Origin of the sequence: Faecalibacillus faecis, from assembly GCF_003024675.1 — a bacterium.
Lineage (GTDB): Bacteria > Bacillota_I > Bacilli_A > Erysipelotrichales > Coprobacillaceae > Faecalibacillus > Faecalibacillus faecis.
Map to the genome: position 1 here is coordinate 57,672 of NZ_PYLP01000007.1, position 49,615 is coordinate 107,286.

51 protein-coding genes and 1 other annotated feature (1 of these 52 running past the window's edge) are annotated in these 49,615 nt (G+C 29.9%); of the genes, 6 read left to right on the top strand and 45 right to left on the bottom strand.

Annotated features, from left to right (window positions below; translation table 11 throughout):
• Window positions 1-510 carry the 3' portion of a hypothetical protein gene (locus C7U55_RS07200; protein ID WP_106987989.1) on the top strand. The gene continues 12 nt to the left of window position 1, outside the view, so only the last 510 of its 522 coding nucleotides appear in the window; its start codon lies beyond the left edge, outside the window; its stop codon occupies window positions 508-510.
• Between the two features lie 9 nt (window positions 511-519).
• Here C7U55_RS07200 and typA read toward each other — a convergent pair whose 3' ends face one another.
• From typA to C7U55_RS07230, 6 genes are all read right to left on the bottom strand, one after another.
• Window positions 520-2,337, bottom strand: coding sequence for a translational GTPase TypA (gene typA, locus C7U55_RS07205; RefSeq protein WP_106987990.1), 1,818 nt, complete (start codon window positions 2,335-2,337; stop codon window positions 520-522).
• A 105-nt stretch (window positions 2,338-2,442) separates the two neighbouring features.
• Entirely contained in the window at window positions 2,443-3,237 is a 795-nt protein-coding gene (locus tag C7U55_RS07210) for a Cof-type HAD-IIB family hydrolase (protein WP_106987991.1), read from the bottom strand.
• 90 nt (window positions 3,238-3,327) lie between these two features.
• Entirely contained in the window at window positions 3,328-4,308 is a 981-nt protein-coding gene (locus tag C7U55_RS07215; protein ID WP_106987992.1) for a PD-(D/E)XK nuclease family transposase, read from the bottom strand.
• A 69-nt stretch (window positions 4,309-4,377) separates the two neighbouring features.
• Window positions 4,378-5,541, bottom strand: coding sequence for a MalY/PatB family protein (locus tag C7U55_RS07220; RefSeq protein ID WP_106987993.1), 1,164 nt, complete (start codon window positions 5,539-5,541; stop codon window positions 4,378-4,380).
• 2 nt (window positions 5,542-5,543) lie between these two features.
• Entirely contained in the window at window positions 5,544-6,389 is an 846-nt protein-coding gene (locus C7U55_RS07225) for a DUF3737 family protein (protein WP_106987994.1), read from the bottom strand.
• Between the two features lies 1 nt (window position 6,390).
• Window positions 6,391-6,624, bottom strand: a complete 234-nt coding sequence (locus tag C7U55_RS07230; RefSeq protein WP_106987995.1) for a hypothetical protein — start codon at window positions 6,622-6,624, stop codon at window positions 6,391-6,393.
• 129 nt (window positions 6,625-6,753) lie between these two features.
• Here C7U55_RS07230 and C7U55_RS07235 point away from each other — a divergent pair, with 129 nt between their 5' ends.
• From C7U55_RS07235 to C7U55_RS07245, 3 genes are all read left to right on the top strand, one after another.
• The gene (locus tag C7U55_RS07235) at window positions 6,754-7,641 is read left to right on the top strand and encodes a LysR family transcriptional regulator (RefSeq protein ID WP_106987996.1); all 888 of its coding nucleotides are present in this window, start codon (window positions 6,754-6,756) and stop codon (window positions 7,639-7,641) included.
• A gap of 64 nt (window positions 7,642-7,705) precedes the next feature.
• Window positions 7,706-8,164, top strand: coding sequence for a prepilin-type N-terminal cleavage/methylation domain-containing protein (locus C7U55_RS07240; protein ID WP_204638412.1), 459 nt, complete (start codon window positions 7,706-7,708; stop codon window positions 8,162-8,164).
• On the top strand, window positions 8,149-8,544 hold the full coding sequence (locus tag C7U55_RS07245; protein WP_106987998.1) for a hypothetical protein: 396 nt from the start codon (window positions 8,149-8,151) through the stop codon (window positions 8,542-8,544). Before C7U55_RS07240 ends, C7U55_RS07245 begins: the two co-directional genes overlap by 16 nt.
• A 476-nt stretch (window positions 8,545-9,020) precedes the next feature.
• On the opposite strand, the gene C7U55_RS07250 is transcribed toward C7U55_RS07245, so the two are convergent.
• From C7U55_RS07250 to C7U55_RS07325, 17 genes are all read right to left on the bottom strand, one after another.
• The gene (locus C7U55_RS07250; protein WP_106987999.1) at window positions 9,021-10,460 is read right to left on the bottom strand and encodes a glycoside hydrolase family 1 protein; all 1,440 of its coding nucleotides are present in this window, start codon (window positions 10,458-10,460) and stop codon (window positions 9,021-9,023) included.
• A gap of 620 nt (window positions 10,461-11,080) precedes the next feature.
• A complete protein-coding gene (locus C7U55_RS14240) occupies window positions 11,081-11,401 on the bottom strand; it encodes an RNA-guided endonuclease TnpB family protein (RefSeq protein WP_204638414.1) in 321 nt (106 codons plus the stop codon).
• A gap of 332 nt (window positions 11,402-11,733) precedes the next feature.
• Window positions 11,734-13,200, bottom strand: coding sequence for a 4-alpha-glucanotransferase (malQ, locus tag C7U55_RS07260; protein WP_106988000.1), 1,467 nt, complete (start codon window positions 13,198-13,200; stop codon window positions 11,734-11,736).
• 77 nt (window positions 13,201-13,277) lie between these two features.
• Window positions 13,278-16,016 (bottom strand): isoleucine--tRNA ligase, encoded by a 2,739-nt coding sequence (gene ileS / locus C7U55_RS07265; protein WP_106988001.1) that lies wholly within the window; start codon window positions 16,014-16,016, stop codon window positions 13,278-13,280.
• A 39-nt stretch (window positions 16,017-16,055) separates the two neighbouring features.
• Window positions 16,056-16,254 (bottom strand) — a binding site (T-box leader).
• Window positions 16,226-16,666, bottom strand: a complete 441-nt coding sequence (locus C7U55_RS07270; protein ID WP_048924415.1) for a DivIVA domain-containing protein — start codon at window positions 16,664-16,666, stop codon at window positions 16,226-16,228. (Overlaps the previous feature by 29 nt.)
• Window positions 16,667-16,679: 13 nt before the next feature.
• Complete coding sequence (locus C7U55_RS07275; RefSeq protein ID WP_106988002.1) at window positions 16,680-17,435, bottom strand: YlmH family RNA-binding protein; 756 nt, start codon at window positions 17,433-17,435, stop codon at window positions 16,680-16,682.
• Between the two features lie 27 nt (window positions 17,436-17,462).
• Complete coding sequence (locus tag C7U55_RS07280) at window positions 17,463-17,894, bottom strand: cell division protein SepF (RefSeq protein ID WP_106988003.1); 432 nt, start codon at window positions 17,892-17,894, stop codon at window positions 17,463-17,465.
• A gap of 66 nt (window positions 17,895-17,960) precedes the next feature.
• Window positions 17,961-18,203, bottom strand: coding sequence for a PRC-barrel domain-containing protein (locus tag C7U55_RS07285; protein ID WP_106988004.1), 243 nt, complete (start codon window positions 18,201-18,203; stop codon window positions 17,961-17,963).
• 25 nt (window positions 18,204-18,228) lie between these two features.
• Window positions 18,229-18,996 (bottom strand): sigma-70 family RNA polymerase sigma factor, encoded by a 768-nt coding sequence (locus C7U55_RS07290; protein WP_227212626.1) that lies wholly within the window; start codon window positions 18,994-18,996, stop codon window positions 18,229-18,231.
• 38 nt (window positions 18,997-19,034) lie between these two features.
• A complete protein-coding gene (sigK, locus tag C7U55_RS07295; protein ID WP_106988006.1) occupies window positions 19,035-19,733 on the bottom strand; it encodes an RNA polymerase sporulation sigma factor SigK in 699 nt (232 codons plus the stop codon).
• Window positions 19,733-20,470, bottom strand: coding sequence for a sigma-E processing peptidase SpoIIGA (locus C7U55_RS07300; RefSeq protein WP_048924410.1), 738 nt, complete (start codon window positions 20,468-20,470; stop codon window positions 19,733-19,735). The genes sigK and C7U55_RS07300 overlap by 1 nt, the downstream gene beginning before the upstream one ends.
• An 80-nt stretch (window positions 20,471-20,550) precedes the next feature.
• A complete protein-coding gene (locus C7U55_RS07305; RefSeq protein ID WP_106988007.1) occupies window positions 20,551-22,035 on the bottom strand; it encodes a glycoside hydrolase family 1 protein in 1,485 nt (494 codons plus the stop codon).
• Window positions 22,036-22,137: 102 nt separating this feature from the next.
• Complete coding sequence (locus C7U55_RS13455; RefSeq protein ID WP_146139615.1) at window positions 22,138-22,395, bottom strand: hypothetical protein; 258 nt, start codon at window positions 22,393-22,395, stop codon at window positions 22,138-22,140.
• Window positions 22,396-22,451: 56 nt separating this feature from the next.
• Window positions 22,452-22,826 carry a hypothetical protein gene (locus C7U55_RS07310; protein WP_106988008.1) on the bottom strand — a complete coding sequence of 125 codons (375 nt, stop codon included), beginning with the start codon at window positions 22,824-22,826 and terminating at the stop codon, window positions 22,452-22,454.
• A gap of 81 nt (window positions 22,827-22,907) precedes the next feature.
• Window positions 22,908-23,555, bottom strand: coding sequence for an RNase H family protein (locus tag C7U55_RS07315; protein WP_162297428.1), 648 nt, complete (start codon window positions 23,553-23,555; stop codon window positions 22,908-22,910).
• 52 nt (window positions 23,556-23,607) lie between these two features.
• The gene (locus C7U55_RS07320; protein WP_106988010.1) at window positions 23,608-24,552 is read right to left on the bottom strand and encodes a 3-hydroxyacyl-CoA dehydrogenase; all 945 of its coding nucleotides are present in this window, start codon (window positions 24,550-24,552) and stop codon (window positions 23,608-23,610) included.
• A 115-nt stretch (window positions 24,553-24,667) separates the two neighbouring features.
• Window positions 24,668-27,310 carry a YhgE/Pip domain-containing protein gene (locus C7U55_RS07325; protein WP_106988011.1) on the bottom strand — a complete coding sequence of 881 codons (2,643 nt, stop codon included), beginning with the start codon at window positions 27,308-27,310 and terminating at the stop codon, window positions 24,668-24,670.
• Between the two features lie 150 nt (window positions 27,311-27,460).
• On the opposite strand from C7U55_RS07325, the gene C7U55_RS07330 reads away from it, so the two are divergent.
• Complete coding sequence (locus C7U55_RS07330; protein ID WP_106988012.1) at window positions 27,461-27,892, top strand: Rrf2 family transcriptional regulator; 432 nt, start codon at window positions 27,461-27,463, stop codon at window positions 27,890-27,892.
• Between the two features lie 57 nt (window positions 27,893-27,949).
• Here the strand turns inward: C7U55_RS07330 and C7U55_RS07335 are convergent, their stop codons facing one another.
• The 4 genes from C7U55_RS07335 to C7U55_RS07350 form a co-directional block, all read right to left on the bottom strand.
• Entirely contained in the window at window positions 27,950-29,968 is a 2,019-nt protein-coding gene (locus C7U55_RS07335; protein ID WP_106988013.1) for a GLUG motif-containing protein, read from the bottom strand.
• A 158-nt stretch (window positions 29,969-30,126) separates the two neighbouring features.
• A complete protein-coding gene (locus C7U55_RS07340; protein WP_106988014.1) occupies window positions 30,127-30,723 on the bottom strand; it encodes a hypothetical protein in 597 nt (198 codons plus the stop codon).
• Between the two features lie 11 nt (window positions 30,724-30,734).
• Window positions 30,735-31,289, bottom strand: a complete 555-nt coding sequence (locus C7U55_RS07345) for a chromate transporter (RefSeq protein ID WP_106988015.1) — start codon at window positions 31,287-31,289, stop codon at window positions 30,735-30,737.
• Window positions 31,286-31,846, bottom strand: a complete 561-nt coding sequence (locus C7U55_RS07350; RefSeq protein ID WP_106988016.1) for a chromate transporter — start codon at window positions 31,844-31,846, stop codon at window positions 31,286-31,288. The genes C7U55_RS07345 and C7U55_RS07350 overlap by 4 nt, the downstream gene beginning before the upstream one ends.
• 95 nt (window positions 31,847-31,941) lie before the next feature.
• Here C7U55_RS07350 and C7U55_RS07355 point away from each other — a divergent pair, with 95 nt between their 5' ends.
• Window positions 31,942-32,799 (top strand): LysR family transcriptional regulator, encoded by an 858-nt coding sequence (locus C7U55_RS07355; protein WP_106988017.1) that lies wholly within the window; start codon window positions 31,942-31,944, stop codon window positions 32,797-32,799.
• 24 nt (window positions 32,800-32,823) lie between these two features.
• Here the strand turns inward: C7U55_RS07355 and rsmH are convergent, their stop codons facing one another.
• From rsmH to C7U55_RS07445, 18 genes are all read right to left on the bottom strand, one after another.
• Complete coding sequence (gene rsmH, locus C7U55_RS07360; protein WP_106988018.1) at window positions 32,824-33,870, bottom strand: 16S rRNA (cytosine(1402)-N(4))-methyltransferase RsmH; 1,047 nt, start codon at window positions 33,868-33,870, stop codon at window positions 32,824-32,826.
• A gap of 131 nt (window positions 33,871-34,001) precedes the next feature.
• Complete coding sequence (locus C7U55_RS07365; RefSeq protein ID WP_106988019.1) at window positions 34,002-34,877, bottom strand: YitT family protein; 876 nt, start codon at window positions 34,875-34,877, stop codon at window positions 34,002-34,004.
• Entirely contained in the window at window positions 34,871-35,614 is a 744-nt protein-coding gene (locus C7U55_RS07370; RefSeq protein WP_106988020.1) for a copper homeostasis protein CutC, read from the bottom strand. Before C7U55_RS07370 ends, C7U55_RS07365 begins: the two co-directional genes overlap by 7 nt.
• Window positions 35,615-35,622: 8 nt before the next feature.
• Window positions 35,623-36,729: a Sapep family Mn(2+)-dependent dipeptidase gene (locus C7U55_RS07375; protein ID WP_106988021.1), complete on the bottom strand. Its 1,107-nt coding sequence runs from the start codon at window positions 36,727-36,729 to the stop codon at window positions 35,623-35,625.
• A gap of 1 nt (window position 36,730) precedes the next feature.
• Entirely contained in the window at window positions 36,731-37,687 is a 957-nt protein-coding gene (locus C7U55_RS07380) for a N(4)-(beta-N-acetylglucosaminyl)-L-asparaginase (RefSeq protein ID WP_048924393.1), read from the bottom strand.
• Between the two features lie 38 nt (window positions 37,688-37,725).
• A complete protein-coding gene (locus tag C7U55_RS07385; RefSeq protein ID WP_048924392.1) occupies window positions 37,726-38,247 on the bottom strand; it encodes a GrdB-related putative oxidoreductase in 522 nt (173 codons plus the stop codon).
• 13 nt (window positions 38,248-38,260) lie between these two features.
• Window positions 38,261-39,613, bottom strand: a complete 1,353-nt coding sequence (locus C7U55_RS07390) for a PTS sugar transporter subunit IIC (protein WP_106988022.1) — start codon at window positions 39,611-39,613, stop codon at window positions 38,261-38,263.
• Between the two features lie 16 nt (window positions 39,614-39,629).
• Window positions 39,630-39,953, bottom strand: coding sequence for a PTS sugar transporter subunit IIB (locus C7U55_RS07395; RefSeq protein WP_022001211.1), 324 nt, complete (start codon window positions 39,951-39,953; stop codon window positions 39,630-39,632).
• Window positions 39,954-39,968: 15 nt separating this feature from the next.
• Window positions 39,969-40,289, bottom strand: coding sequence for a PTS lactose/cellobiose transporter subunit IIA (locus C7U55_RS07400; RefSeq protein WP_106988023.1), 321 nt, complete (start codon window positions 40,287-40,289; stop codon window positions 39,969-39,971).
• 86 nt (window positions 40,290-40,375) lie between these two features.
• Window positions 40,376-40,924, bottom strand: a complete 549-nt coding sequence (locus C7U55_RS07405) for an RDD family protein (protein WP_204638413.1) — start codon at window positions 40,922-40,924, stop codon at window positions 40,376-40,378.
• Window positions 40,925-40,936: 12 nt separating this feature from the next.
• Window positions 40,937-42,886: a BglG family transcription antiterminator gene (locus tag C7U55_RS07410; protein WP_239985182.1), complete on the bottom strand. Its 1,950-nt coding sequence runs from the start codon at window positions 42,884-42,886 to the stop codon at window positions 40,937-40,939.
• A 52-nt stretch (window positions 42,887-42,938) separates the two neighbouring features.
• The gene (locus tag C7U55_RS07415; RefSeq protein WP_106988026.1) at window positions 42,939-43,619 is read right to left on the bottom strand and encodes a response regulator; all 681 of its coding nucleotides are present in this window, start codon (window positions 43,617-43,619) and stop codon (window positions 42,939-42,941) included.
• On the bottom strand, window positions 43,619-44,980 hold the full coding sequence (locus C7U55_RS07420; RefSeq protein ID WP_162297429.1) for a sensor histidine kinase: 1,362 nt from the start codon (window positions 44,978-44,980) through the stop codon (window positions 43,619-43,621). The genes C7U55_RS07415 and C7U55_RS07420 overlap by 1 nt, the downstream gene beginning before the upstream one ends.
• A 17-nt stretch (window positions 44,981-44,997) precedes the next feature.
• Window positions 44,998-45,651 carry a potassium channel family protein gene (locus tag C7U55_RS07425; protein ID WP_106988028.1) on the bottom strand — a complete coding sequence of 218 codons (654 nt, stop codon included), beginning with the start codon at window positions 45,649-45,651 and terminating at the stop codon, window positions 44,998-45,000.
• Window positions 45,652-45,659: 8 nt separating this feature from the next.
• The gene (locus tag C7U55_RS07430) at window positions 45,660-46,985 is read right to left on the bottom strand and encodes a TrkH family potassium uptake protein (protein ID WP_106988029.1); all 1,326 of its coding nucleotides are present in this window, start codon (window positions 46,983-46,985) and stop codon (window positions 45,660-45,662) included.
• Window positions 46,960-47,382 (bottom strand): hypothetical protein, encoded by a 423-nt coding sequence (locus C7U55_RS07435; protein ID WP_106988030.1) that lies wholly within the window; start codon window positions 47,380-47,382, stop codon window positions 46,960-46,962. Before C7U55_RS07435 ends, C7U55_RS07430 begins: the two co-directional genes overlap by 26 nt.
• Window positions 47,383-47,495: 113 nt before the next feature.
• On the bottom strand, window positions 47,496-49,085 hold the full coding sequence (locus C7U55_RS07440; protein ID WP_106988031.1) for a YIP1 family protein: 1,590 nt from the start codon (window positions 49,083-49,085) through the stop codon (window positions 47,496-47,498).
• 24 nt (window positions 49,086-49,109) lie between these two features.
• Window positions 49,110-49,316: an alpha/beta hydrolase family protein gene (locus tag C7U55_RS07445; protein WP_106988032.1), complete on the bottom strand. Its 207-nt coding sequence runs from the start codon at window positions 49,314-49,316 to the stop codon at window positions 49,110-49,112.
• Between the last annotated feature and the right edge of the window lie 299 nt (window positions 49,317-49,615).

The window sequence follows — 49,615 nt, forward strand, 5'->3', positions numbered from 1 at the left end:
AAGTGTCAACTCATTACCAAAGCAAATCAAATCATGACAAATATGGTTTATGTCGAATATCGAGATGAAATAAAAATCATTAAAAGCGAACACATTTCTTTTAACAGTAATGAAATCACACAATATAAAATTTTAGGAGAACATATTAAATACAGAAGAAAACAAAACCATTCTTTAGGTCACGCCATTAGTGGGATGGTTGAATGGAAGAAGATGTTAGCCTCTGATAGAAAGAAAACTTTTTATCAATATTATTACACAATTTTAGATAATCAGTTAGAAAATGAAAATTATGATACCATTCCATCTGGTAATTATTTAGTTGTTTATCATAAAGGAACTTATGAAACATCTTATCAATCTTATCATCTCTTTTTAGATTATGCTAAAAAAAATCATCTCATATTAGATGATATTGCTTATGATGAAAGCTTAATCGATGAACTTATTGAAGCAAATCCTCAAAACTATATTACACAAATTAGTGTCAAATTTAAAAAAGAGCTCTAAAAAGAGCTCTTACGCATTATTTTTTCTATATTGTTGTCTTCTTTCGTTTTCAGTTAAATAGCGTTTTCTTAAACGAATATTTTCAGGTGTTACTTCAACAAGTTCATCTTCATTAATATAATCTAAACAAGATTCTAGATTAAATTGACGAGGTCTTTTTAAAACAACTGTTGAATCTTTTGATGATGAACGAGTATTTGTCATTTGTTTTCCTTTAGTAACATTAACTGTTAAATCATTATCTCTACTGTGTTCACCAACGATCATACCTTCATATACGTCAACACCAGGACCAACAAACATTACTCCACGGTCTTCAACACTTCCAAGTGAATAAGCTGTTGTTTGTCCACTATCAATTGAAATTAAAACACCTAAGTTTCTCTTACCAACTGTTTCACCTTCCATTGGACGATAGTCAATGAATGAGTGAGAAATAATTCCATATCCTTTTGTCATTGTTAAGAAATTTGTCATAAACCCAAATAAACCTCTTGATGGAATTGTATAAACAACACGTGTTTGTCCATCACGAGAATCCATTGTTTCTAAGACACCTCGACGATATCCAAGCGATTCAATAACAGCTCCAATACAATCATCAGGTGCTTCAATTGTTACTTCTTCATATGGCTCACAAATAACACCATCGATTTCTTTCATGATTGCTTTAGGTTTAGAAACTTGTAATTCATAACCTTCACGTCTCATATTTTCAATTAAGATAGATAGATGTAATTCTCCACGTCCAGAAACGATCCATTCTTCTTTATTTTGGATTCTTTCAATTTTTAAAGATACATCTCTATTTGTTTCTTTAAATAATCTTTCTTCAATTTGTCTTGCTGTCACAAATTTACCATCTTGTCCAGCAAATGGTGAGGTATTTGTACCAAAAACCATTTGAATTGTTGGTTCATCGACATGTAATAATGGTAAAGCTTCTTCTTGACCTGTTGTACAAACAGTTTCACCTACACCAATATCAGCAAGACCAGCAATGGCAACGATATCTCCTGCACTTGCTTCTTCAATTTCAATACGGTGTAAACCAATAAATCCATAAAGTTTTTGAATTCTAAATTGTGTGTGACTTCCATCAGCTCTTACACAAGTTACAGATTCATTAACATGAATTTTACCTCTTTGAATACGTCCAATTCCAATACGTCCTACATAATCATTATAATCTAATAAAGCTGGTTGGAATTGTAATGGCCCATCTACATCAACTAATGGTTCAGGGATTTCTTTGATAATCATATCAAATAAACAATCCATATTTGGTACTTGTGTTGAAATATCAGGATCTAAACTTGATGTTCCTTGTAAAGCTGAAGTATAGATTGTTGGGAATTCTAATTGGTCATCATCAGCACCTAATTCCATAAATAATTCTAAAACTTCATCCATAACTTCATCAATACGTGTTACAGGTCTATCTACTTTATTAATAACAACGATTGGTTTTACTTTAGCAGCTAATGCTTTCTTTAATACGAAACGTGTTTGTGGCATTGTTCCTTCATAAGCATCTACTACTAATAAAACACCATCTACCATGTTCATGATACGTTCTACTTCTCCACCAAAGTCAGCATGACCTGGTGTGTCCATGATATTGATTCGATAATCTTTATAATTAATTGCTGTATTTTTAGCAAGAATTGTAATTCCTCTTTCTCTTTCAAGGGCATTGCTATCCATAGCACGTTCGTTGATTTGTTCACGATCTTCTAATGTTCCAGATAGCTTTAATAATTGATCTACTAATGTTGTTTTTCCATGGTCTACATGGGCAATAATCGCTATATTTCTAATATTCATACGCTACTCTCCCTTCAATAACTTCCTCATTATATCACAATAATTTCAATTGTCATTATTTATTTTAATATGTCAAAAACAATTTTCAATGTAAGAGTTTACACTTTATTTTTGACTCAAAACTTCTTTTTTTATAACTTCTAATACACCTTGATGATCATTACTTTTTGCAATACCATAAGCAATATCTTTAATCCGTGGTACTGCATTAGCCATGGCATAACTATATTTAACAGATTTTAATAAAGTATAATCATTCATTTGATCACCAAAAGCCATACATTCTTCTGGTTTAATATCCAATTCTCTTTGTAAGAGTTTTATAGCAACACCTTTATTAATATCCTCGTTTTGAATATCAATCCATTCATTACCAGAAGTTGTTGCTTTAACACCTTTATCTAAACCACAAGCAATATCATCTGCATAACGAATGATTTGATGATTTGGATCATAAATAGCAATCTTCATAATTTCATCATCAATATCATCATAACTCTCTACGAATTGGTAATTACAATAATACGTGCGTACCACAGGTTCTAAATGTTTAAATTCATTTAAACAATAAGCACTTTTAACCCCACATAAAATCATATTCAATTCTGGATGAGATTCTACTAATTGAATCACCGCTTGTACTTGTTCTTTTTTTAACGTATTTGTTGCAATCAATTTTGCTCCCTTAGCAATATAACTTCCATTTTCTCCTATGAAATACATTTCATTAGAAATCGGTAAAAATTTTTGATACAAACGGAAATATTGATTTCCTGATGCAATCACAAATTTTATTTTTCTTTTTCTAAGTTCCTCAAAAATATCAAAAAATTCCATAGAAAATCTTTTAGATGAATCTAAAAAAGTTCCATCCATGTCTGTCGCAATTAATTTAATCATTAACTTATCCCCTTTATCTTCAAAAACATATTAAAGAAATATGATTTATTTTTCAATAAAAACAAAAAGAAAAGTACGATTTTTCGCACCTTACTTACCTATTACTTGTTTTATTTCATCTAAGCTCTTATCTTCAAAAAGAAGTTCTAAGATTTCATCATATTGTTTCTCTGTGAGATTTTCCAACCAACTTATATCTTCATTTGGGTATTTCTTTTGATAGAATTTTACGACTTGTACTTTGATCTTTTCTCTTTTTTCTTCCAATGCCTTTATTTTCTCTTCTTCCGCATTTTTTGCTTTTTCTAGTGCTTTTGATTTTTCTTCTTCTGCACTTTGTAACGCTTCCACTACTTTTTCATAGTTTCTTTGTTTTGCCTTTTGTTGGCTTTGAAATTTTGCGATGGCTAGTGCTTCATCTTTTAAGTCGTCATTTTCCATGAATTTATCATATTTTTTCTTCATGATTCTCCCCACCTTTGTCAGGTTTATTCTATCACATTCATTCCCTTTTTCAATTAAATTGACAATCTCTTCTAATTCATTTAAGTTTTCTTCTCCCTTTTCTTCAATAATTCGATTAATTTCTTTCATAAAGACAAAATACATATAGATCAAACTTCTTTGATTATCATGATATTTATTCCCTGTGTTACTAAATTCTCTCACCAATTCATGATATTCTTTATCATATTCATGATAGAGTACGATTTGATAAAACGGTTTAAGTTGATTGTAGTCATCTCCTTCTTCTATCTGCATAGCAATATTTTTACAGGCATAATATTGAAATCTCTTGAAGACATTTTCAAAATCATCATAAGCTTGGATTTCAATATTGACAGTTTCTCCTTCACTTGTTTTTACTCTTACATCCAAAACCGCTCTTTTTTCACGATAATGACTAGGAAGTAATTCTGTATTTTTTACATACAGTTCTTTACATTTTAAAGGCGTTACTGCTTCGATAATTGTTTTTAATAAATACATACACTCTTGATCTTCATTGTTGTAGACAAAATATTTAAATAATAGGTCGTTATAAAATGGGATATTCTTTTCTTTGTCCATACTTTTTCCTCCTACTCGTATATTCGTCACTTCTTTCCGTTTTTTCTTCAAAAAAATAAAAAAAAGGATTTATTTGTTTTGATACAAATAAATTCCTTCTTTAAAACGATTCAAGCCATCTTTTAATCTTTCAAATGGGCAAGCAACATTCATACGAATAAAAGCTTTTCCATTTTCACCATATTCAAGACCATCACTTACGTAAAGTCCTGTTTTTTCTCTTATAAAAGATGTAAGTTCAACACTATCCATACATACTTTATGACAATCAATCCATAAAAGATATGTCGCTTCTGTAGGGACTACATAAACATCATTCATTTCTTTTTGAATGAATGAAATCGCATAATCTTTATTTTTTTGAATATATTGGTTTAATTCATTAAGCCAATCTTCACTTTGATTAAAAGCTGCCTTTGTTGCACAAATTGCAAAACTATTTGGTTCCGCTACTTCATCCGTATTAATTCCACGATTAACTTTATGTCTTAATACCTCATTTGCTACAACAATACATGCCGTTTGCATTCCTGCCATATTAAAAGCTTTGGTTGGCGCAATACACATAATTGTATTTTCTAAATTTGTTTTTGAAACAGAAGCAAAAGGAATATATTCCTTTTGAGGATTCGTAATATCACAATGAATTTCATCACTTAAAACAGTAACGTGATGTTTCGCACACAAATCACCAATTTTTTGTAAAGTTTCTTTATCCCAGATTTTTCCAATAGGATTATGAGGATTACAGAAAATCATTAATGTTGTTTGACTTAAAGCAAGTTTTCTTTCTAAGTCTTCAAAATCAATATGATATTCTTTACCATCAAAAACAAGATCACTTGATAAAACATGTCTTCCATTATTTAAAATAGAATTATAAAAGATATTATAAACCGGTGACATAATCAAGACATTTTCACCAACTGTTGTCACTTTTCTTACTACCGAAGAAATAGCAGGAACAACACCTGTGACAAACATCATCCATTCTTTTTTCATATAAAAATGATGTCGTCTTTCCCACCAATTTTGATAAGCTTCAAAATAATCATCAGGTACCGTATTATAACCAAAGATTTTATGATCCACTCTTTTATGTAAAGCATTAATAATTGCAGGTGCTGTTTCAAAGTCCATGTCTGCTACCCACATAGGCAGTTCATTTTCTTTTACATCCCATTTATATGAATTTGTATTAAAACGATTGGTTATCTTTGAAAAATCATACATATTTACATCTCCTTTAATTGAATCATTGTTTGACTTGGATCCACAATTTGATCATCAATAATCATTTCACCAATACTCTGTGCACTAATTTTACCAGAAATAGGATTTGTAATACTATCAATATGACTTACAATTTGTGCATCAATATCTTTACAGAATTCAAAAGCTAGAGTGGTATTAATTAATTTACAATTAACCATCTTTAATCCTTCGATATAACATAATCCTTGTAAACTTTCAATTGTGCAATTCACAAAAGTAATATTTTTCGTATTCCATGCTAGATATTCACCAATAATTACTGAATCATAAACCGTTACATTTTCACAATTCCAAAAAGCATCTTTTGAAACAAGTTTAGAATTTCTAACAGTAATATTCTTACCACCATCAAAGCAATAATTTCCTGATAAATTCAAACCATCAATTTCAATATTTTCACTATTCATTCCAAAGTAATCACCTTTAGCAACCACATTTTGTAACTTAATATCTTGACATTTCCATAAAGTTTCTTGAGCATTGACCATATTGACATTTTCCAAAGAAATATGTGTTCCTCTTCTAAAAGTCTTAGGAGCATCAATGACACTATTTTTAATATTAATATGATGAGTATACCAAATACCAGATCTTGCCGTTTCAAGTAAGGTACTGTTTTTTAAATTCACATGGTTGCAATACCATAAAGGATATTTCCATTTAAAAATACTTCCACTAATATCTAAATGATCACTTTCTTTTAAAGGAGATTCTCCATCTGCAAAAACACTATCTTCTACTTTTAAATCATGACTTTTAAATAAAGCTCTTTCTCCTTTTAAATAAGCTTGTTTAACTAATTCCATTCTACTCTTCCTCCATTTTTTTCTTTAATGAATAAATCAAATAATCTAAACAATCTATTTTCTTTTGTTCTTCATGTAATTTATCTAATAAACAACAACGATGACACTGTAATGATTTGATGAGCATTTTTAAATCATCGTTATTATATTTTTTGATACACTGTGTAATAAGTTCCTCATCACAACCAGCATCCTTTAAATTCATAATTAAATCTTCAACGATTTCCTTTTTCATAGCTTTCACCACTTTCCTTTATTATTGTAATTCTTTGTCCTTGTATTATCAAATACCTATAACAAATACATTTCTATACTTGTAAGGCATAATAAGAAGTTTTAAAATAAAAACAAAGGATGTGAAATCATGGAATTTAGACTTTTACAATATTTTCTTGCTATTGCAAGAGAGGAAACAATTTTAAAAGCAGCAGAAAGCTTACATGTTACCCAACCAACTTTATCAAGACAGATGAAAGAACTTGAAGATCATTTACAAAAACAGCTTTTCATTCGTGGTAATCGTAAGATTACTTTAACGGAAGAAGGTATTTTGCTTCGCCAACGTGCTGAAGAAATTGTCAGTTTGGTTGAAAAAACAGAAAGTGAAATTATGTTATTCGATGAAACCTTAAGTGGTGAAGTCTGTATTGGCAGTGGAGAATCCTTAGGTATCGAAATCATTTGTAAAGCCATTCAACGCGTACAAGAAAACTATCCACGTATCCAATTTCATTTATTTAGTGGTAATGAACAAGATGTAACAGATCGTCTTGAAAAAGGTTTGATTGATTTTGGGGTGATTATTGAACCTGCTAATATTTATAAATATAATCATTTATCTTTACCTTATCAAGACTTATGGGGAATCTATATAAAGAAAGAACATCCTCTTGCTTTAAAAGAATCGATTACTCCTCAAGATTTAATTGATGTTCCTCTTCTTTGTTCCTCACAAGAATTAAAATATAAACAAATAGAAAACTGGGCCAATTCTTATTTTTCTAAATATCATATTATTGCAACCTATAACCTAATTTATAATGCCAGTATTCTAACAAAGGAATGTAATGGAGCTGTGATTTCTTTAAAAAATCTCATTGATACAAGTAATGAAAGTTCTTTGTGTTTTAGACCCCTTGAGCCACAAATCACTTCATCACTTGCCTTTATTTGGAAAAAATATCGTGTTCTTTCAAAAACTGCACATTATTTCTTAAAAGTGTTAGAAGAAGAAATAAAAAAAAGCTCATAAATACCCACAAATTAATAAAAATATGACAAAGTAAAATAAATCATTCATTAAATAAGGGATGTCTATGAAAAGAAAAAATAAAGGATTTTCTCTTGTAGAAATAATAGTAGTTCTTCTAATTATCGCTATTCTTGCAGCTATCGCTATTCCAGCTTGTCAAGGACACCTTGAAGAAAGTCGCGAATCGCGTGATCTCATCAACGTTCGTGCGGTTTGTACAGATATCATTGCTATGGGAAAAACAGGATATAAAACAGATATTGTAAGAGAAGTAGACCTTACACAAAAGAAAGACGATTGGCAAGCTTTTGATTTTGTAACTATTGCTGGTATTACGCATAAGAAATCAGATGGTGAAACTGATAATTGGAAAGGAAGTAAGACAGAAGAATCCACTATTGATTTTTCATCAGGTTTACATAGTGCATTAAATAATAGCGGTCTATTAGACAATGACCTTAAAAATAAAACTTTTTTGAAATTGATTCGAAGTGTGATGGTTCAACAATGGTTCCAAAATTAAAAGAACAGATTGAAAATAAGAGTTTATTAAACCATGGTACATGGGCCTATTATGGAAATCCAAAAAAAGTATCTGAAATATATTTATTTTGGACTTCAGTTGATACAGATAAAGTCGGTGCTAACAAACAAATCCCTGTCATTATTAGTACAGCTGATGGAAAATTCTACATTTCATCATCAACGACTGCACGAAAACAAAAAAGTAGTGCTTATAAACCATATATAGCGATTGCTCCAACCGATAAAGGTAATTCTAGTCAATATAAACCATACATAGCTGGAAATGAACCATTCAATACACTTGAAGATGCTTATAAAGCTTATGCTGATGTTGTAAAAAATGATTATCCTAATTACAAAGATACTTTACCACAATAGTAATAATAATCACGCCTAAAAGATGTGGTATGTACTCCCAAAGTCTTCACTTACCGAAACCTGATAGCTCCAACGCCTTTACTGGCTAGGATTGTAACAAAATAAGCAGTCAAAAATAGAAAAAGAACAATGAAACAGCAAAAGCTGAAACATTGTTCTTTTTTATTATATAATTTATATATGGAAAACAAAATTCTACAACAAAATAATTATAACGCATTACAACTGTCTTTGACAATAGATTTAGGTGTTAAATTGATGAAGATGACGTATTTGTTTCTTTCCCAAGGGTACTATAAGGAATGAATCTATCTAAATATTATCTCCTTGATTCCTATTTCTAGCTGTTAGGCTATTTTTGGTTTATCACTTGAGGCTTTTTGCTTAGCGCCAAAGCTATAGAGTTACCACACGCAAGCACGTGATATTAATTTTATAACAAAGTAATAAAAGAGCTCAATTGAGCTCTTTTACTATTATTTTAAATCTTCTCCATTTGTTTCGATAACTTTTTTATACCAATAGAAAGATTCTTTTCTTCTTCTCGCAAAATCTCCTGTACCATCATCATATCTTTCTACAAAGATAAAACCGTAGCGTTTTGCCATTTCTCCAGTTGAAGCAGAAACTAAATCAATACATCCCCAAGGTGTATATCCTTTTAAATCAACACCATCTAAAACAGCTTCATGCATTTGTTCAATATGACTTCTTAAATAATCAATACGATAGCTATCTCTTACTTTACCATCTTCATCAATTGTATCATAAGCCCCTAACCCATTTTCTACAACAAAGATAGGTAATTGATAACGATCATAAATTTCATTTAATGAGTATCTTAAACCTACTGGATCAATCTGCCATCCCCAGTCAGATGCTTTTAAGTATGGATTAGGAACTCCACCTAAGATATTTCCTTTTCCACCTTCTTTTGTTTTATCAGCAGTTTGACAGTTTGACATATAATAAGAACATGTATAGAAATCTACTGGACCAGTTGCAAGAATTTCTTCATCTCCTTCTTCCATTTTAATTTCAATATTATTTTCTTTAAAATATCTCTTTATGTAGTTTGGATATTTACCACGACATTGAACATCACTGCAAAACCAGTTCATTAGATGATTCTTTTGTTGATTTTCAATTTGATCATTTGGATTGCATGTAAGACCATAACTTGTAGCCATGATTTGCATACATCCTACTTGATAGTTTGGATCAATTTCATGTGCCATTTTTACTGCTAAAGCACTTGCTATAAATTGATGATGTAATCCTTGGAAACGGTTTTGAGGAACATCTACTTGATCCATAAATTCCATTTCTTTAATCTCATTTAAAATACCTTGTCCTAAAAATGCTCCCATTGCTGTTGTTGCACTATTGATTTCATTAAATGTTAGCCAATATTTTACTTTTCCCTTATAGCGAGTAAAAATAGCTCTACAGAAATTTAAGTAACAATCAATCATACGACGATCTACCCACGAATTCCATTTTTTTGTTAAGTTAAATGGTACTTCATAGTGAGAAATTGTAATGAGTGGTTCAATACCATATTTTAAACATTCATCTATTAATTCTTCATAGAATTTTAAACCTGCTTCATTAGGTTTGTCTTCATCACCATTTGGGAAAATACGTGTCCATGCAATAGAAAAACGATACATTTTAAATCCCATTTCCGCAAATAACGCAATATCTTCTTTAAAACGATGATAATGATCAATCGCATCATGACTTGGATAGAATGTCCCTTCTTCTAATACTGGTGTAATTCTTTTGCTTTTTGTAGCAGTTCCGCCTGTACAAATATCCGGACAAGAAATACCTTTACCACCTTCTTGCCAGCCTCCTTCTAATTGGTTTGCAGCTGTTGCTCCACCCCAATAAAATCCTTTTGGAAAACTCATTTTTCTTCCTCCTTGTTTTGATATACAAAATTTCAAAGTCATTATAGCTTATCCTTTGAAAAAACGCTTACTTTTTTCAGTATTGTAAAATCACTTGACAAATACAAACAGTGAATCTTAATCCACCTCACTTGTTTTCTTTACAACGACCGAATACTTTGATTTCTTTCCTTCATACATCAATTTATCAGCTTTCTTAATTGCAGCATTGACTTTTGAATTTACATAAATGACCCAACAGTAATTGATAATGATAAATCTTAATAAAAGACCACTTCTCACATAAACTGAAATCTATGCGAATTAAATAACATATGGTAATTTTATGAAAATATACAAGCAAAATTATTGGTGAATAACAATCATGAGAAAGGTGGTCTTTCACTTAAATCTTTATAATCATCTACTTTTGTTTGTTTTACACATTCCCTAATTTGATACAAACGACTTGTAAAAGCATCGTAATAAATATCTTGGAAAATAATTGACACTCCCCATGTCTAAAGACAGGGGATTCTTGCTACCTGCCAACATCGTTGGCTGACCAGTTCATTTTTGATAGGTCGCAGTGCAAGATAGGGGTATGCCATTACCCTTCCTAGAGCAGAACCTATAGTTCTCTAGGCAGTATATCTGTTACCAATATACTCAGTTGAGTTGTATATATTTATAGTTCCTAGCAGATCTCTGTGTGTATGATATCCACATCTGCACGTATATTTTCTGTCATTTGCATGATGAACACTTCCACATATCGGACAGATCTGACTTGTATACGCTGGATCTACATACTCAACTTTTATGCCTGCCAGTTTTGCTTTGTATTCTATAAATGTAGCTAGTCTATAGAACGACCATGTATGCAGGCTATGATTGTTTTTTCGACTTGTTCTTGTCGTAGAACGTATGTTTTGAAGACGCTCTAATTTGATTACTGATATATCATAAGTCCTGCTTTAATTGAGTGTTTCATTTTTTAACCACTTTTCATCAGTTATAACACAAACCTATAAAAAAAATAAAAAAAAGACCAAATGGCCTTCAGATAAATTCTACAAGTCTTGTACAAATTTCAGAATGTTGTTGTCAAAAAAATATTTAAGGAAGAAAAACCTGTTCATGACTTGTCTACGATGTTTATTATATTTTTTCTTAAATAAAAATCAATTTATTCTTATCAAAAATAAAAATAAAAGCGATTACATTGTTAAAAAATAAAAAAAAACCGCTTTTACCACGGTTTTTTAGGCTTTTTAAAAAATAAGTATGGTATTTATCTTTTAGACTTATCTATCATTTTCTTAATATCTTTTAGTTTCTTTTTATAGTCATCAAACGATGTTAAACGATATGACCAGTTATATGAACCGACTGTTCCAGGAAGATTGACACGAGCTTCTTTTCCATAACCAAGTAAATCTTGAACAGGAAGCATCGCAATCAAAGCATCACAATCAAAAGCATAACTTAAAATATCTTGTATGACATCTTCTCCTTTATAGCCTAAAGAAATCATGACCTCTTTTATAAATTCTTTGTCTTCTAATTCATCATACCATTGTTTTAAGGGTGCGTTGTCATGTGTTCCCGTATAAACAACAGATTGTTTAGGTATTTTATATTTTACTTTTCTTTCATCTTCACCAAATGAAAATTGCATAACTTTCATTCCCAGTAAATGATAATGATCACGTAATTCATGAACTTCTGGTCTTAATTCTCCTAAATCTTCAACAATCATATTTAATTCAGGAAGTTGTTTATAAACTGAATCTAAGAAATGATAACTTGGCCCTTCAATCCATTTTCCTTCACTTGCCGTCTTACTTCCATAAGGAACCGACCAATACGTATCAAAGGCTCTAAAATGATCAATACGCAAAATATCAAAGATTTCATTATTCCATTTTAATCTTTTAATCCAAAAATTATATCTTGTTTTCTTTAAATAATTCCAATTATAAAGAGGATGTCCCCATAATTGACCATCCGCAGAAAAATAATCAGGTGCTGCTCCTGAAATATAAAGTGGATAATAATCTTTTCCTAATTGAAAACATTTACGATATTCATAAACATCAGCTGAATCATTTCCTACATAAAGTGGAAGATCTCCCATAATAGAAATACCTTTTTCGTGAGCATGTATTTTTAATAAATTAAATTGTTTAACAAAAATATATTGTAAGAATTGAATATAGGCAATTTCATCTTCTAATCCTGCATTACTTCCACTTACTTTTTGATCTTCTTCATTCCAATCAGCCCAAGGTAACCCATCATTCGCTTGGTTTAAAGCCATAAAACGGGCATATTTTTTTAACCAAAATGTTCCTTTAACAAAAGTACGATATTCTTTTTTGAGTTCTTCATCTTGTAAAAATGTTTGATAGGCTTTTCTTAAATATTTATCTTTAAAAAGACGTACACGTTTATAATCTACTTTAGGATAATCTTCTAAATAAGAGGGAACTTCTTCTAATAAATGCCATTCTTGTAATAAATCCAAAGAGATATAGATTTCATCTCCTGCAAAAGAAGAATAAGGTGTATAGGGTGAATTCCCTGAACTTGAGGGATTTAGTGGTAATATTTGCCAGATGGAAAAACCAGCTTTTGCACTTAAGTCGATAAATTCATAAGCACTTTTCCCTAAATCACCAATTCCATGACGACTAGGCAAGCTAAATAAGGGCAACAAAACACCTGCTTGTCTTTGTTTTAAACTTTTTAATTTCATAATGAAACTCCTTACATTTGTAATCTTCTTTCATTTTATCATTTTAAAGCATAAAAAAAAAGACGATTGCTCGTCTTTTATTCAGCTACACGGTGAGCTACACTTGCACAACGCGAACATAATTCACCATTCATTTCATCTTCATCAAAATAGTTCCAACATCTTGGACATTGTACACCATTGAATTTTTCAACCTTGATGTAGCTTGTTTCATATTCTTCTAAAGTTGTATCATTTACTAATTCAACTTTTGCTACAATGAATAATTGTTTTAAATCATCTTTTAAGTTAGCAATATCTTTATATTCATCTTTTAAAGATAAAGTTACTTTTGTTTCCATATTCGATTTAATTAATTTTTCATTTCTTAAACCTTCCATAGATTTTAAGACATCTTTTCTTACTTCCATAAATTTAGAGAAATAAGCTAAAACTTCTTCTTCGTTTTCAATATTAAATAATTCATATTTTGGTTCTAAGAAGATAGATTCTGCTTTTGTTTCATCACAATGGAAATGATCATGTAGTTCTTCAGCTGTAAATACTAGTACTGTTGATAATAATTTCATCATTGTTTTTGCATGATGATATAAAACTGTTTGAACTTGTCTTCTACGTGGAGAATTTGCATCTTCAATGTATAAGATATCTTTTGTGAAATCCATATAGAATGAACTTAAGGTATTTGTAAAGTAATTTAAGATTTCTTGGTTTGCTGTAGCAAAATCATAGTTTGCATAAGCTTCATCATAGGCTTTCATTAATTCATTTAATTTAGCTAACATATATTGATCAACACCAGGTAAATCTTTGATTTCTACTAAATCACTTGCTTTGAAATCATTTAAGTTACCTAAAACAAATCTCATTGTATTACGGATTTTACGATATCCTTCAGCCACTTGTTTCATAATTTCATCAGAAATACGAACATCTTGTTGATAAGCAACAGAAGTAGCCCATAATCTTACAATGTCAGCACCATATTGATTAACAAGTTTAATAGGATCTACTGTATTTCCTAAAGATTTAGACATTTTATTTCCTTTACCATCTAATACGAAACCATGTGATAAGACAGTTTTATAAGGGGCTTTACCATGAGCAGCTACACCGATAATTAATGATGAGTTGAACCATCCACGATATTGGTCACTACCTTCAAAGTAAAGGTCTACTGGATAATTAAATCCTCTTTCTACCATGACACCTGTATGTGAACTTCCTGAGTCGAACCATACATCCATGATATCTTTTTCTTTTTTGAAGATACCATTTGGTGAATGTTCATTTGTATATCCTTCAGGTAATAAATCTTTTTCATCTCTTTCAAACCAAACATTTGATCCATGTTCTCTGAATAATTTAGAAATATGATCAAATACTTCTTGTTCAATGATTGGTGTTCCATCTTCACAATAGAAAATAGGAATTGGAACACCCCAAGTACGTTGACGTGAAATACACCAGTCTCCACGATCTCTAATCATGTTATAGATTCTAATATGACCCCATTCATTTAACCAGTTAACACTATCAATTTCACTTAATAATTTATCTCTGATTTTATCTAATGAACAGAACCATTGATCAGTTGCTCTAAAGATAATAGGTTTTTTAGTACGCCAATCATGTGGGTAACTATGCGTAATGAATTCAAGTTTTAATAAAGCTCCAATTTCATCTAATTTCATAGTCACTGTTTTATTCGCGTCATCTACATATTGACCGGCTAACCATTCACCACAATCTTCCATCATACAACCGTGTTCATCAACGTTACAATAAGCTGGTAAATTATATTTTTGACCTACAAAGAAGTCATCTGCCCCAAATCCAGGTGCAGTATGAACGCATCCAGTACCAGAATCAGCAGTTACGTGATCTCCTAAGATAACTAATGATTCTCTATCATATAATGGATGTTGACAAGTGATGTATTCTAATTCAGATCCTTTATAATGATTAACAACTTTGTAATCAGTGATTTCAAATTTAGCCATTAATTCATCAACTAAAGTATCTAAAACAATTAATTTTCCTTTTTCTGTTTCTACTAAGGCATAGTTATAAGAAGCATTTAAACAGATAGCTAAGTTAGCTGGAATTGTCCAAGGAGTTGTTGTCCAAATAACGAAATTAACATCATTATCTAAGATTCCTTTACCGTCTTTCACTTGGAATTTAACAAAAATTGTTGGTGATTTGATATCATGATATTCAACTTCAGCTTCAGCTAAAGCAGATTCACTTGATGGTGACCAATATACTGGTTTTAATCCTTTGAAAATCAATCCATCCACCGCCATTTTAGCAAACACTTCAATTTGTCTTGCTTCAAATTCATGTTGTAATGTTAAATATGGGTGTTTATAATCCGCAAATGTCCCCATACGGATAAGTTGTGCCATTTGTTTATTTACTTGTTCATGTGCATAAGCATCACATTTTTCTCTAAATTTAGCTGTTGGCATTTCTTTACGGTTAACACCTAATTTTTGAATAGCATTTTCAATTGGTAACCCATGTGTATCCCATCCAGGAATATAAGGTGTGTAGAAACCATTCATATTTTTATAACGACAAATAACGTCTTTGATAACTTTATTTAACATGTGTCCCATATGCATATTTCCATTTGCATAAGGAGGCCCATCATGGAAGACAAAACTGTCTTTTCCTTCATTTTGTTGGATAACTTTGTTGTACATGTCATTTTCTTGCCAACGTTCTACATATTTAGGTTCTTTTTTTGGTAAGTTTCCACGCATTTCAAAGTCAGTTTTTGGCATTAATAATGTGTCTTTGTAATTCATTTTTTCTTTCCTCTCTTTAAAAATAAAAAAACACATCATCCTAAGGACGATGTGATCGCGGTACCACCTTAATTCGTATTTTCATACGCTCTTGAAATCTTAACGCGATTAACGTCACCTTCTACTTAGTTCAAAGGGCTACTCCAGAGTGATTCATTATAATCCGTGTTACTGATTTTCACCAACCATCAGCTCTCTTAAAACGTAAATTATAAACTGTCTCCTTCATCGTATTTATCTTCATTAATTAAATTATAAACTTCTGATTGGTCAATAGACTCAAGGATATCTTTTGACATTTTTTCGACCGAAGCTCTAAATTTAACAGCTTGCGCTTTAAAGTCACTCATTTCATCAGATAATGAACGAACATACTCTAGCGATTCGCTCAGTATCATATTAGCATTCTTTTTCGCTTTGTCAATAAGTTCACTCGCTTCTTTTAGGGCAAGACGCGCAATTTCTTCATTTGTTTGTTCTTGGATGTTCACACGATGCTGTAATAATGACTTTTGTTTTTCTAAGTGTTCATAGTCTTCTTTTAATTTATTTATTTGCTCATTTAAAGATTTGATTTCTCGGTCTTTTTGATCCATTAAATCATCGACCTGTTCTTTATTATAACCAAATAATTGTTTTTTTAATGGCATCTTGTTCACTCCCCTACTTATAAAAATACCCTTCAACCACATAGTTATTTGAACGTGTTTGTCTGTTACAATCAACAAACATGACTCTTCCATGCTTTTTGAATGATATTATGTCTTTATTATTACACAAATAATTTATTTGTTCAACCGGTTTATGATTAACTTTTACGTGGCCTGCACGAATAAATTCAGCCGCTTTCTGTCTAGATATTTTATAGAAAGAAGAAATGATTTTATCAAGTCTCATTGAAGAAACAATAAAGGATTTTATGATATATTCATTCTTTACTTCTATTTCTTCTTGACACTTGGTAAGTTTCACCTTACTTCTTTTAATCATTTTAAGTTCATCTTTTAAATATTCATAAATAGGACGATCGACGGCTAAATAAAACTCTTTATCTTTTTCAACAATATCGCCAAATAATTCTCTTTTAATTCCTAAAGACATCAAAGCTCCCAAAATATCTCGATGACTTAATTTTTCAAAATTTTTAGCATAAACGATTTTGCAAACCACAATTTCAAAATCACTTTCTTCGATTTCATAAAAATCAGGCGCTAAAATCATTCTTTTACTTTCACTATTTAAAAATCCACCCTGTTCTTTTATTTGAATGTCACCATGACCAATAATACTTCTTACAATTGATTGATGATAAGGATCTAAAAAAGAAGTTAAAATAAGTCTTTGTTTATAATCTATTTGATCTTTATAATCCAAGATTTTTTTAACAAAGACTTCTTCCCCTTTAAAATGTTCTAACATATTAAAAAAGTATGGAAACCATACTTTTTAATCTTCTTGTTCATCTTCATCTAAATCAATTGTACCAGCAACAGAAATATTACGAGGTGTACATAAGAAAATCTTTGGACCAATTCTTTGAATATCCCCTTCAATTGCATAAATAACACCGCTTAAGAAATCTACCACACGTTTTGCTTGATCTTTTTGTAAACGATGTAAATTTACAACAGTAGCTTTTTTAGTTTTTAAATAGTTTGCAATATCTTGAGTTTCTCCAAAAGAACGTGGTTCAAATAAAACTAAATGACTATCTTTATTCATATTTAATGATTTAACAGCTTCGCTTGTTTTAGAGAACTTGGCTTGTTCAAATAAACTTGTTTTAGGTTCAGTATCAACCTCTACAGCATCATATTCTTCAACCACATCTTCTCCATCGCCATCTTCATCAAAAAACCATTTTTTTACTTTATCCATGAAGTCGTCCTCCTTTGATTTCTTCTCCATTATATCATACATTTCTCTTTAATCAAAGCAAACGTACTAATCATGTTCAATATTTACTAAAATAACATCTCCTTTTAAAGAGACCACACATTGAATTGGAATAACAATAACCGGTGGTTCTTTAAAAAAACAAAGAAAGTGAAAGAAATTGATTTTTTCAACAATCAATGCTTGAATACATCTTTGACACCAATCTACTTCAATATCTGCAATATAACCAATCTTCCTGCCATCATAAACATTAATGACATCTTTTGATTGTAAAGAAACAAGTCGCATTTTATCACCTGTATAAAAATATGCTTTAAACTAATTTTTTATGTAGTTTTTCTAAAGCATTTTTTTCAATACGAGATACTTGAGCTTGTGAAACAAAAAGCTCTTTCGCAATTTCACATTGTGAATAGCCCTTATAATAACGTTCTTGAATCACTTTTTGTTCTCTTGGATTTAAACAAGTCATCGCTTTTTTTAAATCTAAGTGTTGATGATAATGTTTGAGTGTTTCTTTATCGAGGGGAATCATATCAATAAGATGGAGTTCATTTTGATCATCATGACCAATAATTTCTTGAAAAGAAGCAACACTTTGGGTAGATTGTATTGCTTCTATAATTGAATGTTGATCTATTTGTAGATTACTTACGAGTTCTTCAATAGTTGGTTCTCTTTGTTTTTCTACAAGATATTTTTCTTTTTCTTTTAAGATAGCATAAGAAAGGTCTTTGACCGTTCTTGAAATCTTTACTTGACTCTCTTCTCTTAAATAGCGTTTCATTTCACCAAGAATCAAAGGAACGGCATAGGTTGAAAATTGTAATTGATAGCTGGTATCAAAATTATCAATGGCTTTAATCAAGCCGATCATTCCAACTTGAAATAAATCTTCATAATGCTTTGATTTTTGATAAAAGCGTTTCATTAATGAAAGAACAAGACGCATATTTCCTACAAGAAGTTCTTCTTTAACTATTGGGTCATGTGTTTTTTGATATTTTTCAATAAGTATATAGAATTCTTGTTTAGAAAGCGTTTTTTGTAAAGTAATGTATCTATTTTGTTGTTTTTCCACAATAATCACCAAAATTATTTTGGCTTTTTTGTCATTTTTTATTCTTTGACTTCATCAAAGTTTAATTGATTTCTTAATTTTTTAATAATCTTTTTTTCAAGACGCGAAATATAAGACTGCGATATTCCTAAAAGCTTAGCCACATCTTTTTGCGTTAATTCATCATGATTTGAAAGCCCATATCTTAAAATCAAGATTTCTTTTTCACGTTCATTTAAATCTTTTAAAGCTTCATAAAATAATTTTCTTTGATCGCTTTTCATCATTTCTTGTTCAACAAGATCATCATCTGTTCCTACGATATCACCAAGTAAAAGCTCATTGCCATCATAATCTATATTAAGAGGTTCATCCAAAGATATCTCATAACGTATTTTATTATTTTTCCTTAAATACATTAATATTTCATTTTCAATACACCGTGAAGCATAGGTTGCTAGTTTAATGTTTTTATCTGCTTTAAATGTATTGATGGCTTTTACAAGTCCAATCGTACCAATACTAATTAAATCTTCTAATGGACAATTTGTACTATTATCATACCTTTTAGCCACATAGACAACGAGTCTTAAATTATGTTCTATCAAAGTATCTCTTGCTTTTTGATTTCCTGAAACAGCTTGTTCAATCACTTTTCTTTCTTCTTCCCCTTTTAATGGAGGAGGTAAAATATCATGTTTACCAATATAATAAAGAAACTGATTTTGATTTAAAAATTGACGAAATACATCCCACATTAGATTACACCTCCCATCAATTCTTGATTAAGCAAGCAATCATACTTTAAATCATCTAATACACCAATATAAACATTATCTAGTTTTTGTTGATTGACTAAAATTGAATCAATTAAAAGAATATCAATTTTACGTTTTTTAATACCTTCTAGTTGGATTTGATCAATTTGTTTATAAGGATATAGAATACTTTTTTTAATAAAAATCAAGGGATAGCCTTTATAGTATGCCTCATTTCCACTATCTAAAAATCCTTTACAATAAATTGTTTTATTTTCTTGAAAAAGAATAACATCATAAAGATAATTTTGATGTTTTATTTTTCTTTTAGTATACGTTAGATAAATACTTTGAATAATAAGAAATAAAAAGGTAATAACAATAATAACTAAATTCTTATAAGAAATAGGGGTAATCAAGATTCCATTATAAATAAATGATTCTTTTATTAGGGTATTGATAAAGAACAGTATTGAAAAATAAACGATTAAAAAAACTGGAAAATATAAGAAAAATTGTTTTTTAAAAAAGAATAAAAAAAGGACAAACCAGTATAAAAAACTTATATATGGCAAATAGTCTATATAAATGAGAATAACTGATATATTACTTAAAAAACTCAAGAAAAGGATTTTCATAAAAGACCAATGAATATTAAGCAATAATGAAATCATTTCATAAGTCATGATAAATAAGATACCATTCATACAATAAGTTAATTCTACATAGATATCCATCTTGCTTACCCCTTTATCATCATATATGATTACACTAAAAAAAAATGTCAAAAAAAAGATGTGATTTTTAAAATCACACCTTATTCATCCTCTAATAAAACTTCCCCATTAGATTCAATTATTTCTTTATAACGATAATAAGAATCTTTTAATTTTCTTTCTAGCGTACCATGTCCATCATTAAAACGGTCTACATAAACAAAACCATAACGTTTTTTCATTTCACCAGTACCAGCTGATACAACATCAATTGGACCCCAATATAAATATCCTCGACAATCAACACCATCTTCAATAGCATCATTAACATTCTTTAAATGTTCTTCAATATAATGAACTCTGAAATCATCATGAATTTCACCTTTTTCATCAATATTTTCATCTAAACCAACACCATTTTCTACAATTAATAATGGTAAATGATAACGATCATATAAAACATTTAAAGTATAACGTAATCCTACTGGATCAACAGCCCATCCCCAAGGTTGAGGTGCTTTATCTTTAAGATATGGATTATCACGGCATGTAAGTCCACCTGTATCTACTTTTAAGTTCACGTCACGATCAAATGTTGTTGAACGATAATAACTAAATGATAAGAAATCAACTGTATTTTCTTTGATCAATTTTAATTCTTCATCACTAAATTCTACATTTACTTGATCTTCTTTCCATACTTTCTTTAAATAAGTTGGTACAATACCTAAGCAGAATGGATCTGCCATAAAGAAAATATTCATACGTTGAGCATCTAATGTTCCAACAACATTTAATGGGTCACAGTTATATGGATAAGTAGCTACTGATGAAGCTGTCATCATACATCCAATTTGGTAATCTTCACTAATTTCATGCCCTAATTGAACTGTTTTCGCATTTGCGACTAAGATATTATGATAAGCATCCCATTGATCTTGTTTTGTTGTTGAACCAATTGGATCACTAGGATCTTTAGGATCTTTGATTGTAAGAACCCCACCAGCAACAAGTGGCATTCTAAATAAAGCATTGACTTCATTAAATGTAAGCCAAAATTTAACTTTTCCTTTATAACGTGTAAAAACAGTTTTTACATAACGTAACCAAAAATCAATCATTTTAGGATTTGACCATCCGCCATATTCAGTAATTAAATGAAGTGGTGTTTCATAGTGTGATAAAGTAATCACTGGTTCCATTCCTAATTCATTCATACAAGCAAACATATCATCATAATAGGCAAGTCCTGCTTCATTTGGTTCTAGTTCATCTCCATTTGGGAAAATTCTTCCCCAAGCAATTGAAGTTCTAAAACTGTTGAATCCCATGCCTTTCATAAGTTTTAAATCTTCACGGTAACGATGATAACCATCAACAGCTTTATGACTTAAATAAACTTTATCGGGATTTAATTCCATTTTATATTTTTTCTTTGTTTCATCCCATTTAATACCAGGATCTTTTGACATAATACCTACTAATACATCTGTAACGTTTGGTTGTTTACCATCCTCTAACCAAGCCCCTTCATATTGGTTGGCAGCAATAGCTCCACCCCATAAAAAACCTTTTGGAAAACTCATTTTCTCTACCTCCGTTTTTATCTATTGGTATTATAACACTTACAAAATAAGAGATTTATTCATTTCATAATATGAAAAAAGAGCAATCTTTTTAATTACTCTTTAAAAATATATTTTAATAATCTCTTTCTTCCCTTGATAGTCTATTCTATTATTTAAAAAGGTTACTAATGGCATGAGTACTTCATCATGTTTGGGATACTTTTTTATAGTATCATGTTTTTGGTTCAAGTATATCATAACAAGTTCTTCCTCGTCATAATTTTCTTTGTTTTCTTCTTTTCCATTCTTCCTTTCTTTTTTACTTTGTAAACATCTACATCTCCATCTTTTCTTTTTGTTGCTTGTGGCATGATCCACAATGAATAGACTTTCTTCATTACATCATAGTTTTTATCATCATATTCCCTTCCCCATTATGTTGTTAATATCCTTAGTACATACGCTATTCCTCTTGTTACAAGTGAATAACCTGGATGAATATTATTTTGTATTTCAACATTTAAATAGATTCGTTTATTGGCTCCATTTAATTGAGGAAGATCAACACAACATAGCATATCAAACTTTACTGTTCCATAGTTTGGTATCATATTTTCATTATTGAGCCACCTAAAACGCTGTTCATCCTTGATGATTTTCATAATTTCTTTAACACTTAAATATCTTACTTCTCTTACAAATTCATGAATCATTCTTGCTAGCATCTCCTGATTTCCTACGATTGCTTTGCAATGTTGATCTAACATGACTTTATGATTGGTTATTGTATTTTGTATTATCGTTTCCATAAGTAGTTCTCCTACTTATTTATTCGCTCTTTTTTTGCTTTTTTCTTCTTTTTTGTAAAAAAATTGGAAATTTCTTTCCAATTATCTACCAAGCGCTAAGTTAGCGAGTTCATCTGCTCGATCATTATATCGATTGATTTTCGTTTTATTTGCGACATGTGATTTTACTTTCACAAAAGTAATTTCAATTTGTTTTTCATATTCTTTCATTTGTTTTACATAAAGATTTTCAAGTCTTTCATCTTCATTAACCCACGCTCCTGTCGCATAGAAAGCAACACCTTCATAATCATGAATTACATACATTTTCTTGTATCCTTGTTGAACGCAATAAGAAACTGCATCTAACGCTGCTTTTAATTCTCCCATAACTTGATTATATTCTACAAATTCATCATCAAATTTTTGACAGTTTGTATAAATTTCTTGATTATTTTCAACAATTGTTACACCAAAGCTATAAGCATAACATGTATCTCCATTTGTTAAACAACTTCCATCTACATAAGCATATGGTACATCTTTTTCATTTAAATTAAGTTGTGATTCATCCATTGTTTGTTTAAAAGATGCAATATAGCTCTCTACATCTTTTAACTCTTCTTGCGAAAACCCCTTATAAACATATTTTCCTTCGCTTACAAGTTTTTGACATTCGCTCCATTGTTTAAATTTATAAACCTCTTTTGTTAGTTTATCAATTGCGACATATAGTACCTTTTTGACCATTTTTCCATCTCCATCCCTCTTTATAGTTATAATAAATAAAAAAACAATTCTTCTAATATTTATAAAAACCTTCACCTGAAGCCATTCCAAGTTTTCCTTCATCAATATATTTCTTTAACATCTTAGCCATTCCTTTAAAATTATAAGGAGCTAAAAATGAAGGAACTTTTAAATACATTGAAACAATATTATAAGCTGTCGTAAGTCCTACCGTATCTAAAATTTGGAAAGGTCCTTTCGGAGCTCCTGTACCTAAAGTCCAAGCTTTATCTATACTTTCAGGATCACTAATCCCATTAACATAAAGATCCATACCTGAAAATAATAAAGGAACAAGCATAGAATTTAATAAATATCCTGATTTTTCTTTACGAACAGGTAATGGTATCATTCTTATTTCTTTAGCAAAATCCATAATCAAATCAAAATATTTTTGATCCGTTTGTTTTTGTGCCATGACTTCTGTCATATTATTTTTCCAAATACTATTTGCAAAATGTAAAGATAAATACTTATTTGGACGCTTTGTATATTTAGCGAACTTCGATGGTAATAATGTCGATGAGTTTGTAACAATCACTGTTTTTTCTGGTAATAAGTCTGCCATCTTTTTATAAATATCTATTTTTTGTTCAACATTTTCCGCCATTGATTCAATAATTAAATCGGCATCACCAACTGCTTTACTTAAATCTAATTCTAATTTAATATTTTCATAAGCACGATCAGCTTTTTCTAAACATTTTTCTTTATCAAAATCTTCATAATCACTAATACCTATTGCCCAATTTTGAGGTGTTTTTCCCTCATCACTTGCCATCAAAGTAATAGTATCATGATAAACTTCTTTTAAATGGTCTAACTTTGGCTGACATCTTCCTATGCTTCCTTCGCTTCTAAGCCAAATCGTTACATTAAATCCACAATACGCTGCTTGATAAGCAATTTGACTTCCTAAAACGCCTCCACCAATAACAACAACATTTTTAATTTCCATAGATTCATCCTCCTACCTTTATTTTATCATTTTGTTAAAATATTCACAAAAAATATTTTCACTTTTAGTTTGAACTACATATAAAAAAGAACCCTATTTCTAGGATTCCTTTATACTATTCAGCTTTTGTTGAATTTACTTCTTCAAACATTTGAGGAATTGTATGTTTATCTTCTTTGTTTTTATATTTGAAGTAAACAACTGTTAATAATGAACATACAATTAAGATTCCTGCAAATACTGCAATTTCAACTGAAATTGAAGGAGCTGTCATACTAATTGTTTTTCTAAATCCATCTACACTATAAGTATATGGAACAAATTTATGAATAGCTTTGTAGATAGCCGGACCTGTATCTAATGGATAAGTACCAGCAGAACCACCTAAGTTAACAATCATGAATACAAGCAACAAGAAGTCTCCGATAAATCCTGTTGTTAAACTTAACAACATAACAAGTGACATAAATGCCGCCGATACGAGAATCGCGAGCAAGTATGTTAAACCTAAGTTAACAGGTTCAAATCCATTGATTAATCTTAAAGCAGTTACCATAACGATTGCAGCTAATGTAGAAACTGTATACATAACAGTTGCTTTACTAGCCCAATATTTCCATGCATTTTCAGCTTTCTTAATACCATGTCTAATTGGGTACATTAACGCAAACGCTAAGCATGTTACATATAAACCAACTGACATCATATATGGAGCCATTGCATGACCGTTATTTTCAACTTTAGAAATTTCTTTATGGCTTGTTTCAACTGGAGTAGCAACCATGTCTGTTGTTTTATCAGTTGAATCAATCTTACTTTCTTCTGCACCAGATTTTAATGCATCATTTAAAGTATTTACACCATCAGCTGCACTTTCAATACCTTCGCCTAAAGTATCAGAACCAGCAGCTAACTGACCAGCACCATCACTAATTTGACCAGCACCACTTGCTAATTGATTAGCACCATTCAACAATGTTGAGTTATTGCTTACTAATGTTGAAGTACCATTAGCTAATTGATCAACACCATTTGATAAAGCAGTAATTCCTTGAGTTAATGCAGGAACATTACTATTTAATTGAGATGTACCATTAGCTAAAGCAGTAGCACCACTTGTTAAAGTTGTATTGTTACCAGTAATTGTTGATAAACCTTCTTGTAAGCTAGATACACCAGCTGTATAAGCTTGAACTCCTGAAACTAAAGCATCTTTTGAATCAACTGTTACGTTAACTGCTTTATTGTTCACTACAGTTGCATATGTTCCACCATTAACTTTAGCATTTACTTCATTTAATCCAGCTTGCACTGTTTGTGTTCCTTTTAATAATCCTGTAGGAATTTCTGTTCCATCTGTTAAAGTACCACCATTAAGGGCAGCATCTAAATCAGTTAAACTATCTTTTGTTGAACTAGATAAAGTAGTAATTGCTGTATCAGCACCAGTTGTATAAGTAGCAACAGAATCCATATATGAATCTATTCCATTAGGATATGCTGATTCTGGCAAATAATTTGCCAAGCTAAATACATTAGGTATTGTACATTGATCAATTTGTTCTCTAGTCATACCATTTAACAATAAAGTATTAGCTATTTTTGTTAATTGTTCTGCATAAGCTGTTGATCCTTGATTATTAAGTGATGCTGCATTAGAATTCAATGTTTTAATTAATGTTGCATAACTATCTAATGATTTTTTACCTTTAGATAATTGAGTCAACGAATCTTGACTTGCTACCATCTTTTGCTTTGAAGCTTCTAGATTTTGTTGTAATTTTTTCACCCCATCAACTACTTGTTGATTTCCTTCTGCTAAAGATTGAACACCTTTACCTAAACTACTAACACCTTCGTTTAATGTAGTATTATTTGCTACTAATTGATTTGCACCTTCTGTAGCTTGACTTACACCTGCTGTATAATCATTAACACCTTTGCTCAATGTTTGTGCACCAGTATTTAAATCATTAATACCTTTAGCTAATGTAGGAGTTGCACTACCTAAAGTACCAACACCATCTTTTAATTGATAGATACCGTTATTTACTGTAACGACACCATCTGTATAACTTTTTAATCCTTGAGTTAAAGTATTTGTACCATCTTTAAATGTTAAAGAGCTACTTGCTAATACTTTTAAGTTATCACTAATTGTTTTGTTACCATCTTCTAATTGAGTCATACCATCAGATAATTGTTGAGTACCATCGCTGGCTTCAGCAAATCCATCTGACATTGTACCAATTGAAGAAAAGATTGTTTCAGCATATGTTTTTGTTACTGAAGCTGAAACTTCAGCTTTAATTTTTGCGATTGCTGAATCATCCATTTTTGATGCAACATAGTTTGTACCTGGGTTTGTTGTATAATTTAAAACCATTTTTTTAGGATTTTTATCCAACAAAGTTGTTGCATTTTTTGAGAAATTGCTTGGAATCGTAATGACCATATAATAGTCACCATTTTTTAGTCCCTTATTTGCTTCTTTTGAATTTACAAAATGAAAATCTAATGAATCGTTGTCTTTTAATTTTTTGACTAATTGATCACCAACGTCTAATTTCTTATCGTTGTATTCAACTGCCTTATCTCTATTAACGACAGCGACAGGAAGATCTCCACTGTTTCCATATGGATCCCACATAGATCCAAGGAAGACAACTGTGTAAATACTAGGAATAAGAATAAGAGCAACTAAAACAATTTGAATCCAATGATTTTTTAAAATGTTTTTCCACTCTTGCTTAATCATAAATATCCTTCTTTCTATCTTCTATAGACATTTTACATCCATAGATATATAATGTCTATAGAGTATTATAATTTTTTCAATATAAATGTCAATATTCTTACATACAAAATATAAAAAATTAGTTATAATAAAAAAAGGGAAGGGATTACAATGAGAATAAGAAAAAGTTTTGAACAAGCAATTTGTATTTTATTGCTTATTGGAACAAGTGAAGGACCATTAAAGAGTCATGAACTTAGTAAAAAGCTTGATGTTTCTGATTCATATTTAAAGAAAGTAACAAGACAATTGGTCGTTGCTGGTCTTATTACTTCTAAGGCAAGTAAATTAGGTGGTTTTATTTTAAATAAAAAAATGAATGATATATCATTTTTAGATATCTTTGAAGCAATCGAAGGAAAGGAAACTTTTATTGAAACAACGCATCTTGTTGATAAAGTATTTGATCCTGCTTTAAATCTACATCATACCGAAGATGTCATCATGAATCATTTAAATGCTGCAGAAGATCAATACAGACAAAAACTCAAAGAAATTAATCTTGGTGAGATTACAAATTATGTTCATCAAAATACAATATAAAAATAGGCTATTTGAATAAGCCTATTTTTATTATATGGTTCTATTTCTATTTTTTGCTTAAATCATTTCAATTTTTTTAACCGTAACAACTAATCCAACAAAAGATATTATAAGAAGTATGCTATATAAAACATAATTAGCAGTATCTCCTGTTTTTGTAACTATGCTATTCTTATTGTCTTGTTTTACAGTTATACTTTCATTCTTATTACCTGTTACTTGTACTAAGTTATTATTATCTTTAACAACAGTAAATGTTGTACTTGCTAAGCCATCTGTCCATACAATTTCAAATGTATGTTTTCCTGCAGCTAGCGTGTTAAGATAATCTTCTTTTAATGTTACAACAGTTGAACCTTCGCTAACAGTATAATTCTTTGTATCAACAATAATACCATCTACTTTTACACATTTGAATTTTGAAAATTCCCCATTACCTCTAATTACAAGGCCTTTATGAGCATCTTGTGTCCATGAACTATCAGCACCATCTAAAATTTTATATTCTTGTCCTGGAGATGGTACAACTTTGGAAATTTTTTCTGTTTCTTCATGCTTACAAACTTCACAGACTCTCTTTTGTTCACCTTCTTGTTTTTCAGTAGCTTCTCGCACAATTTGCCAATTACCAAATTTATGTCCTGTAGCTTTAATAACAATAGGTTCACCTATAGAATTTATCATATTACTATCTGAATACATTAATCCACAGTCTTCACATTTCCAGTATTCTTCAAATCCATCTTCTGTACAAGTAGCTGGTTTTCCATTCACTTTAACAACATGATGTGCACCATCATAATCTTCACATATATTAGCCTTCAACTGATTAGTTTCTACTTTGCTGACTCCATCAATATCACGTGGTTCATCCCCTCCAACAGATTTGAGATCTGGATTAAGCGTTTTATCAAAAGAACAATCTTTTAAAGTTGTATTTCCCTCGATTTGTCCTGTATATCCACCTAATTCATAATTTGAAGAAACACCGTTCACTTTACCTGCAGCATGACTGTTTTCGATATTAGACGATCCTAATGTTCCCGCAAAAGTTCCTGCTTTTGGTTCCCATTCACTTACTGTACTAGTTACATTACCTTTTGCAACACAATTTTGAATCACAGCATTTTGTGCAAATCCAATAAAGCCTCCAGCATTCCAATTATTTGCCGTTATTTCCACATCAGCCAAACAATGTTTGTATGTAGAAAGCAGTTGCCCATTATCATTATCTAATGCATATCCAACAAATCCTCCTAATGCCCAATTTCCAGAAATTTTTCCTGTAGCAGTACAATTTTCATAAATAGATCCGCTATCCATCCCAACAAAACCACCACTATTATCTACACCAGAAATTTGAACATTTTCTACCATACAATTTGAAACTTTAATTCTGTTTACATTCCCTAGCATTCCACCAGTAATATTACCATAATCAGCGAATCCTTCAATTTGAATTAAACCTCCAGATACAATAATATTATCAAATTTTACAGTGCATCCAGAATTAGTCATTACAAATCCAACAAGAAGTCCATTATTCGTTTCATTTAGTCCAGTTCCATTATTATAAATAGATCCATTCTTAATCGTCAAATTTACTACTCCACAATTTATATTGCTGTCTGAACAAACAATATTACCAAAAAAACCACCATTGTATTGATCATTTTGTTGATCAACAATCATTCCAGAAACTGTTTTACCATTTCCATCAAAATATCCACAAAATGGTTTATCCTCAGTCATTCCACTACGATACCATTTACGTAATCCAATCGGAGTCCAACAGTATTTTTGTAAATCAACATCTTTTTCCAATTTAAAATACTTTCCACTATATTTTTCTCCTCCTGCTACATCTTTAGATAGTTTAGCAAGCTGTTCTGCTGTTTCAATTTGCCATGGGTCTTCAGCTGTTCCACTTCCTCCTGCAAAATCAGTTGCTGCATAATCTGTCCAAATACCATTTGGGGCATCTTTTGCAAATACTGGTATCGACATACATGTAATACTAAAGAAAATACTTATTATAATTCCTAATATAAACCTTTTACGATATCTTTTTCTCATTTTATTTTCCTCCTTCTTGTTGATACTCCCTGTATCATTATTTTATATAAGAACTCTAAAAATGTCAATTTATAAACTTAAACGCTTCCATTTTTTACAAACAAAAACTCAAGGGCTGTTCCTTGAGCTATCTATTATAAAATATTCTTAAATACATCTTATTTTTTATTAAATAACAATTCCAATAAATGAACACCATTTCCTTTTCCTAAAAGAATTCCTTTTAAACATCGATTGCATGTACAAATTACTTGTTCATTATGAAATTGTTGAACATATTCTTTCATATATTTTTCTTGTATTTCTTTAGAATAATGCGATAAATGTTCATTCTCTAAATCCTTTGTTTCATAGTGGAGTGTTCCACAAAAAATAGAATTTTCTTTATTCTTTTCTATTTCAATGACTTCTATATTCATTTTCTTCAAAAGATTTCTAACAGCTTGATGTACTTCTGGATGATTGCAATCACGATAACAATCTTGAAGATACATTTTTTGCCCATGATAATCAGGAAAAGAAAAATCATCTAATTGATCAAAGTATTCCCAAAGTGACATTGTTTGTACTTTATCTTCAATTTGGTGTCGACACGCTTGACAAACATACAAACCAATATCTTCTTTTTCTAATTCACTTTGATCTATTTTACAACATTTCGCAATTGGCATCCTCTTTTCAAAATATTCCTTAACTTTTTTTGCTGTTTTGCGATGCATAACAGCAAAGTTACAACTTGGATAATAAATATACATTCTCTTTCCTCCTAAAGTATTTGAATAACTACTTCACTGATTCCCGCAAGAACCATAACTAGAATTGGATTTAACTTATATTTTCTAAGTAAAATCAAACAGATGATAAAAACAATAATTGCATGGTATCTTATATAAGAAACACCAATTAATGAATCTTTAAAAAATGAAGAAATCAAAATACTGATTCCGCTAATTGCAATCATAGAAACCACTGCTGGTCTTAAATAAGAAAGAATTATTTTCATCACTTTCATATCTTTATATTTTACATAAAAATAAGCAAGCAATGATACAAGAATACATGAAGGTAAAATACAGCCAAAAGTGGCAATAAGAGCACCAGGTAAATGAGCTACATATTGTCCAACAAATGTTGAAGAATTGACGGCAATAGGTCCCGGTGTCATTTGGGAAATTGTAATAAGATCTGTAAATGTATTTTGACTGATCCAATGATAGGTGGAGATTACTTGTTGACTGATAAGTGGTAATGCCGCATAACCACCACCAAAACTAAAGAGTCCTATTTGGAAAAATGCCCAAAATAATTGTAAATAAATCATGCCTTTTTCCTCCTTATAAATAACTCAACAAGTGCAAGTAAAATACATCCTAAAATAATGTATATAATGTTCACATTTAAAAAGTAATTTAAAACAAAAGAACCTACCATAATCAAAATATTTCTTTCTTTATGTTCATCCATCACACTTAAAACCATATCATAAACCACACTTACGATAATTGCCCCAATTCCAGAGCGCATCCCAAGAAGCATTGCACTGATGATTTTATTAGTAATAAAAATCTTATAGAAATAAGCAACCACACTAATAATAATGATTGGTGGAATGATTGTGCCAATCACACAAACAACAATTCCTAAAATACCTGACATCTTATATCCCAAAACAATGGCTCCATTAACTGCAATCGCTCCTGGAGCACTTTGAGCAATAGCTACGAGATCCAACATTTCTTTTTCATCAATGTAATGGAGTTGATCAACAAATCGTTCTTTTAATAGAGAAACAATGACATAACCCCCACCAAAAGTAAATGCAGATAAATAAAGTGTTGATGTAAATAATTCAAGTAATAATCTTCTTTTTTCTTTCATTTTCTTCACCTACTTCATCATAGTACACATTGATTCATCTGTAAAATATTATATAATTATAATATACATAGGTGTTTACTTATATAGGAGGAATTATGACATTAAGACATTTAGAAATATTTATGAGCGTTTATCATCAAAAAAGCATTACTAAAGCAGCCAAAGAGCTTCATATTAGCCAACCATCAGTTTCTCTAGCCATTAAAGAACTCGAAGAAAAATATCAAACGATTCTTTTTGATCGTATGAATCGCCAAATTTATCCAACAGAAAAAGCACATCTTTTATATAATCATTCCATGCAAATTTTGTCATCTCTAGAAAATATGGAAAATGAAATGTATAACGATCAAGTTAAAAGTATTTCTTTTGGTTGTAGTATGACACTATCTCAAGTATTTCTACCTCATTTTTTAAAAACCCTTAAAGAAAAATATCCGACTATTGATTTTCATATCAATGTTAATAATCTCAAAGAAATTGAAAATCAGCTTTTAAAAAATGAAATTGATTTTGCTTTGATTGAAACCTTACCCCTTCATCAACTTCATAAAATTCCTTTTTATAAAGATGAATTAGTGATTATTGTAAACAAAAAGCATCCTTTATTAAAAACAAATAATCTAAAAGAACTTGAAAACTATGATTATTATTCAAGAGAAAAAGGAAGTTCAATTTATGAACTTGTCCAAAGTTATTTTATTTCGCATAAGTTAGATATTCATCCCTCTATTGAATGTGTCAATCCATCCTCTTTAATAGAACTTGTTCGTTATAATAACGGCTTTACCATCTTACCAAGTTCACTGGTTAAAAATGAAAAAGAGATAGCTCTTATAAAAAATAAAGATTTTTACATTCAAAGAACCTATCATATTGTCATGCACAAAGATAAAAAACTTTCTTCTATTTATCAAAAAATCTTTGAATTGATAAAAAACTATCCAAAATAAAAAGACAATGATTTCATTGCCTTTTTATTTTGCTTTAATTGCCCAACGCATCTTTGTTGACTTTGCTCTAGAATTACGATGACATTCTTCTTTTCTAGGACGAATAACATTTCGACAAACATCATCATAAATTCCACTATTTTTCATTTCTTTAAAAGCTTTTTTTACAATTCGATCTTCTCCCGAATGGAAAGTTAAGATGGCAACTCTTCCTCCTGGGGTTAAGATTTTTGGAAGTTTTTCCACAAATTCATGAAGCACTTCAAATTCTTGGTTCACTTCAATTCTTAAAGCTTGGAAAACTCTTGCTGCTGTTTTATTAACAAGATCCTTTCTATTTTTATCTTCAATAAAGTTTAAAGTTTTATCAATAATCTTATAAAGCTGTCCTGTAGTTTCAACTTCCATGCCTGAACGAATAAATGAATAAATATTTTTAGCAAGAATGTCAGCATAAGGTTCATCTGAATTTTCTTCTAAAATATTTTCTAATTCTTCTTTTGAAAGTTCTTTTAAGATTTCAGAAGCCGGTTTTCCCATTTTGGGATTCAATCTTAAATCGAGTGGTCCTTCTTTTTTATAAGAAAATCCTCTTTCAGGATTATCAATTTGCATTGAAGAAACACCTAAATCTGCCAAGACAAAATCAAATTTTCCATATTTTTCACTAACTTCATCAATATTTCTAAAGTTTGTAAGAAGTGATGTAAAAATATTTTCATCAAAACCTTTATTTCTTATTCTTTGAGTTGTCTTTTCTATTTCAATAGGATCAATATCCAATCCATAAACATGACCTTGACCTTCTAACTTTTCTAACATTTTAGAAGTGTGGCCACCATACCCTAAGGTACAATCTAACCCTACTTGTCCAGGTTGAATATCTAAAAACTCTAATATCTCATCAACCATAATAGAAATATGCATTCCTGCTGGTGTACTCCCTTTAGAAATAACTTTTTCAATCGTTTCTGGATACATTTCTGGATTTAATTCTTTATATTTTTCATCAAAACTTCTAGGATGTGTTCCTTTATATCTTTTTCTTCTTTTATGTATTTGTTCACTCATAATTATTCCTCATCTCTTTACTCTTTATAATATAACGAATAATCTTTTAAGAAACAATAGAAAGATAACAGACTTATTATTAGCAGTAATAAAAAACTTTTTTCTATTTTTAATATATAAAAAATAAGTTTTTATTCTATTGGTTGTTGATAAAAACCCCCATAAAAATTTTCAGTTTTTATAACATTGACTATCAAATCAGGATCCACATCTTTCATTAAGTCTATAATATCTTGGACTTCATAACTTGAAACGACCGTATGTAATAAATTCATTGGCTGTTTTGAATAACCTCCAATAGCCTCAACACAAGAAATACCATGACGATAATATTGGATATAGGTATCGACAATTTCTTTTGCTTTTCTTGTTGTTATTTGTAATGTTACACGTTCATAACGATGATAAAAAGAATCGATTGTTTTTGTTGATATAAATTGAAATAAAATAGAATATCCTGCATGGATCCAACCAAACATTGATCCAAATATCATAAGAATTAAAGTATTAAAAACAAAAACATATTCCCATATAGATTTACCCTTTTTATTAGAAATATAGAGAGCAATAAAATCTGTTCCTCCAGTGGAAGCGTTTCCTCTAAGCACAAGAACTGCCATTAATCCATAGGAAACACCTCCAAAAGTAATATTTAATAAAATATCATTAAATAAAGGTTGAAATTGACACACTTTTAAAAACAAACTCGCCAAAAATACTTGTAGTAATGAAAAGAGTGTAAATCTTGGGCTAACATTTTTATAGCACAAAATAGCAACAGGTACATTTAAAACAATCATGCCTAATGATGTTGAAAACGAAAAACCAAAATAAGTAGAAGTGATTTTTTCAATAAGAATAGCTACCCCTGTAAATCCACTTGATAATAAATTTGCAGGTTGAATAAAGACTTGAATGACATACGCTTGACTTAACGCAGCAACAAAAACACAAAGAAGCGTTACCAATGTTCTTGCTTTTTTATTTTTATTTAGTTTTTTTAGCATATACTTTTTACAATTTTTTCAACCAATTCTTTGGATACAACATCATAATCATTTTCATGAGGAGCAGGGGCATAAGCATAAGAAACTTCATGTCTGTGTGTTGTTGCATCATTGACCCAATCTTTACAAGAACTATGAACTTGATAAATTCCTGTATACTTCATCATTTCTTTGGCGTTACTTGCATTCATGCCACTTCCTGCAAGTATTTCAATTTGACTTCCATATTTTTCTTGTAAATCTTTAATTAAATCTTTTCCATCCATTGCTTTAGGTTTTAACCCACTGGTAAGAATACGATCCACCCCTAATTCAATTAATAATTCTATCGAAGCATAAGGATCTTCAACACAATCAAAAGCACGATGAAAAACCACTTCTCCTTGATAACTTTTAATAATTTCAATCATTTCTTTGGTTTGTTTAAAACAAATAGAACCATCTTTATTTAAACAACCAAAAGCAATACCATCGGCTCCGTTTTCTAATAAGGACTTTGCATCTTCTTTCATCACTTCAAATTCAATCTCGTTATAACAAAATCCTGCACCTCTTGGTCTTACCATTGTAATTACTTTTAAATTTGTATTCTTTTTTGTAAGTTTTAAAGATGCTAGAGATGGTGTTAAACCACCTAAATGCAAAGCACTATTAAGTTCAATGCGTTTTGCCCCACCATGATAAGCATTTAAAGCATCTTCATAACTTCCACAACATATTTCGATTATTCTTTCCATACTCTCTCCTATAACATTCCTAAATAGTAGATTCCTAATGCATATATTTTTGCATTTTTAATCAAATCCTCAATTTTCATCCATTCATTTGGTTGATGTCCAATACCTTTTTGACCCGGAAAACTTGGACCAAAAGGAACAATATGAGGCATTAATTTAGCGTAAGTTCCTCCCGTAGTGGTAACAGGTGTTCCATCTAATTGCGTTATTTGTTCATATGCCTTAGATAATAAAGAAACCATTGGACAATCTTTTTCAAATTTTACAGGAAAATAATGTTGAACACATGTTACTTCCATATTTTTTGCTTTTTCTCTAATTGTTTCAACAATTGTTTCTAGCGTCATATTTGCAGGATAAGAAAATGTGACCGAAAAAACAAGTTTACTTTTTTCATGTTTCAATACAAAATTACGCATTTCATTTATACCAAATTCTTCATCTTTAAAATCTAAACCGAGTTTTTCTGCATTCGTATTAGCATTTAAAAAATAGTTATTAATGAACAAAAAAAATTCATCAACTTGTTTTTCTTTAGCACTTATTTCAATAACAGCTCTTCCTCTTTCTCCATAAACAACAGGATACTTACAGTCCGGTGTCCACCCCATGACTGGCGGCTTTTCATGTTTTAAATAATACTCTAAATCTTTAAATCCAGTTTCTTCATCACAGCCAAAAATAATTCTTACAGGCTTATGAAGTTTAATATTTAGTTCTTTAATCGCATATAATGCATACAAGCATGTCATAATTGGACCCTTATTATCTAATATTCCTCGTGAATAAATATATCCATCTTCTTCATACGCACTAAATGGGGGATGTTTCCAACCTAAACCTGTAGGTACAACATCTAAATGTCCAATAATGCCAATATAATCTTCACCTTTACCATATTGTGCATATCCTATATAATGATCTAAATTTTTTGTTTCAAATCCCAAAGATTGAGCAATTTCTAAAACCTTGTCAAGTGTTAAAGCAATATCTTTACCAAAAGGTGCCCCTTGTTGAAAAGTTCCTTCAACACTTGGCATTTTTACAATCGTTTTAATATCCTCGATCATTTTTAAAGAAAGCATATCTATTTTTTTTATAATTTCTTCTTCCATACTATTTTTCCTCTAAAGGTGCCATCCTTGTTTTCATATAATGATCAAGCCATTCTTGACTTGCAACTTCATGAATACATTTTCCATCTTTATTTTTTGTAAGATAAACAATAGGTTCTTGATTTTCCGTTGCCACCGCAAATGAAAATCCTTCAATATTAGTTGCAACTCCCCATTCTCCTTTATTATTCATTGCAATTAACGATAGATCCCCTGCATGACCTCTTCTTTCTTTTAAACGATGATCAAGTTGATTAACTGCTTTTTCACAAGCTGCTTGGGGATGCATACCTTCTGCCATTAAGCGAACGATTTCATAAGAAATACATCCTTTCATTAGATCTTCTCCCAATCCAGTTGCTGAAGCTCCACCTACACTTGAATCAACATAAAATCCTGAACCCGCTATAGGTGAATCTCCAACACGTCCTTTTTTCTTCATAAATAAACCACTTGTCGAAGTAGCTGATGTCATTTTCCCTTGTTGGTCAAGACATACCATACCAACTGTATCATGTCCTGCATAAGGTTTTATTTCTTGTTCACGGACTTCTTTCACTCTATTTCTATAATGAATCTTAGCACGATCTGTAAGCATGTTTTTACGTTCAAAGCCTTCTTTATGAGCAAATTTTTCAGCTCCTTCTCCAACTAAAATATTATTTACTTTTTCTTTAGATAAGCGTCTAGCAATTGATACCGGATTTGCAAAATCTTTAATAGCGGCAACTGCTCCAATACTTAATGTATCTCCATCCATATAAGCTGCATCTAACTCTACTTCCATTTCTTCATTAGGAAGTCCTCCATAACCAACTGATTTATAATAAGGAAAATCCTCAACTGCTTTTATTGCTGTTTCTATTGCATCTCCTGCATCTCCTTTTTCTTGTAAAATATGGCTTGCTTCACTAATTCCTTCAACAGCCATACGCCATGTTGCTATTATTCCCCACATTTTCTTTCCTCCTAGTAGAAAGGATGCTAAACAGCATCCTAAAAACAAAATTTTTCTTTAATTTCTTCAATTTCTTTTTCTTGGTAAAGAGCCTTTGCAAGAACACACATTCCCTCTAAAGACTCATTTAAACCTATACCACCCTTTTTAGGTGTTTTAATAATACATAATTTATCTTTATATTCGTTAATCGTTTCTTGATTATCATCTGACATGGCCGCAATTGCTTTAGAAGATGTATTTTGATTAATATCGTAAGCAATTCTTGCTGCCATTTTTCCATAATTCAAATAATTAAAACAAGGACCACACATTACAACATCAGGTTTTAATTTATTCACCATTGCGCATAATTTTCGACTTACTTCGTCAGGATTTTTTAGATATGTCCCGTCTCCACAATAAAGACATGCCACGACTTTTCCATCTACTTTCTTTAAAAATGGTTCCATCATAACTGCCGGACCAACAGCTTCCTTTTTTGCTCCTAAAGGAATATCATGATCGTCTTTAATACCAGCACCTGATTGAATTTGATCATAAATCATGATTATTTTCATAAATTTTCATCTCCTACAAATCATCAAATGAAAGATCATCTAATGAAATATCATCCTCTTCTTCTTCATCATTTTGCATATTTGTTTCTTCTTCAAGATATTGTTTATCCATTATTTTAATAAATGGCATATAGATAAAGATTCCTAAAATTAATAACAACACTTGTAAAAGAGCTCCTGCCCAATTTGTTGCAAGGAAACCAGAAATAACAATTGGTGTTGTCCAAGGAATATTAATTCCAGAACAAATTGGTACTAAATTCATAGCCATTGCAAAATATGAAATAACAATATTCACTGTTGGAACTAATACAAAAGGTATTAATAATGTCGGATTCAATACAATTGGTAATCCAAAAACAATTGGTTCATTAATTCCAAAAATACCAGGAACAAAAGAGAGTTTACCTAAATTTGTAATACGTTTTGATTTACAGAATAAAAGCATCGCAATAACTAATGATAAAGTAGATCCTGCTCCACCAAAAGTAGCAAATAAATCTTGGAATTGTTGGCAAATAATATGATGTTCACCAGCAATATTTCCTGCTGATAATGTTTGTAAAATTGGATTGAATACGGCACCAACAACCGAACCACCATTTACTCCAAAGAACCAAAATAAATGTAAGAAAATATAAGCAACAACCATTGCTCCTAATGTATCTCCTAAATTTAATAATGGTGTTTGTAAAAATTCAAAAATAATTTGGAATACATTTGTACCTAAAAAACCAAATAATAAGTTAATTGTAAAGAATACGATCATTACCATCGCCGCTGGAATTAATGCAGCAAATGATTCTTCAACTGTAGGTGGAACACCTGCTGGCATTTTAATTGTCCAACCTTTACGTTCCACATATGTATAAATATGGACTGATAAAAAAGCACACATAATTCCGACAAAAATTCCCTTTGATCCTACCCAACCTAAAGGAATACCACTTAAACTTACATCAACTGCTTTACCTGCCACATCAACACTACCGCTAATTGAATATGGCATAATTAAAAACCATGAAACAACGGCAACGGCTGCACCAAATATCTTATTTGTATTCATTTTTCCAGCAAAGGAATACGCTATACCAATTACAGCAAAGATTGCCATAATATCAAAAGTAGCCCCTGCTGGTTTTGAAATAAAAGATGCTAATGTCTGTCCTGTTGAAGAATTAACAACAGTTGTTTCTAAAAAATCAATCCAGGCTTGAATTGGAAAGTTCGCTATCAATAAAAAGATAGAACCTCCAATTAATAATGGAGTTGAAACAAGAAAACCATCACGAATTGACATGAGATACTTATTTCTCCCAATCGCCTCCGCTAGAGGCATTAGTATTTTTTCAAGTTTTTTCATCATAAGACTTGTCCTCTTTCTATTTTTTATTTGATTTAATCAGTTTAATTGCTGATTTTAATACTTTTTCACCATTCATCATACCATAGTCCGCTTGATCAATGACTGCAATAGGAATACCCGTATTTCCAAATTGTTCAACTGTTTCTTCGTACATATATTTCACTTGTGGACCTAGTAAAATACAATCAGGGGTATCTTTTTCTATAATTTCTTCAAGTTTATTGTGTGAAAAAGCTGCCACTTTAATAGGCAAATTGTGTGCATTAGCGACACTTTGCATATTACTCGCTAACATACTTGTTGACATTCCTGCACTACAAAATAAATAAATTTTTTTCATTCTTCTTCTCCCTTCTTATTTTTCTAACGAATAAAGACGTTGGTTCAATTTTATAATTTCAAGAGCCATCATTTTAATTGTTTCAGCAGACATAAGTTGATCTTCTGCATGCATCAATAAAATATTTGGTACAACTGTTTCACCATTTGCTTCTTTTTGTATCAAACCTGCATGTGCTTCATGTCCTTTTACAAATTCCTGATCTCCCTCTTTTATTTTTGCTTTAGCTAAATCAAAAGCACCTTTTTCAGCAATTTTCATTGCTTCAATATAAGATGATTTTGCTACACCTACCGCAGAAATAATTTGAAAACTAACTAACTCTAAATTGTCCATTTTTGTTCCTCCAATATCTTTACATCTATTATTATAAATATTTCTTTATCTTTAGGCTGATAGAGACGTTTCCTAGCAATAGGAAATCAAACACTTACAACCTTTGTATTTCCTATATAGTCATGCATTGCACGATGTTCCTTGGTAAAAATAACCATCAACGTACTTATTCCTCCCACAACAAAACCAACATACATCATCGTTGAAACAATATTTACATGTATGCATAAAGAAACAAGTTGATGCCACAATGCACTTGCACTCACTAAAATACCTTCAATAACAATCATTCCTAAACCTTGTCTTAAAACCAATGATTTTAACGTTACTTCTTGATTATTATTTTGAATAATTTTAACTTTACAAATTCGTTTTCCTACAGTCTGTCCTTTATAAACAAAGAAAGGAATATAAATGTAGTAAAATAAAGCAAAAATTACTCCTAAAATCCCCGCAATAAATCCATAAGGTTGTTGAATTTTTAATAAATTTTGTTTTAACATTGTTCCATACAATTTTTGTGAAACCACAGCAATTGGAAAAGCAGCACAAAGTGCTCCTAAATACCAATCAATAAAATAACTAAGCACTCTTCTTGTTAAAGGTGCATCTTTGTATATATTTCTTTTTGTCATATTCATTAGCTCCTAAGCGATAATTTCTTTCATAAATTCTTCATAATTATTTACTTCTAATAATTGTTCAAATTTCTTTGAATTAGCGACAATACTTGATAGCCAATCAAAAAATATTTTTAATAAATGATTATCTGTTTCTCTAATTCCCAATAAAATAATAAATTTCACATCAAATTCTCCCCATTTCACACTTCTATCTAAAATCAATACAGAAATACATGATTTTTTGGTAGATACTTCTATAGAATGCGGAACAGCAAAACCATACATAAATGAGGTTGCTGAGACTGCTTCCCTTTTAAAAACATCTTCTTTGTATGCTTTTGTAGCTAAATCACTATCTATCAATTCATCACATAAATAATTTAAAATTTCTGTTGTATCATGAAATGTTTGATGAACATGAAATAAATTTTCTTTAATAAGTTTTTTTAACATCTTCACCACATCATTGTGATAAAGCTTATTATCTAATTCATTAAGAAGCTGAAATACTTTACTTTCATCTTCGTTATTTACAAATAAAGTTATTTGAAGAGTTGGTATGTCAAGTTGATGTTTTAAGGGAACTGTTGTTAAAATGAAATCTGGTTGACATTGTTCAACCTGCAATTCTTCAAAAAAATGAAATATCTCAAGAATTTCCATTCTCTCCCCAAATCTATTTTTTAATTTTTCTACACAAGGAATAGATAACATTTGATTATGAGGAATGATGACTATTCCCCGATGGCGATATATGCTTTGGCTTCTTTCATAAGCTGCTCCCAAATGCAAAGCAAGAAATGCCAGCTCGTTTTCGTTAATAGTGTATCCTGTGCATTCAGTAATAACCTCACCAGAATGTACTGCCATTTCAAAAACCAAAGGGTATTTTCTTTTAATTTCCTTTAAATAAAGATTTGTAACTTTAACATTATTCACCTGTCTTTCCAATAAAGACTGTAAATGTGTAATTAATCCAAGTTTTAAATCATAATCATTTGAAAGATCTATACCAAAATATTCCTTTATTTTATCTATAATTGTATAAAAAATATATTTCAAATTTTCACTTTCTTTTTTATTTCGATTATAGAATTTTCCACTTTTTCCCAATAAAAGATACGAAAATAAAACCACTTCATCTTCAATAACGGGTATATGTATCACTTGCGAAACTTTTGAAAAAAAATCTTTTGCCACCTTATATTCTAAACTATCCTTAAGTTTTTCATTATAAGTTTTATCTTCAATATAGTTATGATTAATAATTCTTTCTATTGAAACACCTGCATGTATCATAATCATAGGAAAACTCACATCTCTAATATAGTAATCATTCATTTCACAAACTTCTTCTAATATATCTTTAACTTCTAATAAATCAAAATTTTCCCATAAATCAGCGATAGAATTTAAATTCATAAAATTCCCTTTAGTTTCTTCTGTCAACAAATCTTTATAAAGTTTTCTTTTATCTGCTTCATCTCCTACTAGATAAATTGTATTTTTATTACGAACAATTTTTAAACTTGAATAACTACTAATCATTCTTCTAATTTTCTTTAAATCATTATCTATTGAATATCCACTAATAAAAACTCGATCTTGCAATTGAATTAAATTAATTTCACTTTCTTTAAACAATAATTCCTGTATTAGCCAAACACATCTTTCATGTGATGTTTGTGGAATAATTTCCTTGGGTTCAATATCTTGTTTTGATAAAAGTGTTTGATCGATATGATAACCTTTCCTTTTATCAGCACTAATTAACAAACAATCATAAAATTGATTAATATGCTCTATATCATTACGAATCGTACGATCTGTAACATTTAGAATATGCGCCATCTCTTTCCCAGTAATCCATTTTTTATCATTCAAAAGATCAATTACATGCATTTGTCGGTCATTTAACATGTCTTTTTCCCTCCATTTATTATCATTATAACAGTAAATTCTTTTACATAACATTAATTGTGTTTCCTAATTGTTAGGAAATACAAAAAAAACAAGGTTTCCCTTGTTAATCATTAAAACAATAACCAACCCCAACTTCCGTTACAATAAAATGAGGGTGATTCGTATCTTTTTCTATTTTTCTTCTTAAAGTTGCCATAAATACTCTTAAAGCATTTTGATTTGAATGATCTTGATAACCCCATATTTCTTTTTGAATATAATTATGTGTTAATACCTTTCCTCGATGTTCTATCAAAAGTTTCAACAGATTAAATTCAATTGGTGTTAAATGAATTTCCTGTTCATCAATCAATACCTTCCGTGAAATAAAATCTACATACAAATAATCCTTTTGATAGATTTTCATTTCCTCTCCATCTTTTTTGGATAATCTTTTTGCTACTCTAATCCTTGCAAGAAGTTCTCCCATATAAAATGGTTTAACTACATAATCATTCGCCCCTAAATCAAGTGCTTTTATTTTTTCTTGTTCTTCTAAACGTGCCGAAACAACGATAATAGGCTTTGCGGATATTTTTCTAATTTCTTCAATAATTTCCAAACCATCCATATCTGGAAGTCCCAAATCCAAAATAACAATATCTGGTTGATGACTATAAAACAAACTCAATGCTTCATGTCCTTGACTTGTCATCAAAATACGATATCCTTCTTGTTCAAAAGACATTTGTAGAAAATGAGAAATATAGGGATCATCTTCTACAATCATGATTAAATCATTCATTAAACATTCAACTCCTCATTAGGAATAGTAAAAACAAAACAAGCTCCTTGTACATCATTCTTTGCTTCAATCTCTCCACCATGAGCTTGAATGATGGCTTTACAAATAGCCAGTCCTAATCCTATTCCTTTTTGACTATCATTTGAAATATTTGCATCTGTCACAAATTCATCAAAAATATGTTCTAATATATTTTTAGAAATACCAATTCCTGTGTCTTTGATACTAAACTCTATAGCATCTTTTATCTTTTTTACTTGTATAGTGATTTGATCCTTTTCTTTTGTATATTTTAAGGCATTACTTAAAATATTAATAAGTACTTGTACCATAAGTTTTCCATCAACATTGACTAATAATAAATCATCTGGTACTTCTACTTTAACATTCCTTTTTTCAAGTTCTGGTAAATGATGGATAGCTTCATAAATCAAATCATCAACAACCTCTAAGTTTTTATGTAAAATTAAATTACCGCTTTCTATTTTAGACATATTCAAAATATTTTCAACAATTTGTGTCAACCAATGAGCTTGATTATGAATATCTTTTGCCAGTGAATAAATATCCTCACGACTAAGATTTTCTTGATCCATCATCAATTGACTTGCCCCTACAATTCCTGTAAGTGGTGTCCTTAAATCATGAGAAATGCTTCTTAACATACTATTAAGCATATGTTCTCTTTCCATGGCTACTTTTATTTTTTCTTGTTCTAAATAAGTCAGTTCTCTTTCTAAAGCATTGCCTAATTGATTCGCTGCTGCTTTAATAATAATCATTTGATCTTCATTTAAGTCTTGTTGACTTATAATTTCAATACTTCCTAAAACTCGATTTATTCCTATAATAGGAATTATTTTTTTACTTTCTTCTTTTATTTCCAAGGAAATATTTACTTCTATTTGAACACTTTCTTCAATATATTGTGTTCCTTTAGCCAAAATATGTTCTATCCCTGAAACATTTAATAATCTTTCTGATAAAATATAAAGCTGTTTTGAAATACTTTCATTCTTTTTTGAAATAATAATTTGTTTTTGAAAACGATCTGTCAAACTACATGCAATAATAGAGGTCATCAAAAAGAATATAATAAGCATAAAATCATTAGGATCACTAATATGAAAATCATAATTAGGATTAATATATAAAAAGTTAAAACATAAAACACTAACGATAGAAGCTAATAAACCATAAAAATAACCTTTCGTAAAAGTCGCAATCAACAAAACACCAACAATAAAAACCATTAAAATATTTTCTTTACCAATACTCATTGAATTTAATGTTTGAGAACAAAATAATTCAATAGAAATAATAACTATAAAATAGATAAAATAACGAATTTTTTCTTTCATATTACCACCTAAAGATATCATGACATACACTTTAAGATCATATCAACATCTTTTTTCTTACCAATAACTAAAAGATGATCTTCTACGTTAAAGACATAATCAACAGATGGCAGAAAATCCGTTTTATATTCTTTTTTTATACCTATAATATAAACATGAAAAGCAGCACGAACATTCGTTTGCTTAATCGTTTTTCCAAGCCATTGTCTAAGTGCTGGAATTTCATAAATAGAATACTCATTATCCAATTCAACATAATCATATAAGTTATCATTACTTACGCGAATAGCAAGTTTTTCTGCACTATCACGATTTGGATAAATCACTTCATCCGCTCCATTTTTTAATAAAAATTTGGCATGAATATCTCTCGTTGCTTGTGAAATAACATACTTTGCACCCAATTCTTTTAAAAGACTTGTTATTTCTAAACTACTTTGAAAGTTTGTTCCGATACATACAAAACAAATATCAAAATTAGCAACACCAAAACTTCTTAAAACATCTTCATTAGTACAATCCCCAATCTTAATGTTAGAAATTAATTTTGTGAGATCTTCTAAACGTGACTCATCTTTATCAACGATCATCACTTCATTACCAAGTGAAATCATATTATTTGTAAGATGGTGTCCAAAACGACCCATTCCTATAATTAAAACTGTTTTCATAACTCCTCCTATCCAATAGCAATTTTCTCTACTGGATTTTTACAATTTGATATTCTTTTTTTCTTTGTAAGAGACATCGCTAAAGTTAAGCTTCCTACTCTTCCACAATACATTAATAAAATAACAACTATTTTAGAAACAACTGAAAGTTGCCGTGTAATTCCTGTTGATATACCTACTGTACCTAATGCTGAAAAAACTTCAAAAAAAACATCTTGCATAGGTAATGTAGGCTGATTATCAAAAATAACCATTGAACTTACAATAATAAATATAAAATTAATTAAAAATACAGATGTTGCTTTTTTTATTGTTTTACTATCAAAGCGTCGGTTAAAAGCATTTGCTTCACTCTTATTTGTCATTGTTGCATAAACAAAAATCAACAAGACACTGAAAGTCGTAGTTTTAATACCACCTGCTGTTGATCCTGGACTTCCCCCAACAAACATCAAAAGCATCATCAATAAACTGGTTGCCGGTCTTAAATTGGAAACATCGATCGTATTAAATCCTGCTGTACGACAAGTAACTGATTGAAACAATGAAGCAAGAATCGCTTCTTCTTGATTTAAAGAAGCCAATGAATGATGACATTCAAAAACATAAAAAAGAAAAGCGCCTCCTAAAATAAAAAGAAATGATGAAACAAGAACGATTTTTGTTTGTAATAAATAATTTCTAAACTTAAATTTCTTTTCATAGAGATCTTGCCAAACAATAAAACCAAGACCACCAATAATAATTAAAACCATAATTGTTATATTCACAATTAAATTGGAAGCATAAGGAACAAGAGAACCATAAGGTTCAAGAGTTCCTAACACATCAAATCCTGCATTACAAAATGCAGAGATGGCATGAAATATTCCTAAATAAACACCTCTAGAAATTCCAAATTTTTCACTAAAAACAACACTTAAAATGATAGCACCTATTCCTTCAAAAAGAAAAGTCCCTTTAATAATATGTTTAACCAGTTTTACCCCACCAGAAAGCTTTAAAGAATTCACACTTTCTTCAATCAAACCTCTTTGTCTTAAACTAATTTTTTTCTTCAGATATGTTGCTAGAAAAACACCAATCGTGATAAAACCCAAGCCCCCAATTTGAATCAAAATCAAAATAACAATCTGACCAAATAGTGTCCAATGTGTCGCTGTATCATACACAACCAGTCCAGTTACACAGGTTGCACTCGTCGCTGTAAACAAAGCATCTAAAAAATCAGTTTGTTCACTTGCCCATGGCATTAAAAGTAAACACGTTCCAATCAAAATAACAAGAGCAAAGCCTAATGCTATGATCTCAACATTTGTTCTTCTTTTGATCATATAATTTTTTTATAATCCTTTCTATATCTTCCTTTTTTTGAAAGATATCAATATTATCACTGTAAAGTTCTATATAGTTTTGTTCACCACATAAAGCATAGACATGGGTATTAAACATATCTCTTTGAATACGATAATTCATCAATAAATTGTAATAATCATCCTGACAACAAAGAATCACATATTGATAACTTTGTTCAAATTGATAAATATCTTGTTTGCTCATACATTTAATTTTTTTATTTTCATATTTTTTAATATCTTTATATTGATCTTCATAAATAACCAATACATCTGGATGTTCTATAGTATCTAATACATCATCTACTTTTATCATTTGTCGATAAATAATAACTAAAATACCAATCAAAACAACCACTAACATATAATTTATCATAGTAATCCCCTTTTTACTTTTATTATAAAATTAGAGGCATTAAGATAGTGTTAAGATACATCCTTTAACCATTAATAAAACATAAATAAAAAGGATCAAGATAATTCTTGACCCTACCAATAATCTCTTTGTTGATCTGTGACTTCTAATGTTTTTGTATTTACTAAATAGAAATCAACAAGACTTAGTGTACTCGTTTTTTTTATATACTTTTCTAAAACAATTTCATAATCTTCATCATTATTTTTATATTTATTAAAAACAAGAGATAATGTATATTCATCATTTGTACTTACAACTGCATAAGGATAACCTTTTGCATTCAATTGGTAATCAAAGCATGGATTTTCTAATTTATTTTGTGCTATTAAAAGATTATAAACCTTTTCAAAATAAACTCTTTCTGGATCATTTCCTAAATCAGTCGTATCACTTTCTTGTTCTATGGTATCTTGATTGGATTCTTCTGTTTGATTTTGTGACTCATTTTTATCTGTATCTTCATTGCTTGTTTGAGAGTCAGACATTTCAAAAGAATCTGTCGCTAAATAAAGTTTTAAATCTCGATTATTAGAAAGCTCATAGACTCTGATATCTTTTTGTTTTTCTAAAATATAAATAAAGTAATAATCCTTTTTATATTTAAAATAAAGCATATGGTTATTGACTCTATGCAACTTCACTATCTCGGGTGAACTGTTCTTTTCAAAATAAGCTTTATCATCTTTAATAGTTAAAGTATAGTGTGATGAAATATAGGTTCCTAAATACATGTGATTATTGATTTTAGAAAAGAGTTTATCATTTTTAGTTTCATTTTCTAAAGAAATCACTTCTATTTTTTGATTTTCTAAAAGATAAAGCACACTTTGATAATTTCCTACTTCTGCCTTATTAGAAACATTCTTTATTTGTCTTTCTAACTTTCCATAACCTTTTTTATAATGACTATAAAGTGTAAGCTTTTGATCTTGTCGTGTATAAACCCTACCATTATCTAAACGATGAATATCATTACTTACAATAAACGGTAAAGCAATATAAAAGATAATCAATAATAGACTCACATAAAGACCAATTCCTTTTTTAAACTTCTTTGCTACAAAAAAGATAAACGCTACTCCTAATAGAATACTTGTTATTTGAATAACAGGTATAAGAATCGTTGAAAAAGAAACCATTTCAATATTATTTACATAACTATAAATACTACCTAATACAAGATTCCCTAAACTTAATGAAAAAAACATAACAAGAATTGCCATACAAAAAATAAAGAGTTTTGTTTTTTTAACATTTATAGGTTTTGTATTCTTCGCAAATTGATTTAAATAATCATAGAGTTTTTCATCTTTTTCTATCATAATAGAATAATCAATAAAATTCAAAGTTATGGTTTCTTTTGAAACAACATAATTTTGCAGATCTTTCATTTCAATGAATGTATTGTTATAAAAGAAACGATGATCTTCATCAATATAAACCAGGTCATATCCTAATATTTTTTTCTTTTTTCTGAAATTTAAATTGATAATGGCCATAGCAGCCACAAAAAGAATAATCCAGGCATAATCGAAATCATATAAAATACTTTCCAAAGCAAAAGCTAATAGTAAAACATATAAAGATAAAGTAGCCAATTGTTTATACATTTGTTGTTTGATTATATTCTGATATTCAAATTCTTTAATATGTAATTCCATAGATATCACCTCTTTTATTTTAAGTTATTGATGTTTATCTAAAAAAGCAATGATTGTTTGATAAACGTCTTCATTATAAAAAATACTTCTTCCATGATCTGCGTCATGAACTCTACCAAAGGTTACTTCATAATGATATTCTTTTAATTTTTCATAAAGTTCAATACTTTGGGTGATTGGTACAACATGATCTTTATCACCATGAAGGATAAGAAAAGGTGGTAAATTCATCCAATGGCATGAACTTAAGATATAATCTTAGGTTCATGTCTTTTTATTTTTATCCTTTTTTTATAATAGTATCTCATATTTCTTTTTATGTAGTATAGGGTATATAATCTTATTACTTTTAATTTAAATATATTTATTATATATTTGTAGTATAGGATGGTGATGTTATGTTTGTAAAAGTTGTAAAAAATAATAGAGGTCGTCCAAATACCTCTTTTATCTCAATTGTTGAATCTTATCGTGAAGATGGAAAGGTTAAACATCGTACAATCAGAAATCTTGGACTTTTTGATGACGAT

What these genes read in the sequence shown, in the direction of transcription:
- typA (WP_106987990.1), bottom strand. Translation starts at nt 2,337, where the DNA reads ATGAATATTAGAAATATAGCGATTATTGCCCATGTAGACCATGGAAAA.
- C7U55_RS07210 (WP_106987991.1), bottom strand. Translation starts at nt 3,237, where the DNA reads ATGATTAAATTAATTGCGACAGACATGGATGGAACTTTTTTAGATTCA.
- C7U55_RS07215 (WP_106987992.1), bottom strand. Translation starts at nt 4,308, where the DNA reads ATGGACAAAGAAAAGAATATCCCATTTTATAACGACCTATTATTTAAA.
- C7U55_RS07220 (WP_106987993.1), bottom strand. Translation starts at nt 5,541, where the DNA reads ATGTATGATTTTTCAAAGATAACCAATCGTTTTAATACAAATTCATAT.
- C7U55_RS07225 (WP_106987994.1), bottom strand. Translation starts at nt 6,389, where the DNA reads ATGGAATTAGTTAAACAAGCTTATTTAAAAGGAGAAAGAGCTTTATTT.
- C7U55_RS07230 (WP_106987995.1), bottom strand. Translation starts at nt 6,624, where the DNA reads ATGAAAAAGGAAATCGTTGAAGATTTAATTATGAATTTAAAGGATGCT.
- C7U55_RS07235 (WP_106987996.1), top strand. Translation starts at nt 6,754, where the DNA reads ATGGAATTTAGACTTTTACAATATTTTCTTGCTATTGCAAGAGAGGAA.
- C7U55_RS07240 (WP_204638412.1), top strand. Translation starts at nt 7,706, where the DNA reads ATGAAAAGAAAAAATAAAGGATTTTCTCTTGTAGAAATAATAGTAGTT.
- C7U55_RS07245 (WP_106987998.1), top strand. Translation starts at nt 8,149, where the DNA reads ATGGTTCCAAAATTAAAAGAACAGATTGAAAATAAGAGTTTATTAAAC.
- C7U55_RS07250 (WP_106987999.1), bottom strand. Translation starts at nt 10,460, where the DNA reads ATGAGTTTTCCAAAAGGATTTTATTGGGGTGGAGCAACAGCTGCAAAC.
- malQ (WP_106988000.1), bottom strand. Translation starts at nt 13,200, where the DNA reads ATGAAATTAAAAAGTTTAAAACAAAGACAAGCAGGTGTTTTGTTGCCC.
- ileS (WP_106988001.1), bottom strand. Translation starts at nt 16,016, where the DNA reads ATGAATTACAAAGACACATTATTAATGCCAAAAACTGACTTTGAAATG.
- C7U55_RS07270 (WP_048924415.1), bottom strand. Translation starts at nt 16,666, where the DNA reads ATGCCATTAAAAAAACAATTATTTGGTTATAATAAAGAACAGGTCGAT.
- C7U55_RS07275 (WP_106988002.1), bottom strand. Translation starts at nt 17,435, where the DNA reads ATGTTAGAACATTTTAAAGGGGAAGAAGTCTTTGTTAAAAAAATCTTG.
- C7U55_RS07280 (WP_106988003.1), bottom strand. Translation starts at nt 17,894, where the DNA reads ATGGATAAAGTAAAAAAATGGTTTTTTGATGAAGATGGCGATGGAGAA.
- C7U55_RS07285 (WP_106988004.1), bottom strand. Translation starts at nt 18,203, where the DNA reads ATGCGACTTGTTTCTTTACAATCAAAAGATGTCATTAATGTTTATGAT.
- sigK (WP_106988006.1), bottom strand. Translation starts at nt 19,733, where the DNA reads ATGTGGGATGTATTTCGTCAATTTTTAAATCAAAATCAGTTTCTTTAT.
- C7U55_RS07300 (WP_048924410.1), bottom strand. Translation starts at nt 20,470, where the DNA reads ATGGATATCTATGTAGAATTAACTTATTGTATGAATGGTATCTTATTT.
- C7U55_RS07305 (WP_106988007.1), bottom strand. Translation starts at nt 22,035, where the DNA reads ATGAGTTTTCCAAAAGGTTTTTTATGGGGTGGAGCTATTGCTGCCAAC.
- C7U55_RS07310 (WP_106988008.1), bottom strand. Translation starts at nt 22,826, where the DNA reads ATGGAAACGATAATACAAAATACAATAACCAATCATAAAGTCATGTTA.
- C7U55_RS07315 (WP_162297428.1), bottom strand. Translation starts at nt 23,555, where the DNA reads ATGGTCAAAAAGGTACTATATGTCGCAATTGATAAACTAACAAAAGAG.
- C7U55_RS07320 (WP_106988010.1), bottom strand. Translation starts at nt 24,552, where the DNA reads ATGGAAATTAAAAATGTTGTTGTTATTGGTGGAGGCGTTTTAGGAAGT.
- C7U55_RS07325 (WP_106988011.1), bottom strand. Translation starts at nt 27,310, where the DNA reads ATGATTAAGCAAGAGTGGAAAAACATTTTAAAAAATCATTGGATTCAA.
- C7U55_RS07330 (WP_106988012.1), top strand. Translation starts at nt 27,461, where the DNA reads ATGAGAATAAGAAAAAGTTTTGAACAAGCAATTTGTATTTTATTGCTT.
- C7U55_RS07335 (WP_106988013.1), bottom strand. Translation starts at nt 29,968, where the DNA reads ATGAGAAAAAGATATCGTAAAAGGTTTATATTAGGAATTATAATAAGT.
- C7U55_RS07340 (WP_106988014.1), bottom strand. Translation starts at nt 30,723, where the DNA reads ATGTATATTTATTATCCAAGTTGTAACTTTGCTGTTATGCATCGCAAA.
- C7U55_RS07345 (WP_106988015.1), bottom strand. Translation starts at nt 31,289, where the DNA reads ATGATTTATTTACAATTATTTTGGGCATTTTTCCAAATAGGACTCTTT.
- C7U55_RS07350 (WP_106988016.1), bottom strand. Translation starts at nt 31,846, where the DNA reads ATGAAAGAAAAAAGAAGATTATTACTTGAATTATTTACATCAACACTT.
- C7U55_RS07355 (WP_106988017.1), top strand. Translation starts at nt 31,942, where the DNA reads ATGACATTAAGACATTTAGAAATATTTATGAGCGTTTATCATCAAAAA.
- rsmH (WP_106988018.1), bottom strand. Translation starts at nt 33,870, where the DNA reads ATGAGTGAACAAATACATAAAAGAAGAAAAAGATATAAAGGAACACAT.
- C7U55_RS07365 (WP_106988019.1), bottom strand. Translation starts at nt 34,877, where the DNA reads ATGCTAAAAAAACTAAATAAAAATAAAAAAGCAAGAACATTGGTAACG.
- C7U55_RS07370 (WP_106988020.1), bottom strand. Translation starts at nt 35,614, where the DNA reads ATGGAAAGAATAATCGAAATATGTTGTGGAAGTTATGAAGATGCTTTA.
- C7U55_RS07375 (WP_106988021.1), bottom strand. Translation starts at nt 36,729, where the DNA reads ATGGAAGAAGAAATTATAAAAAAAATAGATATGCTTTCTTTAAAAATG.
- C7U55_RS07380 (WP_048924393.1), bottom strand. Translation starts at nt 37,687, where the DNA reads ATGTGGGGAATAATAGCAACATGGCGTATGGCTGTTGAAGGAATTAGT.
- C7U55_RS07385 (WP_048924392.1), bottom strand. Translation starts at nt 38,247, where the DNA reads ATGAAAATAATCATGATTTATGATCAAATTCAATCAGGTGCTGGTATT.
- C7U55_RS07390 (WP_106988022.1), bottom strand. Translation starts at nt 39,613, where the DNA reads ATGATGAAAAAACTTGAAAAAATACTAATGCCTCTAGCGGAGGCGATT.
- C7U55_RS07395 (WP_022001211.1), bottom strand. Translation starts at nt 39,953, where the DNA reads ATGAAAAAAATTTATTTATTTTGTAGTGCAGGAATGTCAACAAGTATG.
- C7U55_RS07400 (WP_106988023.1), bottom strand. Translation starts at nt 40,289, where the DNA reads ATGGACAATTTAGAGTTAGTTAGTTTTCAAATTATTTCTGCGGTAGGT.
- C7U55_RS07405 (WP_204638413.1), bottom strand. Translation starts at nt 40,924, where the DNA reads ATGACAAAAAGAAATATATACAAAGATGCACCTTTAACAAGAAGAGTG.
- C7U55_RS07410 (WP_239985182.1), bottom strand. Translation starts at nt 42,886, where the DNA reads ATGTTATGTAAAAGAATTTACTGTTATAATGATAATAAATGGAGGGAA.
- C7U55_RS07415 (WP_106988026.1), bottom strand. Translation starts at nt 43,619, where the DNA reads ATGAATGATTTAATCATGATTGTAGAAGATGATCCCTATATTTCTCAT.
- C7U55_RS07420 (WP_162297429.1), bottom strand. Translation starts at nt 44,980, where the DNA reads ATGAAAGAAAAAATTCGTTATTTTATCTATTTTATAGTTATTATTTCT.
- C7U55_RS07425 (WP_106988028.1), bottom strand. Translation starts at nt 45,651, where the DNA reads ATGAAAACAGTTTTAATTATAGGAATGGGTCGTTTTGGACACCATCTT.
- C7U55_RS07430 (WP_106988029.1), bottom strand. Translation starts at nt 46,985, where the DNA reads ATGATCAAAAGAAGAACAAATGTTGAGATCATAGCATTAGGCTTTGCT.
- C7U55_RS07435 (WP_106988030.1), bottom strand. Translation starts at nt 47,382, where the DNA reads ATGATAAATTATATGTTAGTGGTTGTTTTGATTGGTATTTTAGTTATT.
- C7U55_RS07440 (WP_106988031.1), bottom strand. Translation starts at nt 49,085, where the DNA reads ATGGAATTACATATTAAAGAATTTGAATATCAGAATATAATCAAACAA.
- C7U55_RS07445 (WP_106988032.1), bottom strand. Translation starts at nt 49,316, where the DNA reads ATGAATTTACCACCTTTTCTTATCCTTCATGGTGATAAAGATCATGTT.